55 protein-coding genes and 1 riboswitch (2 of these 56 running past the window's edge) are annotated in these 54,792 nt (G+C 67.6%); of the genes, 30 read left to right on the top strand and 25 right to left on the bottom strand.

Annotated features, from left to right (window positions below):
• Positions 1–355, bottom strand: the 5' portion of a protein-coding gene (locus RLN94_RS12075; RefSeq protein WP_502949402.1) for a glutathione peroxidase. 251 nt of this gene lie to the left of the window's left edge; the window shows 355 of its 606 coding nt (coding positions 1–355); the start codon lies at positions 353–355; its stop codon lies beyond the left edge, outside the window.
• Positions 356–505: 150 nt separating this feature from the next.
• Between RLN94_RS12075 and RLN94_RS12070 the strand changes: the two genes are divergently transcribed.
• On the top strand, positions 506–1,918 hold the full coding sequence (locus tag RLN94_RS12070; protein WP_350131694.1) for an FAD-binding oxidoreductase: 1,413 nt from the start codon (positions 506–508) through the stop codon (positions 1,916–1,918).
• A gap of 65 nt (positions 1,919–1,983) precedes the next feature.
• Here RLN94_RS12070 and hemC read toward each other — a convergent pair whose 3' ends face one another.
• Positions 1,984–2,943, bottom strand: a complete 960-nt coding sequence (gene hemC / locus RLN94_RS12065) for a hydroxymethylbilane synthase (protein WP_350131696.1) — start codon at positions 2,941–2,943, stop codon at positions 1,984–1,986.
• Positions 2,944–3,044: 101 nt separating this feature from the next.
• Between hemC and hemE the strand changes: the two genes are divergently transcribed.
• Positions 3,045–4,079 carry a uroporphyrinogen decarboxylase gene (gene hemE, locus RLN94_RS12060; RefSeq protein ID WP_350131699.1) on the top strand — a complete coding sequence of 345 codons (1,035 nt, stop codon included), beginning with the start codon at positions 3,045–3,047 and terminating at the stop codon, positions 4,077–4,079.
• Positions 4,080–4,187: 108 nt separating this feature from the next.
• Positions 4,188–5,531, top strand: coding sequence for a dimethylsulfonioproprionate lyase DddP (gene dddP / locus RLN94_RS12055; RefSeq protein ID WP_350131701.1), 1,344 nt, complete (start codon positions 4,188–4,190; stop codon positions 5,529–5,531).
• Positions 5,532–5,540: 9 nt separating this feature from the next.
• Here the strand turns inward: dddP and RLN94_RS12050 are convergent, their stop codons facing one another.
• Entirely contained in the window at positions 5,541–6,242 is a 702-nt protein-coding gene (locus tag RLN94_RS12050; protein ID WP_350131704.1) for a GGDEF domain-containing protein, read from the bottom strand.
• Positions 6,243–6,356: 114 nt separating this feature from the next.
• Positions 6,357–7,220, bottom strand: a complete 864-nt coding sequence (locus RLN94_RS12045) for an endonuclease/exonuclease/phosphatase family protein (protein WP_350131707.1) — start codon at positions 7,218–7,220, stop codon at positions 6,357–6,359.
• A gap of 89 nt (positions 7,221–7,309) precedes the next feature.
• On the opposite strand from RLN94_RS12045, the gene RLN94_RS12040 reads away from it, so the two are divergent.
• The 6 genes from RLN94_RS12040 to RLN94_RS12015 all read left to right on the top strand — a co-directional run bounded on the left by RLN94_RS12040 (position 7,310) and on the right by RLN94_RS12015 (position 13,368).
• Positions 7,310–8,518 carry a bifunctional alpha/beta hydrolase/OsmC family protein gene (locus RLN94_RS12040; RefSeq protein WP_350131710.1) on the top strand — a complete coding sequence of 403 codons (1,209 nt, stop codon included), beginning with the start codon at positions 7,310–7,312 and terminating at the stop codon, positions 8,516–8,518.
• A 145-nt stretch (positions 8,519–8,663) separates the two neighbouring features.
• On the top strand, positions 8,664–9,065 hold the full coding sequence (locus RLN94_RS12035) for a DUF1636 family protein (protein WP_350131713.1): 402 nt from the start codon (positions 8,664–8,666) through the stop codon (positions 9,063–9,065).
• Between the two features lie 3 nt (positions 9,066–9,068).
• A complete protein-coding gene (locus tag RLN94_RS12030; protein WP_350131716.1) occupies positions 9,069–10,001 on the top strand; it encodes an aminotransferase class I/II-fold pyridoxal phosphate-dependent enzyme in 933 nt (310 codons plus the stop codon).
• Positions 9,998–10,915: an adenosylcobinamide-phosphate synthase CbiB gene (cbiB, locus tag RLN94_RS12025; RefSeq protein WP_350131719.1), complete on the top strand. Its 918-nt coding sequence runs from the start codon at positions 9,998–10,000 to the stop codon at positions 10,913–10,915. Before RLN94_RS12030 ends, cbiB begins: the two co-directional genes overlap by 4 nt.
• Positions 10,916–10,988: 73 nt before the next feature.
• Entirely contained in the window at positions 10,989–12,158 is a 1,170-nt protein-coding gene (locus RLN94_RS12020) for a lytic murein transglycosylase (protein WP_350169020.1), read from the top strand.
• A 100-nt stretch (positions 12,159–12,258) separates the two neighbouring features.
• The gene (locus RLN94_RS12015) at positions 12,259–13,368 is read left to right on the top strand and encodes a THUMP domain-containing class I SAM-dependent RNA methyltransferase (protein ID WP_350131725.1); all 1,110 of its coding nucleotides are present in this window, start codon (positions 12,259–12,261) and stop codon (positions 13,366–13,368) included.
• An 832-nt stretch (positions 13,369–14,200) separates the two neighbouring features.
• Here the strand turns inward: RLN94_RS12015 and RLN94_RS12010 are convergent.
• Positions 14,201–17,656, bottom strand: coding sequence for a chromosome segregation SMC family protein (locus RLN94_RS12010; protein WP_350169018.1), 3,456 nt, complete (start codon positions 17,654–17,656; stop codon positions 14,201–14,203).
• 258 nt (positions 17,657–17,914) lie between these two features.
• Positions 17,915–18,138, top strand: a riboswitch (cobalamin riboswitch).
• Positions 18,139–18,174: 36 nt separating this feature from the next.
• On the opposite strand from RLN94_RS12010, the gene RLN94_RS12005 reads away from it, so the two are divergent.
• The 3 genes from RLN94_RS12005 to RLN94_RS11995 all read left to right on the top strand — a co-directional run bounded on the left by RLN94_RS12005 (position 18,175) and on the right by RLN94_RS11995 (position 19,597).
• Positions 18,175–18,339: a CbtB domain-containing protein gene (locus RLN94_RS12005; RefSeq protein ID WP_350131731.1), complete on the top strand. Its 165-nt coding sequence runs from the start codon at positions 18,175–18,177 to the stop codon at positions 18,337–18,339.
• A 3-nt stretch (positions 18,340–18,342) separates the two neighbouring features.
• On the top strand, positions 18,343–19,035 hold the full coding sequence (locus tag RLN94_RS12000; RefSeq protein ID WP_350131734.1) for a CbtA family protein: 693 nt from the start codon (positions 18,343–18,345) through the stop codon (positions 19,033–19,035).
• A 67-nt stretch (positions 19,036–19,102) separates the two neighbouring features.
• Complete coding sequence (locus RLN94_RS11995) at positions 19,103–19,597, top strand: hypothetical protein (protein ID WP_350131737.1); 495 nt, start codon at positions 19,103–19,105, stop codon at positions 19,595–19,597.
• 119 nt (positions 19,598–19,716) lie between these two features.
• On the opposite strand, the gene RLN94_RS11990 is transcribed toward RLN94_RS11995, so the two are convergent.
• Positions 19,717–20,043 carry a DUF1636 family protein gene (locus RLN94_RS11990; RefSeq protein ID WP_350131740.1) on the bottom strand — a complete coding sequence of 109 codons (327 nt, stop codon included), beginning with the start codon at positions 20,041–20,043 and terminating at the stop codon, positions 19,717–19,719.
• Positions 20,044–20,101: 58 nt separating this feature from the next.
• Between RLN94_RS11990 and cobW the strand changes: the two genes are divergently transcribed.
• From cobW to RLN94_RS11970, 4 genes are all read left to right on the top strand, one after another.
• Positions 20,102–21,163: a cobalamin biosynthesis protein CobW gene (gene cobW / locus RLN94_RS11985; protein WP_350131743.1), complete on the top strand. Its 1,062-nt coding sequence runs from the start codon at positions 20,102–20,104 to the stop codon at positions 21,161–21,163.
• Positions 21,163–21,621, top strand: coding sequence for a GNAT family N-acetyltransferase (locus RLN94_RS11980; RefSeq protein ID WP_350132016.1), 459 nt, complete (start codon positions 21,163–21,165; stop codon positions 21,619–21,621). Before cobW ends, RLN94_RS11980 begins: the two co-directional genes overlap by 1 nt.
• Before the next feature lie 70 nt (positions 21,622–21,691).
• On the top strand, positions 21,692–25,405 hold the full coding sequence (cobN, locus tag RLN94_RS11975; RefSeq protein WP_350131746.1) for a cobaltochelatase subunit CobN: 3,714 nt from the start codon (positions 21,692–21,694) through the stop codon (positions 25,403–25,405).
• A gap of 19 nt (positions 25,406–25,424) precedes the next feature.
• Positions 25,425–25,808: a GFA family protein gene (locus RLN94_RS11970; protein WP_350131749.1), complete on the top strand. Its 384-nt coding sequence runs from the start codon at positions 25,425–25,427 to the stop codon at positions 25,806–25,808.
• Here the strand turns inward: RLN94_RS11970 and RLN94_RS11965 are convergent.
• The 3 genes from RLN94_RS11965 to RLN94_RS11955 all read right to left on the bottom strand — a co-directional run bounded on the left by RLN94_RS11965 (position 25,784) and on the right by RLN94_RS11955 (position 28,862).
• Positions 25,784–26,188: a hypothetical protein gene (locus tag RLN94_RS11965; protein WP_350131752.1), complete on the bottom strand. Its 405-nt coding sequence runs from the start codon at positions 26,186–26,188 to the stop codon at positions 25,784–25,786. The two genes, RLN94_RS11970 and RLN94_RS11965, sit on opposite strands and share 25 nt — an antisense overlap.
• A 47-nt stretch (positions 26,189–26,235) precedes the next feature.
• Complete coding sequence (locus RLN94_RS11960; RefSeq protein WP_350131755.1) at positions 26,236–26,601, bottom strand: nuclear transport factor 2 family protein; 366 nt, start codon at positions 26,599–26,601, stop codon at positions 26,236–26,238.
• 218 nt (positions 26,602–26,819) lie between these two features.
• Positions 26,820–28,862 carry a TonB-dependent receptor domain-containing protein gene (locus RLN94_RS11955; protein WP_350131758.1) on the bottom strand — a complete coding sequence of 681 codons (2,043 nt, stop codon included), beginning with the start codon at positions 28,860–28,862 and terminating at the stop codon, positions 26,820–26,822.
• A gap of 232 nt (positions 28,863–29,094) precedes the next feature.
• Here RLN94_RS11955 and RLN94_RS11950 point away from each other — a divergent pair, with 232 nt between their 5' ends.
• The 4 genes from RLN94_RS11950 to RLN94_RS11935 are packed head-to-tail and all read left to right on the top strand — an operon-like array spanning position 29,095 to position 32,912.
• Complete coding sequence (locus RLN94_RS11950; RefSeq protein WP_350131760.1) at positions 29,095–30,150, top strand: hemin-degrading factor; 1,056 nt, start codon at positions 29,095–29,097, stop codon at positions 30,148–30,150.
• Positions 30,150–31,037: a heme/hemin ABC transporter substrate-binding protein gene (locus tag RLN94_RS11945; RefSeq protein WP_502949378.1), complete on the top strand. Its 888-nt coding sequence runs from the start codon at positions 30,150–30,152 to the stop codon at positions 31,035–31,037. The genes RLN94_RS11950 and RLN94_RS11945 overlap by 1 nt, the downstream gene beginning before the upstream one ends.
• Before the next feature lie 7 nt (positions 31,038–31,044).
• Positions 31,045–32,127, top strand: coding sequence for a FecCD family ABC transporter permease (locus tag RLN94_RS11940; protein ID WP_350131763.1), 1,083 nt, complete (start codon positions 31,045–31,047; stop codon positions 32,125–32,127).
• Complete coding sequence (locus RLN94_RS11935) at positions 32,124–32,912, top strand: heme ABC transporter ATP-binding protein (RefSeq protein WP_350131765.1); 789 nt, start codon at positions 32,124–32,126, stop codon at positions 32,910–32,912. Before RLN94_RS11940 ends, RLN94_RS11935 begins: the two co-directional genes overlap by 4 nt.
• Before the next feature lie 307 nt (positions 32,913–33,219).
• Here RLN94_RS11935 and RLN94_RS11930 read toward each other — a convergent pair whose 3' ends face one another.
• Positions 33,220–33,951: a Crp/Fnr family transcriptional regulator gene (locus RLN94_RS11930; protein ID WP_350132022.1), complete on the bottom strand. Its 732-nt coding sequence runs from the start codon at positions 33,949–33,951 to the stop codon at positions 33,220–33,222.
• Between the two features lie 87 nt (positions 33,952–34,038).
• Here RLN94_RS11930 and RLN94_RS11925 point away from each other — a divergent pair, with 87 nt between their 5' ends.
• Positions 34,039–34,437: a response regulator gene (locus RLN94_RS11925; RefSeq protein ID WP_350131768.1), complete on the top strand. Its 399-nt coding sequence runs from the start codon at positions 34,039–34,041 to the stop codon at positions 34,435–34,437.
• Between the two features lie 6 nt (positions 34,438–34,443).
• Here the strand turns inward: RLN94_RS11925 and RLN94_RS11920 are convergent, their stop codons facing one another.
• Entirely contained in the window at positions 34,444–34,821 is a 378-nt protein-coding gene (locus tag RLN94_RS11920; RefSeq protein ID WP_350131770.1) for a hypothetical protein, read from the bottom strand.
• 3 nt (positions 34,822–34,824) lie between these two features.
• Positions 34,825–35,151, bottom strand: coding sequence for an ElaB/YgaM/YqjD family protein (locus tag RLN94_RS11915; protein ID WP_350131772.1), 327 nt, complete (start codon positions 35,149–35,151; stop codon positions 34,825–34,827).
• A 210-nt stretch (positions 35,152–35,361) separates the two neighbouring features.
• Here RLN94_RS11915 and RLN94_RS11910 point away from each other — a divergent pair, with 210 nt between their 5' ends.
• The gene (locus RLN94_RS11910; RefSeq protein ID WP_074940246.1) at positions 35,362–35,523 is read left to right on the top strand and encodes a DUF1328 domain-containing protein; all 162 of its coding nucleotides are present in this window, start codon (positions 35,362–35,364) and stop codon (positions 35,521–35,523) included.
• A 73-nt stretch (positions 35,524–35,596) separates the two neighbouring features.
• Here RLN94_RS11910 and RLN94_RS11905 read toward each other — a convergent pair whose 3' ends face one another.
• Entirely contained in the window at positions 35,597–36,409 is an 813-nt protein-coding gene (locus RLN94_RS11905; protein ID WP_350131775.1) for a response regulator, read from the bottom strand.
• Between RLN94_RS11905 and RLN94_RS11900 the strand changes: the two genes are divergently transcribed.
• From RLN94_RS11900 to RLN94_RS11885, 4 genes are all read left to right on the top strand, one after another.
• Complete coding sequence (locus RLN94_RS11900; protein WP_350158452.1) at positions 36,375–36,731, top strand: NepR family anti-sigma factor; 357 nt, start codon at positions 36,375–36,377, stop codon at positions 36,729–36,731. The two genes, RLN94_RS11905 and RLN94_RS11900, sit on opposite strands and share 35 nt — an antisense overlap.
• A complete protein-coding gene (locus RLN94_RS11895; protein ID WP_350131781.1) occupies positions 36,728–37,282 on the top strand; it encodes an RNA polymerase sigma factor in 555 nt (184 codons plus the stop codon). The genes RLN94_RS11900 and RLN94_RS11895 overlap by 4 nt, the downstream gene beginning before the upstream one ends.
• Positions 37,279–39,042 (top strand): sensor histidine kinase, encoded by a 1,764-nt coding sequence (locus RLN94_RS11890; protein WP_350131783.1) that lies wholly within the window; start codon positions 37,279–37,281, stop codon positions 39,040–39,042. Before RLN94_RS11895 ends, RLN94_RS11890 begins: the two co-directional genes overlap by 4 nt.
• A gap of 80 nt (positions 39,043–39,122) precedes the next feature.
• Positions 39,123–39,257, top strand: a complete 135-nt coding sequence (locus RLN94_RS11885; RefSeq protein ID WP_350131786.1) for a hypothetical protein — start codon at positions 39,123–39,125, stop codon at positions 39,255–39,257.
• A gap of 81 nt (positions 39,258–39,338) precedes the next feature.
• Here RLN94_RS11885 and RLN94_RS11880 read toward each other — a convergent pair whose 3' ends face one another.
• Positions 39,339–39,929 carry an exopolysaccharide biosynthesis protein gene (locus RLN94_RS11880; protein ID WP_350131789.1) on the bottom strand — a complete coding sequence of 197 codons (591 nt, stop codon included), beginning with the start codon at positions 39,927–39,929 and terminating at the stop codon, positions 39,339–39,341.
• Between the two features lie 179 nt (positions 39,930–40,108).
• Here RLN94_RS11880 and RLN94_RS11875 point away from each other — a divergent pair, with 179 nt between their 5' ends.
• Positions 40,109–40,636 carry a hypothetical protein gene (locus tag RLN94_RS11875; protein ID WP_350131791.1) on the top strand — a complete coding sequence of 176 codons (528 nt, stop codon included), beginning with the start codon at positions 40,109–40,111 and terminating at the stop codon, positions 40,634–40,636.
• Positions 40,637–40,696: 60 nt separating this feature from the next.
• On the opposite strand, the gene RLN94_RS11870 is transcribed toward RLN94_RS11875, so the two are convergent.
• Genes RLN94_RS11870 through RLN94_RS11860 form a run of 3 tightly spaced genes read right to left on the bottom strand, consistent with a single transcriptional unit; the run spans position 40,697 to position 44,052 of the window.
• The gene (locus RLN94_RS11870) at positions 40,697–41,473 is read right to left on the bottom strand and encodes a GntR family transcriptional regulator (RefSeq protein ID WP_350131794.1); all 777 of its coding nucleotides are present in this window, start codon (positions 41,471–41,473) and stop codon (positions 40,697–40,699) included.
• Positions 41,474–41,508: 35 nt separating this feature from the next.
• Complete coding sequence (locus RLN94_RS11865; RefSeq protein WP_350131797.1) at positions 41,509–43,092, bottom strand: class I adenylate-forming enzyme family protein; 1,584 nt, start codon at positions 43,090–43,092, stop codon at positions 41,509–41,511.
• Positions 43,093–43,125: 33 nt separating this feature from the next.
• Positions 43,126–44,052 carry an alpha/beta fold hydrolase gene (locus tag RLN94_RS11860; protein ID WP_350131800.1) on the bottom strand — a complete coding sequence of 309 codons (927 nt, stop codon included), beginning with the start codon at positions 44,050–44,052 and terminating at the stop codon, positions 43,126–43,128.
• 133 nt (positions 44,053–44,185) lie between these two features.
• On the opposite strand from RLN94_RS11860, the gene RLN94_RS11855 reads away from it, so the two are divergent.
• The 3 genes from RLN94_RS11855 to RLN94_RS11845 are packed head-to-tail and all read left to right on the top strand — an operon-like array spanning position 44,186 to position 48,467.
• On the top strand, positions 44,186–47,149 hold the full coding sequence (locus tag RLN94_RS11855) for a xanthine dehydrogenase family protein molybdopterin-binding subunit (protein WP_350158455.1): 2,964 nt from the start codon (positions 44,186–44,188) through the stop codon (positions 47,147–47,149).
• Positions 47,146–47,964, top strand: coding sequence for an FAD binding domain-containing protein (locus RLN94_RS11850; protein WP_350131806.1), 819 nt, complete (start codon positions 47,146–47,148; stop codon positions 47,962–47,964). Before RLN94_RS11855 ends, RLN94_RS11850 begins: the two co-directional genes overlap by 4 nt.
• Positions 47,961–48,467, top strand: coding sequence for a (2Fe-2S)-binding protein (locus RLN94_RS11845; protein ID WP_350131809.1), 507 nt, complete (start codon positions 47,961–47,963; stop codon positions 48,465–48,467). The genes RLN94_RS11850 and RLN94_RS11845 overlap by 4 nt, the downstream gene beginning before the upstream one ends.
• 384 nt (positions 48,468–48,851) lie before the next feature.
• Here RLN94_RS11845 and minE read toward each other — a convergent pair whose 3' ends face one another.
• The 8 genes from minE to RLN94_RS11805 all read right to left on the bottom strand — a co-directional run.
• Positions 48,852–49,133, bottom strand: coding sequence for a cell division topological specificity factor MinE (gene minE, locus RLN94_RS11840; protein ID WP_350131812.1), 282 nt, complete (start codon positions 49,131–49,133; stop codon positions 48,852–48,854).
• Entirely contained in the window at positions 49,130–49,978 is an 849-nt protein-coding gene (gene minD, locus RLN94_RS11835) for a septum site-determining protein MinD (RefSeq protein WP_502949480.1), read from the bottom strand. Before minD ends, minE begins: the two co-directional genes overlap by 4 nt.
• On the bottom strand, positions 49,975–50,721 hold the full coding sequence (minC, locus tag RLN94_RS11830) for a septum site-determining protein MinC (protein WP_350131815.1): 747 nt from the start codon (positions 50,719–50,721) through the stop codon (positions 49,975–49,977). Before minC ends, minD begins: the two co-directional genes overlap by 4 nt.
• 539 nt (positions 50,722–51,260) lie before the next feature.
• A complete protein-coding gene (locus RLN94_RS11825; RefSeq protein ID WP_350131818.1) occupies positions 51,261–51,947 on the bottom strand; it encodes an ABC transporter ATP-binding protein in 687 nt (228 codons plus the stop codon).
• Entirely contained in the window at positions 51,947–52,708 is a 762-nt protein-coding gene (locus tag RLN94_RS11820; RefSeq protein WP_350131821.1) for an ABC transporter ATP-binding protein, read from the bottom strand. Before RLN94_RS11820 ends, RLN94_RS11825 begins: the two co-directional genes overlap by 1 nt.
• On the bottom strand, positions 52,705–53,664 hold the full coding sequence (locus RLN94_RS11815; protein ID WP_350131823.1) for a branched-chain amino acid ABC transporter permease: 960 nt from the start codon (positions 53,662–53,664) through the stop codon (positions 52,705–52,707). The genes RLN94_RS11820 and RLN94_RS11815 overlap by 4 nt, the downstream gene beginning before the upstream one ends.
• A gap of 1 nt (position 53,665) precedes the next feature.
• Positions 53,666–54,589 carry a branched-chain amino acid ABC transporter permease gene (locus tag RLN94_RS11810; RefSeq protein ID WP_300891349.1) on the bottom strand — a complete coding sequence of 308 codons (924 nt, stop codon included), beginning with the start codon at positions 54,587–54,589 and terminating at the stop codon, positions 53,666–53,668.
• Positions 54,590–54,640: 51 nt separating this feature from the next.
• A protein-coding gene (locus tag RLN94_RS11805) for a PaaI family thioesterase (RefSeq protein WP_350131827.1) crosses the window boundary here: on the bottom strand, positions 54,641–54,792 show its 3' portion. The gene runs 271 nt beyond the window's last position; the window shows 152 of its 423 coding nt (coding positions 272–423); its start codon lies beyond the right edge, outside the window; it ends in the stop codon at positions 54,641–54,643.

Raw genomic sequence — 54,792 nt, 5'->3', positions numbered from 1 at the left:
TGTCGGCCAGCCAGCGGTAGAACGGGTGCGCGCCATCGCCCAGCACCGGGGTGATCGTGGTCATCGGCAGGTCGAGGTCGAAGTTCATCGCGCAGAAATCCTTGACCTGTTCGTCGCTGGCGAGTTCCTGCTTGAAATCCTGCGAGGGCACCGCGAGCACGGCGAAACCGCGGTCGCGGTAGGTGTCGTAGAGCGCCTGCAGCCCGTCATATTGCGGCGTGAAGCCGCAGCGCGAGGCGGTGTTGACCACCAGCACCGGCTTTCCCGCCCAGTCGTCGAGCGACAGCGTGCCGCCGTCGATCGAGGCGAACTGCCAGTCGCGCGGTGCGGAGAAGGCGGCCGTGGCGGTCAGCATCAGCAGGCCCAGCAGGGCGAGGAGGGAACGCGGGGCAAGGGCGGTACGCATGACGGTCTCCGGAGCGGGTCTGTCCGGCAAGATAAGCCGGTTGCGGCGCCTGTCCACTCCCCGCTTGCCCTTGGCCGGGCGCTGACGCAGATTGCCGCCATGACAGACCGCATTCTAGACGACCTCGCCGCCGTTACCGGCCCCAACCACGTTCTGACCGGAAAGGACGCCGCCCCCTGGTCGCAGGATTGGGCCGGCATGCTCCGCTGGACCCCGCTTGCGGTGGTCAAGCCGGCCGACACCGCACAGGTCGCCGCCATCGTAAGGCTGGCGAACGAGGCGCGTGTGCCGGTGGTGCCGGTCTCGGGCAATACCGGGCTGGTCAAGGGGACCACGGCCGAGGGGGCGATCATGCTGTCGCTCGACCGGATGTCGGCCATTCGTGAGATCAACCCGGCGGGCCGCACCGCGACCGTCGAGGCCGGCGTGATCCTGTCGTCGCTGCACGAGGCGGTGGGCGAGCATGACCTCATTTTCCCGCTGACCTTCGGCGCGCGCGGCTCGGCGATGATCGGGGGGGCGCTGTCGACCAATGCGGGCGGCTCGAACGTGGTGCGCTACGGCAGCACGCGGGGCCTGTGCCTCGGGATCGAGGCGGTGACGCCCACGGGCGAGGTGATGAACCTGATGAGCGCGCTGCACAAGGACAACTCGGGCTATGACCTGCGCGACCTGCTGATCGGCGCGGAGGGGACGCTGGGGATCATCACCGCCGCCGTGGTCAAGCTGTTTCCCAAGCCCCGCGCCTATGCCACGGCGATGGTCGCCGCGCCGGACGTGACGCGCGGGCTGGAGCTGCTGCATATCCTGCAGGCGGAAACCGGCGGCGCAGTGGAGGCGTTCGAATACATGCCCGGCGCCTATATCGAGGCGCATCTCAAGCGCTTCCCCGACGCCCGCCCGCCCTTCGAGGAGCGGCACGAAGTCAATATCCTCGTTGAAGTCGGCGCGCTGGCCGCCCGCGATGCCGAGCCGGGGCCGGATGGCGAGGTGCCGATTGCCGCGCATCTGGAGGAGGTGCTGGGACGGCTCTATGAAAACGGTGCGGTGCTCGATGCCGTGGTCGCCAAGTCGGATGCCCAGCGGGCCGATATGTGGGCGCGGCGCGAGGCGGCGGCGGAGGTGTCGCGCCTGCGCGACCCGATTGTCGACAACGACATCGCCGTGCCGCTGGACCGGATGCAGGAGCTGCTGGAGCGGACCAAGGCGCGGGCCAAGGCGCTCGATCCGGGGATCGGCTTTTTGCACGTGGCGCATATGGGCGACGGCAACCTGCATTTCGCGGCATGGCCCGAGACGACGGATACCGGCATTCACCGCGCCATCGGCGAGGCGGTGGAGGAGGAGACCATCGCGCTTGGCGGCTCGTTCTCGGCCGAGCACGGGATCGGGCTTTCGAAACTGCCGGCGATGGGGCGCTACAAGGACCCGGTGGCGATGGAGGTGATGCGCACGATCAAGCGGGCGCTCGACCCCAACGGGATCATGAACCCGGGCAAAGTCCTGCCCTGACGGCGCCGCTCATCCGCCCTTTCAGGCGGCCTCGCGAGGCGCACCTGCAAGGGCGTGAAGAGCGCTCACCCTCGCCAGTCGAAGAAGCCCGGCCCCGCCTGTTCCAGCAGCTTGCGCGCCATTTCGGCACCCAGCTCGGGGCCGTCCTCGATCGGGGCGGTGGCGTCGTCGGACAGGCATTCGCTGCCATCGGGGCGCAGGATCTCGCCGCGCAGGCGCAGCGTGCCGCCATCCAGCTCGGCCAGCCCTGCGATCGGCGTCTCGCAGGAGCCGTCGAGCGTGGAGAGGAAGGCGCGTTCCGCCGCCAGCCGCTGGCCGGTCACCCCGTCATGGATCGCCGCCAGCATGTGGGCCACGCGGCTATCGTCGCTGCGCCGCTCGATGCCGATGGCGCCCTGGGCGACCGCCGGCAGCATCTCCTCGGGCGCCATGGCGGCGCGGGCGACGTCGGCCCGGCCCAGCCGGTTGAGCCCGGCCATGGCCAGGAAGGTGCAGGCCGCCACGCCATCCTCGAGCTTCTTCAGGCGGGTCTGCACGTTGCCGCGGAACTGGACCACCTCGAGATGCGGATAGCGCACCAGCACCTGGGCCCGCCGGCGCAGCGACGAGGTGCCCACCTTGGCTCCCTCGTGCAAGTCCGCCAGCCCTGTCGCACCGGGCGAGACGAAGGCGTCGCGCACGTCCTCGCGCGGCAGGTAGGTGTCGAGCACCAGACCGCCGGGCTGTTCGACGGGCATGTCCTTCATCGAATGCACCGCGATGTCGATCTCGCCCGACAGGAGCGCCTCCTCGATCTCGCGGGTGAAGAGGCCCTTGCCCCCCAGCTCCTTGAGCGGCGTGTCGGTGGCGATCAGGGCGCGGTTGTCGCCGGTGGTCTTGATGACCACGATCTCGAACGCCTCTGGCGCGAGGTCATGCGCCGCGGCCAGCCTGTCGCGCGTTTCATACGCCTGGGCCAAGGCCAGCGGGGAGCCGCGGGTGCCGAGTTTGAGCGGGCGGGTCGGAGAGGGCCGATCGTATTTCATGGCGCCGGGTCTAGACCCGCGCTGCCGCACTGGCAAGCGCCCCGGCGCTTGACATTGCCGCCGAGGGGAGAGAACCACGTGCCCGAAAGGGAGGGCCCCCCATGGCTGCGACGAAGACGATCCTGAAGGCGCTGGCGGGCGAAGCGCAGGAGGTGCCGCCGATCTGGATGATGCGGCAGGCCGGGCGCTACCTGCCCGAGTACCGCGCCACCCGGGCCGAGGCAGGGGATTTCCTGTCGCTGTGCTACAACAGCGACCTGGCGACCGAGGTGACGCTTCAGCCCATCCGCCGCTACGGGTTCGACGGGGCGATCCTGTTCGCCGATATCCTGCTGGTGCCGCAGGCGCTGGGGGCCGATCTGTGGTTCGTCACGGGCGAAGGGCCGCGGCTTTCGACGATCACGCAGCAGGCGGAGTTCGACGCGCTGAAGCCCGCCTCGGACATCCACGAGACGCTGGCGCCGATCTACCAGACGGTGCGCAACCTGTCGGGCGCCCTGCCGTCTGATACCACGCTGATCGGCTTTGCCGGGGCGCCCTGGACGGTGGCCACCTACATGATCGCCGGGCGCGGCACGCCGGATCAGGGGCCGGCCCATGCGCTCAAGGCCGAGAACCGGCCGCTTTTCGAGGCGATCCTCGACCGGCTGACCGAGGCGACGATCGAGTATCTCTCGACCCAGATCGAGGCCGGGGCGGAATGCGTGAAGCTGTTCGATAGCTGGGCGGGCTCGCTGTCGGGCGAGGATTTCGACAAATACGCCACCGCGCCGGCCAAACGCATCGTCACCGAGCTGAAGGCGCGGCATGGCGATATTCCGGTCATCGCCTTCCCCCGGCAGGCAGGCGAGAAATATATCGGCTTCCATCAGGCCACCGGGGCCGATTGCGTGGCGGTCGACGATTCCGTGACGCCGGAATGGGCGGCGGAGAACGTGCAGGTCTCGGGCTGCGTGCAGGGGAACCTGAATTCCTCGCACATGGTGACCGGCGGCGACGACCTCGTGCGCGAGACGCGGCAGATCGTGAAGGCGTTCCGGGGCGGGCCGCATATCTTCAACCTCGGCCACGGGATCACCCCGGATGCGGACCCCGACAACGTGCAGCTGATGATCGATACCGTTCGCGGCGGCTGAAACCCGGCGCCGGCAAAGGGCCTCAATCCGACATGGGTCGCGTCGCTTTCGGTCGCGCGCCCGTGACATTTTCCGGGGCAGGCTGGTCCTAGCGAGGAGACCAGCCAGATGAACACCCATTACCGCGACACCCGCAAGATCGACCCCGGCCGCGGTGCCAAGCTGGGCGACAACACCCCGAACGACGCCGACCGGATCGAGATCGGGCCGACCCAGCTTGCCTTTCGCGAGTGGGAGACGGCGGGGTTGCAGCTGCCCGACCTGCAGGCGATGCGGCGCTACCGGTGGGAGCGGCTGACGCGGCATATCGTGGACCGCGACTATGCCGGGCTGCTGGTCTTCGACCCGCTCAACATCCGCTACGCCACCGACTCGACCAACATGCAGCTCTGGAACACGCATAACCCGTTCCGGGCGCTGCTGCTTTGTGCCGATGGCTACATGGTGATGTGGGATTACAAGAACTCTCCCTTCCTGAGCAGCTTCAACCCGCTGGTTCGGGAACAGCGCAGCGGGGCGGACCTGTTCTACTTCGACCGGGGCGACAAGGTGGACGTGGCCGCCGACGTGTTCGCGAACGAGGTGCGCGTGGTGCTGGAAGAGCACGCGCCGGGCAACACGCGGCTGGCCGTCGACAAGGTCATGCTGCACGGGCTGCGCGCGCTCGAGGCGCAGGGGCTCGAGATCATGGAGGGCGAGGAGGTGACCGAGAAGGCCCGCGCGGTGAAGGGGCCCGACGAGATCCTCGCCATGCGCTGTGCCAGCCACGCCTGTGAGGTGGCGGTGGCGTCGATGGAGGCCTATGCCCGCACCAACGTGCCCGCCGGCCAGACCTCGGAAGATGATATCTGGGCGGTGCTGCATGCCGAGAATATCCGCCGCGGCGGCGAGTGGATCGAGACGCGGCTGCTGGCCTCGGGCCCCCGCACCAACCCGTGGTTCCAGGAATGCGGGCCGCGGATCGCGCAAAACAACGAGATCATCTCGTTCGACACCGACCTGATCGGCAGCTACGGCATCTGCGTCGACATTTCGCGAAGCTGGTGGATCGGCGACGAGACGCCCCGGCCCGACATGATCCATGCCATGCAGCACGCGCATGAGCATATCATGACCAACATGGAGATGCTCAAACCCGGCGTCACCATCCCCGAGCTGACCGCGATGACCCATGTGCTGGACGACAAGTACCAGGCGCAGAAATACGGCTGCCTGATGCATGGCGTGGGGCTGTGCGACGAGTGGCCGCTGGTCGCCTATCCGGACAAGGCCGTCGCCGGGGCGTTCGACTATCCGCTGGAGCCGGGCATGACGCTCTGCGTCGAGGCGCTGGTGGGAGAGGTCGGGGGCGACTTCTCGATCAAGCTGGAAGACCAGGTGCTGATCACCGAGGACGGCTACGAGAACCTGACGCGGTACCCGTTCGACCGGGCGCTGATGGGCGAGGCGTAGGCCCGGTGTTCAGGCCCGGCAGACGCGGTTGCGCCCCTCGTCCTTGGCGGCGTAGAGCGCCCCGTCGGCCCGCGCGATTGCCGTGACCAGGTCGTTTGCGGTCCTGACCTCGGCCACGCCGAAGCTGGCGGTCACGGGCCTTTCCGTGCCGTCCACCGGCACGGGGGTCACGCGCAGCCGCTCGCACAGCCGCTGTGCTACGCGCCCGCCCTCCTCCGGCGTGGTGCCGGGCAGGAGCATCAGGAACTCCTCTCCCCCGAAGCGGGCGATCAGGTCGCCCTTGCGGCAATTGGCGCCCAGCACCTCGACCACGTGGCGCAGGGCGGCATCCCCGGCAAGGTGGCCGAAGCGGTCGTTGAACGCCTTGAAATGGTCGATGTCGCAGATGATCAGCGTCGCCGGCGCGCCGACCAGCCCGGCGGCGCGGCTGTGGAACGCCGCCCGGGTCAGGGCGCCGGTCAGCGGGTCGTGGTCGCGCGCGACCTCCAGCCGGATGGTGAGGCGGTAGATATCGCGCATCCGCAAGCCGATGAAGAACGAGATCGGCAGCGCCAGCGACACGGTGATGACCGACCCCGCGAACAGCAGCTCGCCGTCCAGATCCCTGGGGTACATCAGGCTGTGCAGAACGAAATTCCCCGCGAGGGCGACCACCGTCACCGCCGCGGCAAACACCCGCACATCGCGTATATGCTTCAAATGCAGTCGCACAGCGCACTCCACTCCATCCCGTGGCCAGAGTGGCCCATGCCGGTTAAGACAAGTAAAAAACCGGCGCCGGGGCGCCCGGGAATCTGCCGCGCATTTTTAGAAGAGTTGCCTGATCTACTCGGCCGGCGACACCCGGGCGAGCAGGCCGCGATGGTCACTGCCCGACAGGCCGCGCAGCTCGACCCGGCCGCCGCCGGGGGCGAATACATGGTCGATCGGCAGGGGAAAGGGCCCGAGCTGGAAGGTCGGGCGCGAGGGGCCGGCGCGCGTGAAGCCGGCGGCCTCGGCGATGTCATCCAGGGTGTCCGACCAGGGCACCATGTTGAAATCGCCGCCCATGATCGCCGGGCCGTCGCCCTGCGCGAGGTAGCGGGTGAGCCAGTCGGACTGTCTCGGCTGCCCGCCCGGGTAGGGCCAGGCGAAATGCAGCGACATCGCCCGGACGGGCCCGCTGGCGGTGTCGACCTGCACCACCGCAAGGCCGATCTCGTCGCTGCAGAAAGGCGTGCCGGAGGTCGGCAGGAGGGTCAGCACGGCAACGCCGCTGCGCCGGGTGTAGCGGCAGAGATGCTGGGTCGGGTAGGCCTCCCACAACAGGTCGAGCAGCGCCTCGTTCTCGACCGAGACTTCCTGCAGCGTGACGATATCGGGCGAAACGGCGAGGATATCCCGCGCCAGCCCGCCGATGTCGGAATTCCGGTGGAACATGTTCTTCTGGTAGACGCTCAGCGCCCCCGGCTCGGCCAGCGGCAGCTTGTGGCCCATCACGCTGCCCACCCCGGCAAGGCAGAGCGCCACGCCCGCCAGCCGCCAGCCGCGCGACAGGCCCGTGCCCAGGACCAGCAGCAGCGCCGGCACGGCAATCGCGAGGCGGAACACGGCAAGGCTGTCGCCCACCGGGTGCAGTGCGCCGGCAAAGCTCAGGCCCAGCGCAACCAGCGCCAGCGCCGCCATGATCCTCACGAGTGTTTTCACCATCTCACCTTGACGTGACAGCGCCGTTACATGTCTGGTGCGGGCCACGCGGGCTTCCTACCCTTTGAGCCTGTCCAAGGAAAGGAATGGCGATGCCGACCGAACGTTTCACCTTCACCGGTCATTCGGGCGACGAGCTGGCGGCGCGGCTCGATCTGCCCGAGGGGCCGGTTCTGGCCACGGCGCTTTTCGCGCATTGCTTCACCTGTTCCAAGGACATTCCCGCCGCACGGCGCATTTCGGCCCGGCTGGCGGGCGCGGGGTTCGCCGTGCTGCGGTTCGATTTCACCGGGCTGGGCCATTCCGGGGGCGAGTTCGAGAACACCTCGTTCACGTCGAATGTCGAGGACCTCGTGCTGGCCGCCGAGGCGTTGGCGGGGCGGGGCATGGCGCCGTCGCTGCTGATCGGGCACAGCCTTGGCGGGGCGGCGATGCTGAAGGCGGCAAGGCAGATCGATAGCTCGAAGGCGGTGGTGACGATCGGCGCACCGTTCGATCCGGGCCATGTGATGCATAATTTCGGCGGCGCGCTGGAGAAGATCGAGGCCGAGGGCGCCGCCGAGGTGCATCTGGGCGGGCGGCCGATCCGCATCGGCAAGAAGTTCGTCGAGGATGTGAAGGCCGAAAAGCTGGAAGACGAGATCGCAAGGCTGAAGCGGGCGCTGCTGGTGCTGCACGCGCCGCGCGACGCGGTGGTGGGGATCGGCAACGCCTCGGATATTTTCCTTGCCGCGAAACACCCCAAGAGCTTCGTCACGCTGGGCGAGGCCGATCACCTGATTACCAACCCCGAGGATGCCGAATACGCCGCCGAGGTGATCGCGGCCTGGGCGGCCCGCTATCTCGACCTCAAGGCCCCCTGCCCGCCGCCCGGCGCGCCCGAGGGCGTGGTGCGGGTGACCGAGGCCGATCCCGACGGCTTCCTGCAGGACGTCAATGCCGGGCCGAAGCATCACCTTCTGGCCGACGAGCCGGAGGCCTATGGCGGCACCGACAAGGGGCTCACGCCCTACGGGTTCCTGTCGGCGGGGCTGGGTGCCTGCACGTCGATGACCATCCGGATGTATGCCCGCCGCAAGGGCTGGCCACTGGAGGGGGTGAGCGTGGATGTCTGCCATGACAAGGTCCATGCGCAGGATGCCAGCCAGCCGGGCGCCAAGCCCGACCGGTTCCGCCGGGTGATCCGGCTGGAGGGCGAGTTGAGCGAGGAGCAGCGGCAGAGACTGCTGGAGATCGCCGACAAATGCCCCGTTCACCGGACGCTGGAGCGCAGTTCCGAGGTGGTGACGCGGCTGGAATAGGGCGCTTTCGGATCGCCCCGCACCGTGCGTTGCGCGGGAGTGTTTACAAAACGTTAAAGTTTCGTGGCATTCCGGGGCGTGCGGGCCTTGTGCGGGCGGATCAAATCCGTTTCAACACATCCCGTAACGGGAAGGGATGAAGCGCATGACCACGTGGATCACCATCTGCGACACCTGCAAGCGCGACGACTGGAACGCCGAGACCCATGAGCGCCCGCATGGCGAGGACATGGCCGAGCTTGTCGAGCGCCACGCGGCGGGCCGCGGGGTGCGCACGCGCCGGGTGTCCTGCCTGATGGGCTGTGCCCATGGCTGCAACATCGCCATCCAGGCGCCGGGCAAGCTGGCCTATACGCTGGGCCGGTTCGAGCCGACCGAGGCGGCGGCGGAGGCCGTTGTCGCCTATGCCGAGATGCATGCCGAAAGCGAGACCGGCCGCGTGCCGTTCCGGGAATGGCCGCAAGAGGTTAAGGGACATTTTATCACCCGTCACCCGCCCCTGCCCGACACCGACTCCGACACCGATACTGAAACGGGCGAGGGCTAGGCCATGACCGGGGCGCGCGACCATGGCGGGCTCGACACGGCGATGGCGCGACATGGCGGGCGGCGCGAGGAGTGGGTCGACCTGTCGACCGGCATCAACCCGGTGTCCTACCCCGTGCCCCCGCTCGACCCGCAGGCCTGCACCGCCCTGCCCGGCCGCGCGGCGCAGGACGCGCTGACCGAGGCCGCGCGGGAATTCTGGGGCGTGCCGGACGATGCCGCCATCCTGGCCGCGCCCGGCACGGCGAGCCTGATCGCGCATATCCCCGGCCTTCTGCCTGCGCGCCGGGTGCATATCCCCACCCCCGTCCGGACCCGCCACACCGACGCCTTCGCCGCCCATGGCTGGACCGAGGGCGAGGACAGCCCCTATGCCCGCGTGCTGATGCATCCCGACAATCCCAGGGGGACCTGGTATTCCTCCGACGACCTCGGCGCGCCCTTCACGGTGATCGACGAGAGTTACGCCGATGTCTCGCCCTACCAGTCTCTGGTCAGCTACGCGGACAGGCCCGGCACGCTGATCCTGAAGAGCCTGGGGCGGTTCTGGGGGCTGGCCGGGCTGCGGCTGGGCTTTGCCATCGGGCCGCAGGACCTGATCGACCGGCTTGCCGCACGGCTGGGGCCGCTGGCGGTGTCCGGCCCGGCGCTGACCATCGGCACGCAGGTGCTGGGCGACCGGGGCTGGGCCGCCGACACCCGCACACGGCTGAACGAGGATGCCGCACATCTCGATGCGCTGATGGTGCGGGCGGGCGCAAGCGTGGTGGGCGGCACCTCGCTCTTCCGGCTTTACCGGGCGGAGGATGCCTTCGCGTGGCAGGACCGGCTGGCCCAGGCGCGGGTGTGGAGCCGGACCTATCCCGACTATCACGGCTGGCTGCGCCTCGGCCTGCCCGCGCCGGACCAGTGGGGCCGGGTGGAGCAGGCGATATGAGCACCGCCGCAGTATTGGCGCTGGCCATGGCGCTCGACGCGCTGCTGGGCGAGCCGCGCTGGCTTTGGGACAGGCTGCTGCATCCCGCGGTGCTGATGGGCCGGGCGGTGGGCTGGTGCGACCGGCGGTTCAATGCCGGCACCGGGCGGCGGGCCAAGGGCGTTTTGGTGATGGCGGGGCTTGCGCTGGGCGCCATCCTGCTGGGTGCCGCGCTGGCCGAGCTGGGCTGGCTGGTCGAGGTCATTGTCGCCGCCATCTTCCTTGCGCAGAAATCGCTGGCCCAGCACGTCGGCGCGGTGGCCGATGCGCTGCGGGTCTCGGTGGGCAACGGGCGCATGGCGGTGGCCCAGATCGTGGGCCGCGACACCGCCGCGATGGACGAGCCGGCGATTGCCCGCGCCGCCATCGAGTCGGCGGCGGAGAATTTCAGCGACGGGGTAATCGCGCCCGCGCTGTGGTTCCTGGTCTTCGGCCTGCCGGGGCTGCTCCTGTACAAGATCACCAACACCGCCGACAGCATGATCGGCTATCGCAACGACCGCTACGAGGCGTTCGGCTGGGCGGCGGCGCGGTTCGACGACCTGCTGAACCTTGTCCCCGCCCGGCTGACGGCGGCGATGATCGCGGCGCTGCACGGTGCCTTGGGCGACTGGCCCGCCATCGTGCGGGAGGCGGGCCAGCACCGTTCGCCCAACGCCGGCTGGCCCGAGGCGGCGGCGGCCCGCGCGCTCGGCGTCGCCCTGTCGGGGCCGCGCGCCTATGACGGGCGGATGCGCGACTTTCCCTTCGTCCACGAGGCCGGCCGCAAGATGATCGGCGCGGACGAGATCGACGCCACCGTGCGGCTGCTCTGGCGGGTCTGGGGCGCGGGGCTGGCGCTGACCGTCGCAGGGGCGCTGTTGTTTGCCGGCTAGCGTGCAAACAGGTTTGCAAGGCGGGGCCGATGGCCTAGGTTTGTCCGGCAATGACCATTTGACCGAGGTACTCATGAAACCCTTTTTCCTGATCGCGGCCCTGACCCTGACGGCGGGCGGGGCTGCGTCACAGCCATGCGGCGGCTCCTTTGCCGGTTTCGTAGACGCCATGAAACAGGAAGCCATCTCTCGCGGGCACGACCCGTCCACCGTCAACAGCTTTTTCGCCTCGGCCCGGCATGACCAGTCGGTGATCAACGCCGACCGGGCGCAGGGGTTCTTTCAGAAGCCCTTCTCGGACTTCGCCCGGCAGTTGATCAGCCAGAACCGGCTGAACACCGGACGCGCGAAGGCCGAGCAATATTCGCAGGTCTTCGACCGGGTCGAGCGCGAATTCGGCGTGAGCCGCGGCGTGTTGCTGACCTTCTGGGCGTTCGAGACTGATTTCGGCGGGTTCCAGGGCGATTTCAACACGCTCAATGCGCTGGTGACGCTCAGCCATGACTGCCGCCGGCCAGAGCTCTTCCGTCCGCAGGTCTATGCCGCGCTCGAGCTTTACGAGAGGGGCAATTTCGACCCGGCCACCACCACCGGCGCCTGGGCCGGGGAGATCGGCATGGTGCAGATGCTGCCCGAGGACATCATCGAGAACGGTGTCGACGGCGACGGCGACGGGCGCGTGAGCCTCAAGACCTCGGCGCCGGACGCGCTGATGTCGGGGGGCAAGATGCTGCAATCGCTGGGCTGGCGTGCGAACGAGCCGTGGCTGCAGGAGGTCGAGGTGCCGCAGGACATGGACTGGTCGCAATCCGGTCTGCGGACGCAGAAATCCGGGGCGGACTGGGCCGCCCTCGGTGTCACGCCGCGGCACGGGCAGCTTCAGCGGAACCTGCAGGCCAGCCTGATCCTGCCCGAGGGGCACAAGGGGCCGGCCTTCCTCGCCTATCCGAATTTCCGGGTCTATTTCGAATGGAACCAGTCGTTCACCTACGTGCTGACGGCGGCCTATTTCGCCAACCGGCTGGAAGGCGGGCCGGTCTTCGACGCGGGCAATCCCGAGCCGGGGCTGTCGGGCGCGCAGATGAAGGCGCTGCAACAGAAGCTGGCGGCGCGCGGCTATGACGTGGGCGAGATCGACGGCATCCTCGGCGCGGGCACCCGGTCGGCGGTGCAGGATATCCAGCAGGAGCTGGGGATGCCGGCGGATGCCTGGCCGACGCAGGCGCTGCTGAACCGATTGTGAAGCTGGGGGCTCTGCCCGTTAGCACGCGAAACGCTCCACTGGAGCGTTTCCGGGCGGCGTGCTAACCCCCGGGAGTATTTTTCCCAAGAAGCAGGGGCCGATGAGCGGAGAGGTGTTCGAGATATTCCTGGCCGCGCCGCCGGGGCTGGAGCCCGTGCTGGCCGAAGAGGCGCGCGCGGCCGGGTTCGACGTGACCGGCGAGGTGCCGGGCGGCGTGACGGTGCAGGGCGGCTGGCCGGAGGTGTGGCGCGCCAACCTGGTGCTGCGCGGCGCGGGGAAGGTACTGGCGCGGATCGGCGGGTTCCGGGCGATGCACCTCGCGCAGCTCGACAAGCGGGCGCGGAAGTTCCCGTGGGGCGAGGTGCTGCGGCCGGACGTGCCGGTGAAGGTCGAGGCCACCTGCCACGGCTCGCGCATCTACCACGACAAGGCGGCGGGGCAGCGGGTGGAGCGGGCTCTGGCGGAAGAGCTGGGCGTGACGGTGGATGCCAAGGCCGGGCTGCGGGTAATGGTGCGGATCGAGGATGATTTCTGCTCCTTCTCGGTTGATACGTCCGGCGAGCCGCTGCACCGGCGGGGCCACAAGGAGGCGGTCGGCAAGGCGCCGATGCGCGAGACGCTGGCGGCGCTGTTCCTGCGGCAATGCGGGTATAGCGGGGCGGAGCCGGTGGTCGACCCGATGTGCGGGTCGGGCACATTTGTGATCGAGGCGGCGGAGATGGCCGCGGGCTTGCACCCCGGGCGGTCGCGGCGGTTCGCGTTCGAGGATCTGGCGGGGTTCGACGCGGACGCCTGGGCCGAGATGAAGCAGGCGCCAAGTGGTGGAACGGAAATGGTTTTCCATGGCAGCGACCGGGATGCGGGCGCGGTGAGATCGGCCATCGCGAACGCCGAACGGGCGGGCGTGGCGGCGTTCACCCGGTTCGAGCAGATGGCGGTGAGCGAGCGGACGCGGCCCGAGGGCCCGCCAGGGCTTGTGATGGTCAACCCGCCCTATGGCGGGCGGATCGGGAACAGGAAGCTGCTTTATGCGCTTTACGGCGCGCTGGGGAAGACGCTGAAGGAGCGGTTTTCGGGCTGGCGCGTGGGGATCGTGACCTCGGAAGGCGGGCTGGCCAAGGCGACGGGGCTGCCGTTCAAACCGGGCGGCCCGCCGGTGGCGCATGGGGGGCTGAAGGTGAAGCTGTACCAGACGGGGCCGCTTCCCTAGGGCGAATCAGGGTTAAGTGGCTGTTTTTCTCGAAACGCCCTGTCGGTATCACGTCGGTATTTTGTCGGTATTACGTCGGTGTTTTCGTCGGCTGCGGCGCGCTTAAGGGCCCGGGCGTTGCGCCGGGGCGGGGTTAACCACCTTTGGCGCGGGCGTATTTACTTTTCGTAAGCAAAATCACATTATCAAAGGGTATCGGAAATCGCTTTCAGGTTCATCACCTAAAAGTCGACCCTGCGGAGTTGTGCCTCCGCAGGGTCTTTCCTTGTTTCGGGGTCAGACCCCGATCCAAAGGCGGATGACGGTCACGATCAGCGTTGCCGCCGCGAGGATCACCATCCACTTTCGGAAATCATTTTCGCTCAGGTCCTTCACCTCCAGACACTGCAAAGGGTTGCAGCGACGCGGAGTGTGGGGGCGAGGCATGAAGGAAAGCCTAAAATTGCGCGCAAAAAAACCGGGCGGTCGGGTGAGTCCTTTCGCTCAACGCGCGGATTAACCGTGGGCCAGGGCGCGTTGTTTACTTCCTGTTAGAAAAATCGCATCATAACGGAAGAACGAAAGTTGTTTCTTCGGTGGCTTCGCCCCTCGAAACCGACCCCGCAGAGCTGCTACTCTGCGGGGTCTTTCCTTGGCCGGGGATCAGATCCCAAGCCAAAGCCTGATGATCGTCGCCAACAGCGTTCCCGCCGCCAGGATGACCATCCATTTCCGAAAGTTTTCCTCGGTCAGAGGCTTCACCTCCAATCACTGCAAAGGTTTGCAGCGAGGCGGAGTGTGCAGGCCCGGAATGAAGGAAAGCCTAAGATTTTAGCGAAGCGGCACGGCCCCCTCAGGCCACCATCTGCTCGGCCTTCTTGAGGTCGACCGAAACGAGTTGGCTCACGCCCTTTTCGCCCATGGTGACGCCGAAGAGTCGGTCCATCCGGCTCATCGTCACGGCGTGGTGGGTGATGATCAGGAAGCGGGTCTCGGTGCGGCGGCACATCTCGTCGAGCAGGTCGCAGAAGCGGCCCACATTGGCGTCGTCCAATGGTGCGTCGACTTCGTCGAGCACGCAGATCGGTGCCGGGTTGGCGAGGAAGACCGCGAAGATCAGCGCCAGCGCGGTCAGCGTCTGCTCGCCGCCCGAAAGGAGCGACAGGGTGGCCAGTTTCTTGCCCGGCGGCTGGCACATGATTTCGAGCCCGGCGTCGAGCGGGTCGTCGCTTTCGACCATCACGAGGTTGGCCTCGCCGCCGCCGAATAGGTGCTGGAACAGCATGGTGAAGTTGGAATTTACCTGTTCGAAGGCAGTCAGCAGGCGCTCGCGCCCCTCGCGGTTCAGCGACGCGATGCCGCTGCGCAGGGTGCGGATCGCCTCCTCGAGGTCGGCCTTCTCGGCGGTGAGGGAATCGTGCTCCTCCTGCACCTCCTTGGCGTCCTCCTCGGCGCGCAGGTTCACGGCGCCCAGCGCGTCGCGCTGGCGCTTGAGGCGGTTGACATCGGCCTCGATGGCCTCGGCGCCGGGCATGTCGTCGGGGTCGGCTTCCAGCTGGTCGAGCAGCTTGGCGGGGGTCGTCTCCTGCTCTTCCTCGATGCGCTCGGCGGCGTGGTCGCGGGCCTCGACGGCGGCTTCGGCGCGGGCCTCGGCGCGGGCGCGGGCCTCGCGCGCGTCGGAGGCGGCGCGCTCGGCGTCGCGGTCGGCGGCGACGGCCTCGCGCGGCCGGCGTTCGGCGGTGGAGAGCGCGTCGGCGGCCTCGGCCTTGCGCTTCTCGGCGCTGGCGATCTGGCCGGAGAGGTCGTCGCGCTGGGCGGCGAGTTCGGCGGGCTTGGCCTGTGCCTCGGACAGTTCCTCCTCGGAGGCGGTCTTGCGCTCGGCCAATTCGGCGCTGCGCTTTTCGGCGGTTTCCAGGCGGTTGCGCCAGCCGGTGACTTCCCTGGCCACCTCCTGCGCGCGCTTGGCGCGGGCCTCGCCTTCGCGGCGAAGCTCGTCATGGGCGGAGCGCCGGGCCATCATGGTCATGCGCGCGGCCTCGACCGTCATCTTGACGTCGTCGACCCCGGCGCGGGCCTCGTCGAGGTCTTCCAGCGCGTTCTGCGCCGCCTCGGCCTCGTTGAGCGCCTTGCGGGCCGACAGCGCCTCCTCCTCGTGCCGGGTGACGGCGAGGCCGAGGGATTCGAGCCGCGACTGGGCGAGGTTGCGATCGGCCTCGGCGCGGGAGAGGGCGCGGCTGGCGTCGTTGACGGCGGTATCGGCGGCGCGGCGGGCCTCGCGGGCGCGCTTGTCGGCCTCGGTCAACTCGGCAAGCCGCTTGCGCAGCGCTTCATGCGCGCCGCTGGCGCCCTCGGCGCGGGCGGTGGCATGGGCGAGCTGCTGCTTGAGTTCTTCCAGCCGGTTGAGCTGTTGCAGGCGGAGCGCGGCGGCCGAGGGTGCATCCTCGGCCCAGGCGCGGTAGCCGTCCCAGCGCCAGAGGTCGCCCTCGGTACTGACGAGGCGCTGGCCGGGGAGGAGCTCGGCCTGAAGGCGGGGGCCGAATTCGGGCTCGACAAGGCCGATCTGGCTGAGCCGGCGTTGCAAGACATCCGGCACGGTGACGTGATCGGAAAGCGGCGCGACGCCATCGGGCAGCGGCTGCGCCTCGGGGTAGCCCGGCAGGCGGGTCCAGCCGGAGGGGCCGTCGGCCTCGACCTCGGGCGCGCGCAGGTCGTCGGCGAGCGCGGCGCCAAGCGCCTTCTCGTAGCCCGGTGTGACGGTGAGCGCATCGAGGATCTGGCCGCCCTCGGCGGTGTCGCGGTCGACCAGCCGGGCCAGCGCCGACACTTCTGCAGAGAGCGCGTTGACCTCGCCCTCGGCCTCGGAGCGTTCGGCGCGGGCGTCGGCCTCGCGCGATTGCGCCTCGGCGCGGGCCTCGTCGGCGAGCGTCAGGGTTTCCTCGGCGGCCTCGGCGGTTTTCACCGCCTGCGCCTCTTCCTGCTGGGCGGTGTCGTAATCGGTCTTGGCCTTGTCCAGCGCCTCGCGCGAGGTTTCGGCGGCAGTGCGGGCGCGGGCGGCCTCGCTTTCGCTTTTCTCCAGCGTCTTGCGGTAATCCTCGACCGTGCGCTGCGCCGACTGGTGGCGGGCGGAGAGGCGGGCCACGTCCTCGGTCAGCTGGCTGAGATCGGTCTCGCGCTGTTGCAGGATGGCGGCGGCATCATGCGATTCCTGCGCGGCCTCGGCGAGCCGTTCCTCGTGGCCTTCGGAGGCGTCTTCGAGCTCCTGCGCCTCTTCCTCGAGCCGGGCGATGGTTTCGCCGGCGTCGCGGTTGAGGCTTTCCTCGCGTTCGATGTCGCGAGCAAGCTGGGTGATGCGCGATTCCAGCGTCTCGATGCGGGCGCGGGCGGTGGCCTCCTGCTCGTCGAGCGAGTCGATGGCGACCTGCACGCGCTGCATGATGGCGGCGGCGATGGCCTCTTCCTCGCGCAGGGGCGGCAGGGCGGCCTCGGCCGTGGCGCGGAGGCGGTCGGCCTCGCGCGCGGCGGCCTCGGCGCGGGAGGCATCGGAGGTGCGCTCGCGAAGCTGCGCCTCGGCGGCGGCGCGGGCCTCGTCGGCCTCCTTCCAGCGGCGGTAGAGGAGGAGGCCCTCGGCGTGGCGCAGTTCCTCGCCGATCTTGCGGTAGCGGGCGGCCTGCCGGGCCTGCCGTTCGAGCTGGGCCAGCTGCGCGGCGAGCTGTTCGATGACATCGTCGACGCGGGTCAGGTTCTGCTCGGCGCCGTTGAGCTTCAGCTCGGCCTCGTGGCGGCGCTGGTAGAGGCCGGAGATGCCGGCGGCCTCCTCGAGGATGCGGCGGCGGGCCTTGGGCTTGGCGTTGATCAGTTCGGAAATCTGGCCCTGGCGCACCAGCGCCGGGGAATGGGCGCCGGTCGAGGCATCGGCGAAGAGCATCTGGACGTCGCGGGCGCGGACATCCTTGCCGTTGACCTTGTAGGCCGAGCCCGCGTCGCGGGTGATGCGGCGGACGATCTCGAGATGGTCGGCCTCGTTGAAGCCGGCGGGCGCGAGGCGGTCGGAATTGTCGATATGGATCGACACCTCGGCGAAGTTGCGGGCCGGGCGGGTGGCGGCGCCGGCGAAGATCACGTCCTCCATCCCCGAGCCGCGCATCGAGGTGGGGCGGTTCTCGCCCATGACCCAGCGCAGCGCCTCCAGCAGGTTCGACTTACCGCAGCCGTTGGGGCCGACCACGCCGGTCAGCCCGTTCTGGATATAGAGGTCGGTCGGGTCGACGAAGCTTTTGAAGCCGGTCAGCCTGAGTTTAGAGAACTGCACTGGTATGCCCCTTGTGGCCGGTGACGCGCCGGTGATTCCGGTCTTGGGGGTCAATGAGAGAGACGCAAAGGCCACCTGTCAACGGGGTTTGCCCCGGATATGGGTCATTCCGGGCCGTTATCCACAAGATATTGCGATTCACGCGGCCCAATCGGCGGCGTTCGGCCCATCGCGGCGGGCCGATCCGGGACCGCGCCCCATGCCGCCCGCCGCCCTGCCCGTGTCGCAAACGGCCTTGACGCAAGGGCGGCCGGGCCTCATACCGGGGGCTGCAAGGGTCCCCATAATGGGTGCAAAGCACTCGGGGATAAATCGGGAATGACGTGACGGCGGACCCACTTCGGGAGCCCAGGCGTCAGCCGCCCCCGCGACTGTAAGCGGCGAGCCCCCTGCCACATGCCACCGGGCCGATTGGCCCGGGAAGGCGGCAGGACCGGCCGTGACCCGCGAGCCAGGAGACCAGCCTTTGCCTGATGAAATCCACGCCTCGGGTGAGAGGCCGGGAAGGAGAATAGACTATGACCGCACTGGTTCAATCCGCGTCCAAGACAACCATTCTGCCGGCGATTGCCGCCATCGTCCTGGGCTTCGGGATCATCACGCTGGCCGGCCACGTTCAGGCCGCCGCGCTGCATGACGCCGCCCATGACGTGCGCCACGCCACCGGCTTTCCCTGCCACTGAGCCATGTTTCAGCGTATCCTGACCAGCGCGCTGTTCGCTGGATTCTGCGCGGGGCTGATCGCCGCCGCGCTGCAGTTCGCGTTCGTTCAGCCGGTGCTGCTTCATGCCGAGCTGTACGAAGGCGGTGAGCTTGCCCATTTCGGCGCCGAGGCGGTCTCGGCCCATCCCGACCTGCCGGGTTTCGACCCGATGCGCGACGGGATGAGCGTGCTGTTCTCGGCCCTGATCTACGTGGGCTATGCCTTCATCCTCGTCGCCGCCATGGCTATGGCGGCCGAGCGGGGCGTGCGGATCGACGCCCGCACCGGGCTGATCTGGGGCATCGCGGGGTTCATCGCGTTCCACTTCGCGCCGGCCTTCTCGCTGCCGCCGGAAGTGCCGGGCGTGGCCGCGGCCGAGCTTGGCGCGCGGCAGGTCTGGTGGTGGGGCACCGTCGCCGCCACCGCGATCGGCCTTGCGCTGATCGGGCTGGGGCGCGGGTTGTTGGCCGCGGGCGCGGGCATCGTGCTGATCCTCGCGCCGCACGTGATCGGCGCGCCGCATCCCGACAGCTTTGCCGGGCCGGTACCGCCGGAGATCGCCGCACTGTTCGCCAGCAGGGCGCTGGGGACGGGCTTTGCCGTCTGGGCGGTGATGGGATGCCTCGCCGGCTATTTCTGGCACCGCGAGGGCACGGGCGAAAGCGCCACCGCCTGAGCGCCGAAACTGCTATCCTGTCCGGGCGGCCGCCGCGCCGCCCGGCTGTACGACAGGGGGATACCGCATGCCGAAGACCTTCATATTCCTGATCATCGGCCTGTTCTTCGGAACCGGCGCGGGGTTCCTGATCGCGGCCAGCACCGGCGCGCAGATGGAGGGGCATGCCCACGGGGCCGAGGTGCATGACCATTCCGCCCACGATCACGGAGACATGGCGGGGCACGACCACTCCCAGCTCACCGAGGCGGAAAGCCCGGCGCCGGAGCTGTCGATCGCCTTTCACCCCGACGGGGCGCAGAGCCGCAACCTCGAGATCATCGTGCAGAACTTCACCTTCGACCCCGAGGCGGTGAATGGCGCGCATATCCCCGGCCACGGCCACGCCCATGTCTACGTGAACGGCGTCAAGCTCGCCCGCGCCTACGCGCGGTGGTACCACCTCTCGGCCCTGCCGGTGGGCGAGCACGAGGTGCGGGTGACGCTCAATGCCAACGACCACACGCAACTGGCCGTCGAGGGGGAACCGATCGAGGTGACCGAGACGCTGGTGATCGAATGATGGCGCCTGTGGTCGGCTTGGGCTTTGGGGGCGCTGCCCCCGACGTTGAAACCCCTGGGGTTTCAACGCCTCCCCCGGGATATTTCCGGCCAGAAGAAGCGCCGGGCGTGCGCCCTGTTTCAGGCCGGGACTCGGCCGATCAGGCAGAAGCGCAGGCGGCCCGCCGGGCGGGCGTCTTCGATCCAGCCGTCGGGCGTATCGGCGTAGAGGCCCGCGAAGGCCAGCGTGTCGGCGAGGTCGGTCTCGGGGGCGATATCGCCGAAGAGATAGGTGGCCTTGCCCGGCGCGGTGAAGGCCACCGACAGGGGCCGGGCGCAGTTCGACATGCAGTCATGCGCCTCGACCTCGAAATCCATCGCGCGCGTCGCAAGTGCCGCGCGCAACGTGGCGGCAAAGCCCTTGCCGTCCCTCCCCTCGCATGTTGAACAGACCACGATCCGGTGCATGGGGTTCGCCTAGGCGATCGCCGCACCGCTGACAAGCTTTTCGGAAGGAGCTTCACGAATGCCCGCCAAGATCCCCGCAACCGTGGTGACCGGTTTCCTCGGCGCCGGGAAAACCACGCTGATCCGGCACATGCTGGAGAACGCCAATGGCAAGCGCATCGCGCTGATCATCAACGAGTTCGGCGATCTGGGCGTCGATGGCGGCATCCTGAAGGGCTGCGGCATCGAGAACTGTGCCGAGGATGACGTTATGGAGCTGTCGAACGGCTGTATCTGCTGCACGGTGGCCGAGGATTTCGTGCCGACGATGCAAAAGCTGCTCGACCGGCCGGATGCGCCCGATCACATCGTGATCGAGACCTCCGGTTTGGCCCTGCCGCAGCCGCTGGTCCGCGCCTTCAACTGGCCCGAGATTTCCACCCGCGTGACCGTGGACGGCGTGGTGACCGTGGTCGATGGCAAGGCCATGGCCGAGGGGCGGTTCGCCCATGACGTGGCCGCCGTCGACAAGCAGCGGCAGCTCGATGACAACCTCGACCACGAAACGCCCCTGTCGGAGCTCTTCGAGGACCAGATCGCCTGTGCCGACATGATCGTGGTGAACAAGGCCGACCTGCTGGGCGAGGAGCAGGCGGGCGCGCTGGTGGGCCGCCTTCGCTCGGAAAGCCGCGAGGGCGTGCAAGTGGTCAAGGCCACGATGGGGGCGCTGCCGGTCGACGTGCTGCTGGGCCAGGGCATCGGCGCCGAGGGTGACATGGAGGCGCGGCACGAGCTGCATCACCACCATCACCACGACGATGACGAGGACGATCACGATCATCACCACGACCACGACCATGACGAGTTCGAAAGCTTCGTCGTGGCCCGCGACGAGATCGCCGACCCGGCGGCCTTTGCCGAGCAGGTGGCGGGCATCATCCGGCAGCACGATATCCTGCGCCTCAAGGGCTTCGCCGCCGTCGCCGGCAAGCCCATGCGCCTGACGCTGCAGGCGGTGGGGCCGCGGATCGACACCTATTTCGACCGGCCCTTCGGCACGGAGGCGCGCGAGACGCGGCTGGTGGTGATCGGTCAGGCGGGGCTCGACCGGGCGGCGATCGAAGCCGCGCTGCAGGCGTGATGCTCATCGTCGAGCGGGCCGACCCGCTGGCCCCGGGGCCCAAGGCGATCCTCGAGGCGAGCCATGCCCTGATGCAGGAGATGTTCGAGCCGGAGGAGAACTACTTCCTCGATTTCGAAGCGCTGCGCGGCGACGACGTGCGCTTCTTCGCGGCGCGCGAGGGGGGCGAGACGCTGGGCACCGGGGCGCTGGCGCTGAAGGACGGCTATGGCGAGGTGAAGAGCATGTTCACCGCCCCCGAGGCCCGCGGCCGGGGCGTCGCCGCCGCCATCCTGCGCGCGCTGGAGGACGAGGCGCGCAGCCTCGGCCTGCCCCTCCTGCGGCTGGAGACGGGCGACCCGCTGGCCAGCGCCGTGCGGCTCTACGAACGCGCGGGCTTCACCCGCTGCGGCATCTTCGGCGACTACCGCCCGAACGACAGCTCGGTCTACATGGAAAAGCCGCTGGAAGAGGCGTGACGCCCATGCTTCTTCTTGGCAGAAATACTCGAAATCCCGACGCCCGCCACGGGCGGAAAGGCCAGACGTAATGCACCTGCTCGCCGCCACCCCCGGCACGATCGATGACGGCAATGAACCGGTCGACCTTGGCCAGAGCCCGTCCGACCTCGTCTTCCTCTCCGCCGCCGATACCGAGCTGGCGAGCCTCAGCGCCGCACGGGCGGACATGGGCGCGCCGCCGGGGCTGAGGCTCGCGAACCTGACGCATCTGCAGCACCCGATGTCGGTGGATTTGCACCTTGACCAATGCGCCACGAAATCGCGGCTGGTGGTGGCCCGCGTGCTGGGCGGCGTGGGCTACTGGAAATACGGGGCGGAGCAGTTCGCGGCGCGCTGTCACGAGGCGGGCGTGCCGCTGGCGTTGCTGCCGGGCGATGACAAGCCGGATGCGGAGTTGCGGGAGCTGTCGACGGTTCCGGACGAGGAGTATGACGCGCTCTGGGCCTATCTCGTCGAGGGCGGGCCGGAGAACGCGGTGAACTTCCTTGGCTATGCGCAGGCGATGCTGGAGGGCGGGGAAAAGCCCGCCGCCGCCGCGCCGCTGTTGCGGGCGGGCGTGTACTGGCCGGGCGCCGGCGTGGCCGATCTGGCCGCCGCACAAGAGGCGTGGACCGAGGGCCAGCCGGTGGTGCCGCTGATCTTCTACCGGGCGCTGGTGCAGGGGGCCGGGCTGAACCCGATCAACCGGCTGGTGAAGGCGCTGCTCAGGGCCGGGCTGAACCCGTTGCCGGTCTTCGTGGCTTCGCTGAAGGATCCGGTGTCGGTGGCGACCTTGGAGCATCTCTTCACCGCCGCCCCACCCTCGGTGATCCTCAATGCCACCTCCTTCGCCGTCGGTTCCCCCCATGCCGGCGACCAGAGCCCCGACAATCCGCTGACGATGGCAGGAGCAAAGCAGGCGCCGGTGATGCAGGTGGTGCTGGCGGGCTCGTCCGAGGAGGCGTGGAAGGAGGGGCTGACCGGTCTCTCTGCCCGCGATATCGCCATGAACGTGGCCCTGCCGGAGGTGGATGGCCGCGTGCTTTCCCGCGCCGTCAGCTTCAAGGGCGAGGCGTTCTACGACGAGGCGACGGAATGCCCGATCGCCACCTACCGGGCGCAGGGAGACCGGATCGATTTCGTGGCGCAGCTTGCGGCGAACTGGGCGCGGCTCAGGCAAACGCCGGAGGCGGAGCGCAAGGTCGCGCTGGTGCTGGCGAACTATCCCAACAAGGACGGGCGGCTGGCCAATGGCGTGGGGCTCGATACGCCCGCCGGCACGGTGCACGTGCTGAAGCTATTGGCGGAGGCCGGGTACAGGGTCACCGGCGCGCCCGAGGACAGCGATGCGCTGATGCAGGCGGTGATGGCGGGGCCGACCAACTGGCTGACCGACCGGGCCGAGCGCGGCGGCGGGGTGGAAATGAGCCTTGCCGACTACATGATCGATTACGGCCAGCTTCCGTGGGAGCTGCGCGAGGCGATGGAACGGCGCTGGGGCCCGCCGGAGCAGGATCCGTTCTTCACCCCCGGCGAGGTGGATTGCGGCCGGTTCAGCCTGTCGGTCCTGCAATTCGGCAACGTCGTCGTCGGCGTCCAGCCCGCGCGCGGCTACAATATCGACCCGACCGACACCTACCATTCCCCCGACCTCGTGCCGCCGCACAATTACCTCGCCTTCTATTTCTGGCTACGGCACCAGTTCCGGGCGCAGGCGATCGTGCATATGGGCAAGCATGGCAACCTCGAATGGCTGCCGGGCAAGGCGCTGGCGCTGTCGCAGGACTGCTGGCCCGAGGCGGTCTTCGGCCCCACCCCGCATGTCTACCCGTTCATCGTCAACGACCCCGGCGAGGGCACGCAGGCCAAGCGCCGGGCGCAGGCGGTGATCATCGACCACCTGACGCCGCCACTCACGCGGGCCGAGACCTACGGGCCGCTGAAGGATCTCGAGGCGCTGGTGGATGAATATTACGAGGCGGCGGGCGTCGACCCCCGGCGGATCGACCATCTGCGGCGCGAGATCCTGACGCTGGCCTCGGCCACGGGGCTCGACCGCGATGTCGGCATGGCGGGCGCGGACGAGGAGACGGATCTGGCCAAGCTCGACGCCTATCTCTGCGAATTGAAGGAGGCGCAGATCCGCGATGGGCTGCACATCTTCGGCCAGTCGCCCGAGGGGCGGCAGGCGCTCGACCTGACGATCGCGCTGGCGCGGGTGCCACGCGGCCAGGGCAAGGGCGGCGATGCCTCGATCATCCGGGCGCTGGCCGATGACCTGAAGCTTGGCTTCGACCCGCTCGATTGCGAGATGGCGGCGGCGTGGGAGGGGCCCAAGCCGGAGGCGCTGGCGCAGGTGTCGGACGATCCGTGGCGCAGCACCGGCGACACGGTGGAGCGGCTGGAACTGCTGGCCGTCGCCATGGTCGAGGGCGTGGCGCCCCCCGGCGCCGCTTCGCAGGCGGTGATGGAGGAGATCGCCGGCACGATCCGCCCGACGCTCGAGCGCTGCGGGGCCGAGGAGGGCCGCGGCCTCATCGACGCGCTGGCGGGCCGGTTCGTGCCCCCTGCCCCCTCGGGCGCGCCCACGAGGGGCCGGCTCGACGTGCTGCCCACGGGGCGGAACTTCTTCTCGGTCGACAGCCGGGCGGTGCCGACCCCCACGGCCTGGGCGCTGGGGTGGAAATCGGCCAACCTGCTGATCGAGAAGCATTTGCAGACCCATGGCGACTGGCCCCGGACCATGCTGCTGACGGCATGGGGCACCGCCAACATGCGCACCGGCGGCGACGATATCGCCCAGGCGATGGCGCTGATGGGGGTGAAGCCGAAATGGGACGCGGCGAACCGGCGGGTGACCGGGTTCGAGGTGCTGCCGCAGGGGGTGCTGGGGCGGCCGCGCGTCGACGTGACGCTCAGGATCTCGGGGTTCTTCCGCGATGCCTTCCCGCAGCTCATCGCGCTGTTCGACAGCGCCGCGCGGGCCGTGCAGGCGATGGACGAGCCCGAAGACCTCAACCCCGCCGCCGCGCGGGCAAAGGACGAGGGCGCGGGCGCGCGCATCTACGGGGCGAAGCCCGGGGCCTATGGCGCCGGCTTGCAGGCGCTCATCGACGAGCGGCTCTGGTCGGGCAAGGCCGACCTCGCCGAGGCCTATCTCACCTGGGGCAGCTATGCCTATGGCGCCAAGGACGAGGGCACGCCGGACCGGGCCGGGTTCGAGGCGCGGCTGCGTGAGACCGAGGCGATCGTCCAGAACCAGGACAACCGCGAGCACGACATCCTCGATTCCGACGATTACTACCAGTTCGAGGGCGGCGCGGCGGCGGCGGTTTCGACCCTTCAGGGCAGGGACCGGCCGATCTATCACAACGACCATTCGCGCCCCGAACGCCCCGTCATCCGGACGCTGGAGGACGAGATCGGGCGCGTCGTGCGGTCGCGCGTGGTGAACCCCAAGTGGATCGACGGGGTCAAGCGCCACGGCTACAAGGGCGCGTTCGAGATCGCGGCGACGGTGGATTACCTTTTCGCCTTCTCGGCCACCACGGGCGCGGTCCGGGATCATCATTTCGACATGGTCGAGGCGGCGTTCCTCGAGGATGATCAAACGCGCGACTTCATCGCCGAGCACAACGCGCCCGCCCTGCGCGAGATGGCCGAACGGCTGCAGGAGGCCATCGACCGGGGGCTCTGGGTGCCGCGCTCGAACTCGGCGCGGTTGCGGATCGAGGCGGCACGGCGGGGCGAGGCCGTGCCCTGACGAAGGGAGGACGGGAGCGATGACGGTGACGGGACATTGCCTGTGCGGCGCGGTGCGGTTCGAGTTGGACGGCCCGTCCAACTGGGTCGGCCACTGCCATTGCGACAGTTGCCGGCGGGCCACCGGGGCGCCCATCGCCACCTTCGTGGGTCACCCGGACGGGCAGTGGCGCTGGACGGGGCAGACACCGGCCATGTATGAGTCCTCGCCCGGCACCCGGCGCACCTTCTGCCCCACCTGCGGCGCGTCGGTAACCTATGCCACCGAGAGCGCCCCCGGCGAGACGCATTTCCACGCCACCCTGCTCGACGATCCAGGCGCGGTGCAGCCCACGGAAATCGACCACGCCGACGAACGCCTGCCATGGATGCCGGCGGATTACCCCGGCTGCGGGAAGGCCTGATCGGCGGGCACGCAGTAGAGGCTTCCGGTCTCGCCGTTTTCGTGCAGGTCCATCTCGCAGAACAGCTCCCCGCTGGGCGGGCGCGGCGGCGGCGGGCCCGACCCGCAATCGAGCCGCGCCTCGACCAGCGCCGCATCGCCCTTGAGTCGCGCCACCTCGCAACCGCTGACCTTCTCGATGGCCAGCACCGCCTTTTCCCCCACCGAGGACAGGCGCGGCGCCCATTCCATGTTGAGGCGGATCGCCTCGGCCCGGCGGCCTTTCACGCGGATGTCGAACGTGCTGCCGCCAAGATGCATCCGCACCGGCTCGACCCCGTAGAAGCCGGGACTGGGCGTGTTGCAGGCGGCAAGCAGCAGGAGAAGGGGGAACCAGCGCATGGCCCCGAGCGTGGGCGCCGGATGGTTAAGGCCGGGTTAACGGCCGCTCAGCCATAGCTCTTGATCACGGCGACGCGGTTCGCCTTGGCGCTGGTGAATTCCAGCACATGGGCAAAGCGCCGCGTCCGGCCGTCGGCCAGTGTCACCTCGCCGCTGGCGGCGCCGGTCCGGCCGTGGGAGATCGCGTGGTCGATCACCATCGCCACCGGGGCCATCAGGCTGTCGAGATGCGCCTGCACGGCCTCGATCCCCTCCAGCGGCGTCAGCGGCTCGCCCCCGGCGCCGTGCCAGACCACCGCGTCGCTGAACGCCTCCGGCATCGCCTCGCCCGTCTCGAGCGCGATCGCCACGGATTGCACGAAGCTGTTCTTCGGCGAATTGCCGCAATCCCGGCTTTCCTCGATCTTCGTCATCTCCGCCTCTCCGCCTCTCAACGTTCACTGAACGTCGCGAAGGCCCACTGTGGTGCCCTCGGGACCAGTGAATTCGGAAAAGCGCAGCATGTCAAAGGCGTCGCTCCTCACCGGCGGGGCACCGCGCTCCCGGGGCCCTCCCCGCCTCCCGCGAAAGGCAAGGGGCGGGTCCATATGACCCCGCCCCCGCCCCGGCGTTCCGATACGCTGCCAACCCGTCAGAACGCCCTGGCGACGGTGAACTTGAAGTTCCGCCCCGTCGCCCGGCGGCCGGGGCTCATCAGCGGTGTCCGGTAGCTCTGATCGAAGAGGTTCTCGATCCCCACGCGCAGCTCCGTCCCCTCCCAGACCCCGCGCTCGGGCGCCACGGTGGCGCGCAGGTTGTGCACGGCATAGCTCGGCGTATGGCCGAAGCCGTTGGTGACCGACGTGTTCATCTCGGTCTCCCAACTCAGGTCGAGCGCATCGCCGAAGGTCTTGCCGAGCGTCAGCCGCAGGTTGTTGCCCGCGTTGAGCTCCCAGTCGGAGGTGCCGTGAACCGCGTCGGTCTGCTCGGCCTCGGCGAAGGTGGCGTTCAGGTCGGCATAGAGCCCGTTCCGCATCGCGTAGGAGCCCTCGATCTCGACCCCCTGTACGTGCACATTGTCAATCAGTATCGAGCCCATCGGCGTCCTCGTCACGTAGGAGGTCACGTCCCACAGCTCGGTGTCATAGGCATTCACCTTCAGCGCCAGCCGGTCGCCCGCGCCGAACAGGTCGCGCCCGTCATAGGCGCCGCCCACCTCGAAAGTGCGCGACTTCTCGGTCGTCGACACGCGGACGAGGTTGTCGAGATCGTCGATCGGCGGCAGCACCTCGGTATAGGCGGCACTGCCGAAGACCGAGAGGCCGTTGCCGAACGCATAGCGCGCCGACAGGCCCCCCATCAGCGCGTCATGGCTGAACCGGCCGGTGTTGGGCGCGGTATCGCCCTCGATCCTCGAGGTCTCGTAGCGCAGGGCCGGCGTTACCGTCCAGCCACCCCCGAAATCCATCTCGTCGATCAGGAAAAGCGCCCAGCGGTTGTCCGTCCCGCCCGGCGCCGAGGAGGCGTTGAGCCGCTTGCGGTGGATGTATTCCATCCCCGAGACAAGCTCATGCGCCACCGGCCCGGTGTCGAACCGCGCGCGGTTCTTCAGCGTCACGGTGGTGGTCTCGTACTTGTGGTCGGCATCCAGCAGCCCGGTCAGGAAGGGCGGCGTGCCTGGAACCGGGGTCTGCATGATCTCCTCGTTGGCATAGGAAAACTGCAGCGTCAGGTCGATCAGCGCGTTATCCGCCGGGGCGTAGCCATAGCGCAGCATCGCCGTCTCGCTGCTGGTCTCCCGGTCGACGAAGCCGAAGCCGGCGCCCAGCCCGAAGGCATCGTAGGGCACGTCGTACTGGGTCGAGTCGGTGTTGGTATAGGCGGCCGTCAGCGAATGCGCATCATCGGCGCCGAAGGTCAGCTTGCCCTTCAGCATGTAAGAGGGGTCGTTGATGTCGCCGCCATCGGGGTTGATCAGGGTGCCGTCGCCATCCTTTTGGACGCCGAGCTGGCGGTTGGTGTAGTTCAGCAGGAATTCCAGCTTCTCGGTCGGCTGCCACGCGAGGATCGAGGAATTCGCGATCCCCTCGCCATTGGTGGAAAACTCCAGCATCTGCCGGAAGGCGAAGCCGGGCTCGCCGCCGGTGAAATCCGACGCGTCCTTCGTTTCCAGCAGCACCGCGCCGCCCACCACGCCCGAGCCGTATTCGAACGAGCCCACCGTGCCGCGGATCACCTCGACCTGCTTGTAAAGCGCGGGGTCGGTGAAAAGCTGGTTGCCGATGCGGTACAGCTCCTCGCTGCCGCGCGTCACCCCGTCAACCTGGATTAGCACCTTCTGGTCCGTGCCGTAGGTGCCGGTCGCGCCGAAGCCGCGGATGTTGATGCCCGAGCCCTGCGCCCGCGTGCCATTCACGAGGTTCACGCCGGGCACCGAATCGATCAGCTCGGCCACCGTGCCCGCCTGCCGGTCCTTGATCTCGTCCTGGTCGATCTCGGTCACCGGGGTGGCGGTGTCGGTGCGCACGTCCCGCTTGCTTTCCTGAAGGGTGAGCGTGCCGAGGAAGCCGCCCGGCCCCACCTGACTGTCATCCCCGTCCTGCGCCCCGTCCTGTGCCAAGGCCGGCATGGCCAAAAGCCATGCCACGCACAGCGCCGTCGTGCCCCAAAGGGCCCGCGAAATGTCCCGAGTCATTGTCCGTATCCTTTCGTCCGCTATCCGGATTGTCTTGCCGAAGTCGCTCGCGAAAGGCTGGCGCCCGTGGTATTTTGATTGATGTCCGACCGGTAACTTTGGTCTTGTCTGGCTCTAGTTATTCAGACTAAAAGAGTCAAGTTTACAGACGGCACCCCCGGCGCCGTCCCAGCCACGCCGCCCCCTGTCGCGGCGAAGCCATGCCACCCGAAACCGCAGTATCGAGGTCACCATGGCAGAACCCGCACCCCTGACGGCAGAGGCCATCCGCGCCGCCCGCAAGGACAATCCGAAGACCCGCGAACGCGACCTCGCCGCCAGGCTCGGCATCTCCGAGGCGCAGCTCGTGGCCGCCGATTGCGGCGCCGGCGTGACCCGGATCGACGCCCATCCCGACAGCATCATCGGCGCCGCGCTGAAACTGGGCGAGGTCATGGCCCTGACCCGCAACGAGTCCTGCGTGCATGAAAAGGTGGGGGTCTACGACGATTACCACCCCGGCCCGCACGCCGCGATGACCCTGGCCGAGGATATCGACCTGCGGATGTTCCCCAAGCACTGGCAGCACGCCTTCATGGTCGAGAAGCCGGGCGAGAGCGGCCCCCGCCGCAGCCTTCAGGTCTTCGACGCCGCGGGCGACGCGGTGCACAAGATCTTCCTGCGCGACGCCTCGAACCACGACGCCTGGGCGGGGCTGAAAACCGAGCTGGCGCTGGAGAACCAGTCGCCCGAGCAGCCGGTCGACCCCCGCCAGCCCGCCGAAACCCCGAGATCCGACCCGGCCAAGGCCGACATCCTGCGCAAGGAATGGGACCGGCTGACCGACACGCACCAGTTCCTGCGCCTGTGCTCGAAGCTGAAGATGAACCGCCTCGGCGCCTATCGCATCGCGGGCGAGCCGCTGGCCCGGCTGGTCGAGCCCGGCGCCGTCGACATGGCGCTTCAGACGCTGGCCGAAAACGGCACCGAGGTGATGATCTTCGTAGGCAACCGCGGCTGCATCCAGATCCATACCGGCCCGGTCAGGACGCTCAAGGCGATGGGCCCGTGGCAGAACGTGCTCGACCCCGGCTTCAACCTGCACCTGCGCCTCGACCATATCGCCGAGGTCTGGGCCGTCGACAAGCCCACCCAGCGCGGCGCGGCCGTCTCGCTCGAGGCGTTCGACGCCGAGGGCGGGCTGATCCTACAGATCTTCGGCGTCGGCAAGGAGGGCCGCGACGGCCGCCCGGCCTGGCGCGAGCTGGTCGCCGGCCTGCCCTCGGCCCGGACAAGGGAAACCGCCTGATGTTCGCCATGAGATCCCGCGCCAGCGGCGCCCTGCTCGCCGCGCTCTCCACCGCCCTGCTGGCCGTCATGGGCGCCATGACCCCGGCCCAGGGCGAAGCAACCGGCCAGCCCGGCGTCCTCTCCATCGGCGGCTCGGTGACCGAGATCGTCTATGCGCTGGGCGAGGGCGACCGCCTCGTCGCCCGCGACACCACCTCCACCTTCCCGGTTGAGGCCAAGGCCCTGCCCGACGTGGGCTACATGCGCGCGCTCTCGCCCGAGGGGGTGCTGTCGGTCTCGCCCGGGCTGATCCTGTCGGAAGAGGGCGCCGGCCCGCCCGAGACGATGGAGGTGCTGAACGCCTCCGGGGTCGAGATCGTCACCATCCCCAGCGTCGAGACCGGCCCCGGCATCGCCGACAAGATCCGCCGCGTGGGCGATGCGCTGGGCGTGGCCGACAAGGCCGATGCGCTTGCCGCCAATGTCGAGGCCGAGATCGCCGCCGCCCGGTCGCGGGCCGAGGACCTGGCGGGCGACGCGCCCAAGCGGGTGCTCTTCGTGCTGTCCATGCAGGGCGGGCGGGTGATGGCCTCGGGCACCGGCACCGCGGCGGCCTCGATCATCGAGCTGGCGGGCGGGGTCAACGCCGTGACCGAGTTCGAGGGCTACAAGCCCATGACCGACGAGGCCGTCAGCCGCGCCGAACCCGACGTGATCCTGATGATGGACCGCGGCGGCGACCATGCCATCGCCAACGAGGTGCTGTTCGGCATGCCCGCCTTCCAGCCCACCCCGGCCGCCGAAACCGGCGCGATCGTGCGGATGGATGGCCTCTACCTGCTTGGCTTCGGGCCGCGCACGGCGAAGGCCGTCACCGACCTCAGCCAGCACCTCTACGGGTCCTGAGCCGCCGATGTCGGCCGCGAGCGAGACGCACGCCGCCCCGACGCCCGCCCGCTCCCGTGACCGGCGCGCGCTGGCCCGCCAGGCGCATGTCTGGCTGGCGCTGCTGCTGGCGGGCTCCTGCATCGCCAGCCTGGCCATCGGCGCCTCGGGCGCCTCGCTCTGGACGGCGCTGTGGCACATGGCCTCGGGCGAGCCGCTGACCCAACTCGAACGCGTGGTGCTGTTCGACATCCGCCTGCCCCGCACCCTGCTGGGCCTGCTGGTGGGGGCGGCGCTGGCGGTCTCGGGCACCGTGCTTCAGGGGCTCTTCCGCAACCCGCTGGCCGATCCGGGCATCGTCGGCGTCAGCGCCGGCGCAGGCCTTGGCGCGATCTGCGCCATCGTACTCGGCGCCTCGCTGCCCGCCGCGATCCAGGCGGTCGCGGGCATGTACCTCGTGCCCGTCGCCGCCTTCGCCGGAAGCTGGCTCTCGGTCATGCTGCTCTATGGCGTCGCCACCCATCGCGGCCGCACCTCGGTGGCGACCATGCTGCTGGCGGGCCTCGCGCTGACGGCGCTGACCGGGGCGCTGGCGGGCATCCTCGTCTACGCCGCCGACGACCAGCAGCTGCGCGACCTGACATTCTGGCAGATGGGCTCGCTGGCCGGCGCCACCTGGTCCAAGATCGTCACCGCCGGCCCGCTGATCCTGCTGGCCCTGATCGGCGCCAGCACCCTTGGCCGCGCGCTCAACGGGCTGGCCATGGGCGAGGCCACGGCGATGCATCTCGGCATCCCCGTGCAGAAGGCCAAGAACCTCGCCGTGCTGGCCGTCGCCGCCGCCACCGGCGCGGCGGTCGCCGTCTCGGGCGGGATCGGCTTCGTCGGCATCGTCGTGCCCCACCTGCTGCGGCTGGCCACCGGACCGGATCACGGGCCGCTGCTGATCAACGCGGCCCTGCTGGGCGGGGCGCTGCTCATCTGGGCCGATGTGGCCGCGCGGGTCATCATCGCGCCCGCCGAGCTGCCCATCGGGATCGTCACCGCCGTGCTCGGCGCGCCGGTCTTCCTGTGGATCCTCCTGCGCCGCCGCGGGGTGCTCTACCTGTGACGCTGCACGCCACCGATATCCGCCACACCATCGGCCGCAAGACCATCCTCGACGGCATCGACCTCACCGCGCAACCCGGCGCGGTGACTGCCATCGTCGGGCCCAACGGCTCGGGCAAGACCACCCTCCTGCGCATCCTCACGGGCGAGGAGCGGGCCTGTGGCACCGTCACCCTCAACGGCACGCCGGTCAGCACCGCCAACGCCCCGCGCCTTGCCACGATGCGCGGCGTGCTGCCCCAATCCTCGCGCATCGCCTTTCCGTTCAAGGTGGCCGAGGTGGTGCGCATCGGCCTGCAGTCCGGCCCCCACGGGCGGCAGGACATGCTGGCCTATCGCGCGCTCTCCGCCGTGGGGCTCGACGGCTTCGCCGACCGCTTCTACCAGGAACTTTCCGGCGGCGAGCAGCAGCGGGTGCAACTGGCCCGCGTGCTGGCGCAGGTCTGGCAGCCGGTGCTAGACGGCGCGCCCTGCTGGCTATTCCTCGACGAGCCGGTCGCGAGCCTCGATATCGGCCACCAGCTCGGCATCATGCAGCTTGCCCGCGACTATGCCCTTCGCGGCGGCGGCGTGATCGCGGTGATGCACGACCTGAACCTGACGGCCATGTTCGCCGACCTGATCGCGGTGATGAAAGCCGGGCGCATCGTCGCCCACGGCCCGCCCGAGACGGTGATGACCGACGCGATCCTTTCCGACGCCTATGGCTGCCCCCTGCGCACCAGCACGCCGCCGCCAAGGGGGATGCGCTACGTGCTGCCGCAATCGGCGGGACAGGCGATGTGATGCGATGAAATTTCGATTAATTTCATCGTGAAATCAGTCACTTGTAATTTTCTTTGTAAAAAGTTCATTTCGCGGGAACCTTTTATACATTCGCCGCGTTGTATTTTCGACGTCGGAATGGAGAAAACGTTTCGACAGGATGTCTGCCCATCATCCCCAAATCCCAGGCAGACATTCAGCACCCTTCCTGTCCCTCGGGTGCCTGCCCCCGCCTTTATTGAAGGCGGGGGCCGCTTTTTTGGAGGGGTGTTTTCCGAAGACCTGTCCGTGTTCCACGCCGGGCGAGTGCGGTCCCGGTCGGCCGCCCTCAGATCAGCGGCCTCCGCCGCACGTCCTCCTCCGGATCCTGGTGCGCCAGGCCGGCCAGCGCTTCGTAATCCCGGATCTCCATGTCGCCGTTCTTCCAGTTCAGGATCCCGCGGTCGCGCAGCCCCTTCAGCGTCTTGTTGGTATGCACCACCGACAGGCCCAGCGCATCGGCCAGGTCCTTCTGCGTATAGGGCAGCTTCATCCACGGCCCGTTCGACATGCCCAGCGCCACCGCCCGGTCATAGAGCCGCAACAGCCCCGTTGCCAGCCGCTGCTCGGCCGGCATCCGGCCGACCACGGCAAGCTGCTCGCCCAGGAAATGCTCCTCCAGCGCTGCGATCCATGTCAGGTCATAGGCCCGCTCGGGGTGATCCCGGAACAACCGCCACAGCGCCCGCCGGTCGAACACGCACAGCATCATCGAGGTGGTCGATTCGACCGAATGCTGCATCTCCTCCATCACGCCCGCCTGCAGCCCGATGAAATCACCCGGCATGACGAAGCTGATCACCTGCCGCTCGCCGTCCTCGAGCGTCTTGTAGCGCAGGCCCATCCCGTCGAGCACGGTGAACAATTGCGGGCTGTTCGACCCTTCCAGCATCAGCGTGGTACCCGGGTCGACCTTCAATTCGCCGGTCTTGAACTCCTCCATGAAGTCGAGCTCGACCTCTGACATCGGCAGGAAGACGGGCCGCTTGCGCAGCCAGCAGTTTCGGCAATCGGTAACCATCGGCAATTTTTCCCCTTTTGCTATGTCATAGTTTAATGCACCCCAAAATTTAAACGGTATTTTATACCTATGTTTGGAGACGACCTCATGAATGAACGGCCCGATGATTCCCGGCGCACGGCGCCGGATCAGTCGGCCCCCGTCTACCTTGTGCTCGAGCGCAATTCCCTCATCGCAGAGGATATTGCCGGCTCGCTCAGGGCGGCCGGCCCGTGCGAAATCATCCGTATCGCATCGACGGAAGAAATGACCGCCCGCCTTGCCGCGCAGCCGAATATCTCGGCCGCGTTCCTGGAAATGAACTATGCGCAGGTGGTCGAGACCGGGCTGGCGGAAACGCTCAGGACCTGCGGCACGCAGATCATCCTCACCGCCGGCGAGGACGATGAGGAGCGCGTGCGCAGCCTTGGCTGGAACATGCTGATCCGGCCGTTTACCGACGAGATGATCCGCCACGCCATCCGCCGGCGGAAATCGGGCGGCTGAGGCCGTTTACGGGTTGGGGTCGGGGTTCCGCGGCGCCCGTGCCGCCCGCCCGGCCTGCATCCCCATCGCGAACCCTTCGATGATCCCCACGATGGTCGAGGTATGGCCCGTGGCGCCTGCCGGGGCCACCGTCGCGGCGGCCGCCCTGCGCACCGGAACCCGCGAGCGGCTCAGCAGGAAACACATGCCCGCCAGCAGCACGAACAGCCCGCCGATCGCCGCGTTGGCGATGATCGCGCCGTGTTCGGCCTCGATCACGAGCCACAGGGCCGCGCCAAGAAATCCGCTGCCGACCAGCACGAGAATCATGCCCACGAGATTGAACGCGAAAGCGCGCGCCGCAGCGCGCGCCTGAATTTCGATCGTGGCTGGAATACCAAACATCCGTTACCTCCGGCTTGTCAGCATTCCCAGCATGAAGCCCACGCCGACCGCAACGGCCATCGACGTGGCCGGCTGTGCGCGCACCGTGTCGGCGGCATACTGACCGGCCCGCTCGGCCTGGTCGCGCGCGGCGTTGAACTGCGCCTCGCCGGCGTCATAGGCGTCGTGCGCCTTGCGCCGCGCGCCGTTGATCGCCGCGTTCTTGGAATTGACGCCAAGCTCGCCCAGCGTCTTGGTCAGCGAAGAAACATCCTTCTTCAGGGTCGCGATCTGCGCCGAGAGATCGTCGATTTCGCTCTTGGGAGTGTCAGTCGTGTCAGCCCGTGCCATGTCGGCCTCCTTTTCCCGTCAATTGCGTGGTCCATTCCCGTCGTCAACGCGCCAGCGCGACACAGGTTCCTGCCTTTTTCGCAGGTGCGGCAAATTGGAGCAACATTCTGCCCCCACGCGAATTTTTCGGGAACCAATCAAGCGAGACGGCGGTTGATCAGCCATCAAATGCAAGACGAACCAAGGCAACCAATCCAAAGGAGATTTCCGATGCTGTACTGGGCACTTGTATTCTTCGTCGTCGCAATCGTCGCCGCCGTCTTCGGCTTTGGCGGGATCGCATCCGCGTCGGCAGGGATCGCACAGATCCTGTTCTTCGTGTTCCTCGTCCTGTTCCTCGGCGCCCTCATCATGCGCGCCGTTCGCAGCTGACGGACCGAAACGAAAAAGACCTGCGCGCCGCATCCGGCGCGCAGGCCCCTGAGAACGTCAGACGGCCCTTCCCTCAGGCCTGAAGCGTTTCCGTACTCGAGAAGAACATTGCCTGGCTCACGGCGGACTGAACCTGGTCTTCCGAATAGGGCTTGGTGATCAGGAAGGCCGGTTCCGGCCGCTCGCCCGTCAGAAGGCGCTCGGGGAAGGCGGTGATGAACACCACGGGCACCTCGTCCATCTGGCCCAGGATGTCGTTCACCGCGTCGATCCCCGAGGATTTGTCGGCCAGCTGGATGTCGGCCAGGATCATGTCGGGCGGGGTCTGCTTGGCCAGCTTCACGGCCTGGTCGCGGGTCCGGGCGATGCCGGTGACCTCGTGGCCCATGCTCTCGACGATCGAGGAGATGTCCATCGCGATGATCGCCTCGTCCTCGATGACCATGATGCGGCCGCGCACGGCGTCCGACATCTCGCGCCGGGCGATCGACAGAAGCTCGGCCGCCTCGTCGGCGCTCACGTCGATGATGTCGGCGATCTGCTCGGTGCGGAACCCTTCGAGGCTTTGCAGAAGCAGTGCCTCGCGGGTGTTGCGGGTCAGGCCCGACAGGCGCCACTGCGCCCGGCTTTCGGCGGAATCGAGGTTGCCGCCCTCGTCCACCGGCGCGCCGGAGGACACCCAGATGTCGTGGAAGGCACGGAACAGCGCCGTCTTCGGCGCCCGGTCATCGGTAAAGACCTCCTGATTTTCAAGCAGCGCCTCGAGCGTCGCGGCGGCGTAATTGTCTCCGGTATTCTGACTGCCCGTCAGCGCCCGCGCATACCGCCGGAGATATGGCAGTTCCTGCGCGATGCGCGTGGTTACATCAGGATTGCTGTCCATCATCGATATTTCCCTCAGGTGTCCTCTAAAAAAATCGGTCGTTGTAAGGAACCAAACGCATATGGTGAAGTTATGTTCCAGATCAGGTGCAAAAAAAGCGCCTGAAGGCTTGTGCGGAAAAACGGGTACTATGGCGAAGAGTAGCAGGATCGACAAAGTGGATCAGCAAATAGACGACAACTTGCGGCGTGTATACACGGAAGCGTTCGAGGAACCTGTTCCCGAGCGCTTCACGAAGCTGCTCGACCAGCTTCGTGCCAAAGAGCAAGAGAGCAGTTCTACGCGGAATCGGGACACCAGAACCAAGACCGAGGATGACGCGTGACAACTCACAAAGACCCGAAGGAAGAGCTGATCGAGCATCTTCCCGCCATGCGTGCGTTTGCTTTCAGCCTGTCGCACAATGCATCGTCCGCCGACGACCTCGTCCAGGACGCGGTCGTCAAGGCCTGGGATAACTTCGACAAGTTCCAGACCGGCACCAACCTCCGGGCGTGGCTCTTCACGATCCTGCGCAACACCTATTATTCCCAGCACCGCAAGCGCCGCCGCGAGGTCGAGGATCCCGATGGCATAATGGCCGGGTCGATGTCGCAGAAGCCCGACCATGACGGCCGCCTCGCCATGACCGATTTCCGCGAAGCCTTCGCACAGCTCACCGCGGAACAGCGCGAGGTTCTGGTTCTCGTGGGCGCCGAGGGGTTTTCCTACGAGGAAGCGGCTGATATGTGCAACTGCGCGGTCGGCACCATCAAGAGCCGGGCGAACCGGGCGCGCAAGCGCCTGGCGGAACTCATGCACCTGGACGATGACAGCGAACTCGAAATGACGGATTCAGCAACATTGGCGGTGGTTAACGGGAAACCATCCGTATGAGCGAGAAGCCGGCGGCGCGGCACCGGGGCTTGAAGCCGGGCCTCGCCTTCCGGCTGGCCATCGTCCTAAGCCTCGCCATGCTGCCGCTCGGCCTGATTTCCGTCTTCCAGACCCTCAAGGTGCTGGAGGAACGCCGCACCCTTTCCGAAACCGCCCTTCTCGAACAGACCCAGCAGGCCGTCTCCGAGACGCGCGAACTGATCCGCTCGGCGGTCAGTTCGGCCCGCACGCTGGCCGTCGCGGTCGAGGCGTTCTCCGCCTCGAACCAGAGCTGCGACCTGATCATGTCGCAGGTCGTCAACACGTCGGAGACCTACAGCTTCGCCGGCTTCATCGATTCCGACCTGCGCCTCGTCTGCGCCTCCAACGGCGAACGCCAGGACCTCGCCGATCTCGACATCATCCGCTCCGACCTTGAGAACCGCGAGGCCGGCATCATCGTCCAGCCGCTCGAGTTCATCGGCCCCGGCTCGGCCGTCATCGTCACCGTGCCGGTGACCGATTCCAGCCTGGCAAACGGCACCGCCTGGATCGCGATCCCCCTGGCCGAGATCAACGAGGTGCTGGCCCAGGTCGATTCCGACGTCGATCTCGTGGTCTTCCAGGGCAAGGGCGACATCATCGCCACCGGCGACTTCACCGACGACCGCCGCTCGGTCCTTCCCGCCGGCCGCTCCCTTCCCGATCTCGTCGGCGAAGGCCGCCAGACCTTCCGCGACCTCAACCGGCAGGGCAACCCGCGTCACTTCGCCGTGGTCCCGATCGTCGACGGCAGCGTCTTCGCGCTGGGAAGCTGGCGCCCCCGCAGCCAGAGCACCTTCCTGCCCGGCTACGAAGAGGCGATCTCGCTCTACGTGCCGCTGCTGATGTGGGCCATCGCCATCGCCGTCGCCTATATCGGCGTGCATCGCCTCGCCATCCGCCACGTCTGGCGCCTGCGCTCGTGGATGCGCCTCTTCGCCGCCGGCCGCACCGATCTCGATTCTGCCCGGCTCGACAACGCGCCCGAGGAATTCGAGGTGCTGGCCGACGCCTTCCGCGCCATGACCCGCCGGATCTCCGACCAGGAACGCCGCCGCGACGAGGACCTGAAGGAAAAGACCGTCCTGCTGCGCGAGATCCACCACCGGGTGAAGAACAACCTGCAACTGATCTCCTCGATCATGAATATGCAGATCCGCAATACCGAAAGCCCCGAGGCCCGCCACCTCCTGCGCCGGGTGCAGGACCGGGTGATGGCGCTGTCGGCCATCCACCGCTACCTCTACCTTGCCCGCAAGCTCTCCAAGGTGCGCGCCGACTCGCTGCTCGAGGACATCATCCGCCAGCTCGTCACCATCGGCGCGCTCGACGAGTACGAGCACCGGATCGAGATCTCGACCAGCTTCGACCCGGTCGAGATCGACCCTGATCAGTCGGTCCCCCTGTCACTGCTGGCGACCGAGGCGGCGATCAACGCCGTCAAGCATTCCGGCGTCGAACGCGGGACGACCGCCTGGATCAACATCGCCCTGAAACAGACCGGCACCGACACGCTCTCCCTCAGCATCGTCAACTCCCGCTTCACCGGCGAAGACACCGAGGCCGACACCCGCGACCCCGACGGCTCCGGTCTCGGCTCGCGGCTGATCCAGTCCTTCGTGTCGCAGCTCGACGGCACGCTCGACACCCATGTCACCGAGGACCGGTACGAGCTGCACGTCACCTTCCCGCTGTCCTGGCCGGAAGCCGAGGAAGACGACGCCCTGCCGGCGAAATGACGACGTTAATGATGACCTCCCGGGAACCAGCGTAAGGTTTCGGACGTTCCTGATTCAGAACAACAGCACGGAGGTACATCATGAAACGCAAGCACTTCTCGATGATTTCCCTGTTCGCCCTCATTGCTGTGGCAGCCTGGGATTTCATGAAACGGATCAGCGAAAACATGGACGACGCACAACCGGTGCCCGCCGTCGCCAAAGCCAAGACCTGAAACGGCCCGCGCGGTGCGAAGGTACCCGGTTTCGCGCCGCGCAAGGTTCTCCCGAACGACTTTCCCGAACAATCCGATTGATCAGATCGCCGCCGCGATCACCCCGACGGCCGCCGCCGCCCCCATCATCCCGAACAGCACCAGAAGCCCGTCCGCCATGAACATGCCCGTCGCCACCACCGCCACGACCACGCCCAGTACCGACGAGGTGAACGGCACCAGTTCCAGCAAGGGCATCAGCAGCCCGCAGATCAGGCACAACCCCTGCGGCATGATCGAAAAGGGCGGATGGGTCAGCCACTGCATCCGCCGCCGCGTGACCTTGTCCAGCATCCGCGCCGGCTTGCGCAGCCACTGCACCGCGTCATGCACCCGCCGCGACGGCAGGCTGGCACGGTTCAGCCATCCCGGCAGCCACAGCGACGGCCGCCGCATCATCTGCTGCACCGACACCGCCGCGATCAGGATACCGCAGACCGTCGAAAACCCCGGCACGCCGCTCAGCGGCGACACAACCATCAGCGCGGGCACCATCAGCAGCGGCGTATAGCTTGCCCGGCCCAGCCGGTCGACCACCTCGCGCACCGACGACCGCTCGCCGTCCAGCGCATGCTCGGTTTCCAGAACGATATCCACCGCGGCCATAGGCCGGCCCTTCGCGCGTGCTGTCATCCCTGCCCTTTCGTTCGACGCCGCCTGACCGGATTTCAACGTGCCATGCCCCCGGCGGTTCCGTGGAACCGTGGCCCGGGCGGCACCCCCGCGCCATTTCCCTTTTGTACGCGGGGAACCGTTTGCCCCGTGAGGCGTTGAAGAAGCCTGTAAGTCAGCCTTTTAACAAGGACATCGTCATGAAACACCACGTTCTCAGCGCCGCTGCCGCCGTGCTTATGTTCACCGCCCCCGTCGCCGTTCAGGCACAGGATGTCACCGTCTCCCGCATCGACGTCCAGACCGACCTGTCAGCCTATGAAGGCAGCAACGCCAGCGAGTTCTGGCCGTCGCTCGAGGCCGATCTCGGCCGCGCCATCGCCTCGATCGTCACGGTCGACGAAACCGCCGAGGCGCCCGCCATCCGGGTCGAGATCAACAAGGTCGCCATCTCCGGCAGTCCGATCCTGCCCGACACGGGCGAGTTCAACGAGATGGAAGGCACCGTCGCCGTGTTCCGCGGCCTCGAGGAAGACGTGACCGCCGGCTCGCAGGACGACGCCACCCCGAACGAGATCGAGCGCAGCTTCCCGATCAAGGTCAGCGCCGTCACCGGCGAGGCGATCGTGCCCGAAGGCTACACCGCCATCCCGCCCTCGGATGCCGATTTCTACGCGGCCATGATCGGCGGCTTCGCCCTCGAAACCGTCGAACGGCTCGACGAGTAATACGCCCCCTGCCACGCCCCGGCCCATGCCGGGGCGTGCGCGCCGCGCTGACCTGAAAGCCTAGAACGTCTGCGCCTTGGTCCGAAGCGGCACCCGGTTCTCCATGAAGGCCGACACCCGGCTGCAGAACAGCCGCGTATGCTTCTGGCTCACCTCGTCCAGCGCATCTCTGTCCCGCGCCGCGATCATGTCGATCATCTCGTCATGCTCGTCATAGATCCGCTCGTAATAGGTATCCGGCTCCTGCGACGTGCGGTCCTCGTTCTCGAACATCAGGTAGGTCAGGCGCAGGCTGAAATTCAGCACCGCCTCGTACCCTTCCCGGATGAAATCGTTCCCCGCCATCAGCGCGATCTGCTTGTGGAACTCGTGGTTCCGCTCGGTCATCGCCTGGAAATCGCCGGCCTTCGCGGCGGCCTTGTACCCCTCGTTGATCTCGCGCAGCACCTTTAGCTGGTCCTGCGTGTGCCGCCCCGCCGCCAGCCGCAGCACCGCGGCCTGGTAGAGGTCCATCGCCTCGAAGATCCGCGGCACGTCGTTGAGGTTGATCACCTCCACGAAATGCCCCCGGTTGGCCGAGAACCGCACCAGCCGGTCGGCCTGCAACCGGATCAGCGCCTCGCGGATGGGCGTGCGCGACACGCCGAAGCGTTTCTCCAACTGCGCCTCGTCCAGGTGATCGCCGGGCTTGGCGACCAGCGTCAGGATCTCGCGGCGCAGCGCGTCATAGACAACCTGCGTGCCCTTGCCGCGCGGCCGCCCGCGCTTGGCGCGCTTTTCGAAATTCTCCACCTGTCCGCCGCCCAGTATGCCGGCATCCTCTTGCTTTTCCGCCATGACGTGCTCTCAGTCCTCCCAACGCACAGGGTAAGTCAACCTGCCACTTTCTCCCGGATGTCCGCAACCAGAACCGGCTTGATGATCTTCTTGGTCGGCGTCATCGGCATCTCGGGGATCACCTCCAGCCGCTCGGGCCAGCGCATCTTGGCCACGCCCTGCCCGTCGAGATAGGCGCAGAGGTCCTCCAGCGTCAGCGACGTGTCGGGGCGCAGCGCCACGTAAACGCAGATCCGCTCGCCCAGCACCTCGTCCGGCATCGGCACCAGCGCCGACTGCACGATATCGGCGTGCCCGTCCAGGATGCTCTCGATATCCGCCGGGTTAATCTTGATCCCACCCCGGTTGATGATGTCCTTGCTCCGCCCGGTGATCATGATGTTCCCGTTCTCGTCGATCGAGGCCAGGTCGCCGGTGCGGAACCATCCATCCTCGGAAAAGGAGCTGGCATTGGCAGCGGGATTGTCGAGATACTCGGGCAGGATCGAATAGCCGCTCAACTGCAACTCCCCCTCGCCGCCTTTCGTCACGTCCTCGCCCTCCGCCGTCATGATCCGCGCGGTCAGCCCCTCGGCCAGCTGCCCCACCGTCGCGTGCCGGATCTCCGCCGGGTCCGTCACCACCGTCTGCGTCGCCAGCAGCGCCTCGGTCATCCCGAACAGGCACCCGACCCGGCCATTGGGCAGCCTTGCCTCGAACTGCGCCGCCACCTCCGGCGGGCAGATCGAGCCGCCGACGATCACGTCGCGCACCGTCTCGGGCGGGCTTGCATCCATCACCCCGCTCTTCAGCGTCGCCGCCAGGTGCGCGGGCGCGGAATAGACCACCGTCGGCCGCATCTCTGTCAGGTACTGCCCATAGGTCGGCGGCGTGAACATCGGGATCGGCACCACCGTCGCCCCCGACATCAGCGCATTGCCCGCACACAGCAGCCCGAACACATGCGTCAGCGGCGGCGCGATCATCACCCGGTCGGCCTGTTCCATGCCCACCATCTCGCCGAACCGCCGCGCGTTCTGCGCCATCAGCGTCTGCTTGCGGATCACCCCCTTGGGTGCGGCCGAGGTGCCGGAGGTAAAGCACAGCGCCACCTCCGCCTCCGGCCCCGGCCCCGCGATCTCCGGCGTGTCGATATTCTCCGCCACCAGCGCCGCGAAATGATGCTGCCCGGCGATCTTCGGCTCGGTCACGCTGATCACGTGCCCGAGGCTCCCGATCTCGCCCTTCAGCGCCTCCATTACCTCCGGCCCGTCGTATTTCCCGACCTCCGCCGTCACCACCGCCTTCACCCCGGCGAACGCCATCAGCGGGTGCAGCTCCTCCTGCCGATAGGGCATGTGCAGCGTCGTCAGCACACATCCCGAAATCGCGCAGGCCATGTAGGTCGTCACGAATTCCGGCGAGGACGGCAACTGGATCGCCACCCGGTCCCCTGTCTTCAGCCCCAGCGTCCCAAACGCCGCCGCCAGCGCATTCGCATTCCGCGCCAGTTCCGCATATGTCAGCTTGCCATGGTCCGTCGTCTCCACCGCCAGTTGCTCCGGCGTCTCCGCCGCCCAGAAGCGCATGCAGTCAAGGATCGTGCCCATCGCCCGGGCCTGTCTCAGCTTGTCGTCCATTGTCTTTTCCCCTCTGTTGGATGAAGGCGCCGTTCACGCGGCGTTGTTTTTCGAATGGGCCGTGGCGAACCGCACGGCATGCTCCGCGCTGCGCTGCGGCCTTTGCATCTGCATCAAATGCCCCCCGCCCTCGACGGAGGCGGTCTCGAACCCGAAACTCTCCGCCAGGAACCCCGCCGTCCGGATCAGCACCGGAAGGTCGTGGCCCAGCGTCGTGCCCGTCACCACCTGAACCGGCACGTGCACAGTCGCGATCCCGTCCCACCATTCCCGCGGCAGGCGGATGTCGAAGGTGTTGGCCTCCATGTCCGGATCGCAGACCAGCTCGTAAGGCGCCTCCGGGTCGTTATCCGCGCGGTAGAGCATCGCCTCCGCCAGCCGCTCGATGACCGCGTCCGGGATGCCCCCGAACGTCGGCGACTTGCGCAGCGACGTGACCAGCCGCTCCGGCCCGGAAAACCGCCGCCTCCGCGCCCTTGTCCGGCGCGACAGGCCCCGGTGCGCCTCCTCGAACTCTTCCAGCAGCCCCGCATCCGCCACCGGCGGCACCGGCGGCTCGTAAAGCGTCAGCGACCGCCACCCGAGCGGCGTTCTCGACTGACCCAGCAGCGTCGCGACCGAGCTCAGCGAATGAAACGCCCCGTGCGTCGGCTTCTCGCCGAAATGCCCCTGGATCGATTCGTAGATCTCCGGAATATCCGCCACGAAGCGCGGCCAGGGGTTGTCCATCACCTCGCCCGGCCCGCTCTGCCCGTGGTTGCGCATGTCGAAGACAACGACCTCGAAATCGGCCATCAGCTCGCTGGCGAACTCGTGGAACCCGTCGATCGCCAGCCCGTTGCCATGCGACAGGACGATCCGCTCGGGCCTGGACCCGCCCCAGCGCCGAATGGCCACCCGGCCGCCGTCGCTCAGGCCGACCACCTCTTTTTCCACTTTAAAATCAAATCCTTCGGTCATTCCCAGCCTTCCGGTTGCAGCCCTTCAACGAATTGCCGTCGCAAACGAGTTGACACGATCCAGCTTTATTATACAATAAGTATTTAATGAATTTCAAGCTCGCATGACGGGTATGGAGGACGATGTGTCAGAAATGCGCGAACCGCTGGTAGGGCAGAAGATCCTGCGCACCGAAGATCAGACCTTGCTGCGCGGCAAGGCGACCTTCATGGATGATATACCCATCGCGAAGGGCACGCTACACGCGGCCTTCCTCCGCTCGCCCCACGCGCACGCCCGCATCAGGGGCATCGACGCTTCCGAGGCGCTCAAGCTCAAGGGCGTGCACGCCGTCATCACCGGCGAGGATATCAAGCCCTACACCAAGCCGCTGATCGTCGGCTTCGCCAACCCGCTCGACTATCGCGGCATCGCCATGGACAAGGTCCGCTATGTCGGCGAACCCGTCGCCATCGTCTGCGCCACCGACCGCTACCGCGCCGAGGATGCGCTCAAGCTCATCAAGGTCGATTACGAGGTGCTCGACGCCGTGGTCGACCCGGTCCGCGCCTGCGAGGAAAGCGCCCCCGTCCTGCACGAGGCCGCCGGCTCCAACCGCGTCTCGCACCGCGTCTTCAACCACGGCGAGGCCGACAAGGTGCTCGACGCGGCCAAGAACAAGACCCAGATCACCATCCGCTACCCGCGCAACTCGGTCACGCCGATGGAAACCTACGGCGTCGTCGCCGAATACAAGCCCGACACCGGCGGCTACGACGTCACCTCGAACTTCCAGGGGCCCTTCTCGGTCCACACCGTGATGGCCATCGCGCTGAAAATCCCCTCCGCCAAGCTGCGCCACAAGAGCCCGGCCAACTCCGGCGGAAGCTTCGGCTCGAAACTCACCCTCTTCCCCTATATCGTGGTGCTCTGCGTGGCCTCCCGCCTCGCCGGCCGCCCGCTGAAATGGATCGAGGACCGCCTCGAACACCACGCCTCCTCCTCCGTCGCGCCCAGCCGGGTGACGACGATCGAGGCCGCCTATGACGATGACGGCACCGTCAACGCCCTGCGGATGGAGCATTACGACGACCACGGCGCCCACCTCCGCGCGCCGATGCCCGCGCCGATCTACCGGATGCACGGCCTCTCGACCAACTGCTACACCATCCCCAACGTGAAGGTGACGAACAACATCGTCCTCACCAACAAATGCCCCACCGGGGCCGTGCGCGGCTTCGGCGGGCCACAGCTTTACTTCGCCATCGAACGGGTGATGAACAAGGTCGCGAAAGAACTGGGGATGGACCCGCTTGCGCTGATGGAAAAGAACCTCATCCCCGCCGGCTCCTTCCCCTACCGCGCCCCCGCCGGGGCCCTGATCGACTCGGGCGATTACCAGCAGGTCGTCAAGGACTCGGTCGAACAGGGCAAGCTCGACTGGCTGCGCGAGCGCCAGAAACAGGCCCGCGCCGAGGGCAAGCTCTACGGCATCGGCTTCGCCGCCGCGGTCGAACCCAGCCAGTCGAACATGGGCTACATCTCGACGCTGAAAACCAAGGAAGAACGCGAGAAGGCCGGGCCCAAGGACGGCGCCGTCGCCTCCTGCACCATCTCGGTCGACGCGTTGGGCTCGGTCAACGTCGTGGGCGACTCCACGCCGCAAGGCCAGGGTCACCAGACCGCGCTGGCCCAGATCGTCGCCGACGAGCTCGGGCTCAACTTCTCCGACATCACGGTGAACCTCGAGACCGACACCCAGAAAGACAACTGGTCCATCGCCGCCGGCAACTATTCCTGCCGCTTCTCGCCTGCCTCCACCTCGGCCGCGAAAACCGCCGCCGAACGGGTGCGCGTGAAGATGACCAAGGTCGCGGGCCGCTTCCTCAACGTCCCCGAGGACGATATCGAGTTCGCCGACAGCATGATCCGCTCCAAGTCGAACCCCGATAACGGTCTCGAATTCCGCCGCGTGGGCGGCCTCGCCCATTGGTCGCCCTCCTCCCTCCCCGAAGGGATGGACCCCGGCATCCGGGAGGTCGCCTACTGGAACGCCCCCGAACTCACGCCCACCACCGCCAATGACGAGATCAACACCTCGCTCGCCTACGGCTTCGCCTTCGACTTCTGCGGCGTGGAAATCGACCCCGACACCGGCAACGTGAAGGTCGACCATTACGTCACCGCCCACGATTGCGGCACCATCCTCAACCCCGGTCTCGCCAAGGGCCAGATCCGCGGCTCCTTCGCCAACGCCATCGGCGCCTCGCTCTACGAGGAATTCGTCTACAAGGAAGACGGCACGTTCCTGTCCGGCACCATGGCCGACTACCTGATCCCCACCGCGGCCGAAGCGATCGACCCGGTGCTCGTCGACACCGTCGCCATTCCCTCGCCCTTCACCCGCCTCGGCGCCAAGGGCATCGCCGAAGGCAACCAGTACACCACCCCCGTCTGCCTCGCCAACGCTGTGGCCGACGCGCTGGACTATGAAGACGTGACCATGCCGCTCACCCCCTCCAAGGTGTTCGGCTGGATCAACAGCGGCGAGGAAATGGCGCCCCCGGCCGACGAGGAGAAAACCGAGGAACGCCTCTCCGTCGACTTCTCCGGCGACGCGCTGCGCGGCGAAGGCGAAACCTTCGTCCCCGCCCCCCGCGAAAAGGTCTGGGAGACGCTGCTGGATCCGAAGGAAATGGCCGCCCTCATCCCCGGCTGCAGGGAACTCGACAAGCACGCCGAGGATCACTTCACCGGCACGCTCAAGATGGGCGTCGGCGCCGTGCGCGGCACGTTCGAGGCCGATATCCGCCTGAAGAACATGCGCAAGCCCGAAAGCGTCGAAATCTCCGGCACGCTCGACGGCTCCCTCGGCGTCTCGCGCGGCACCGGCTGGGTGGAACTTGACGAGGTGGAGGGCGGCACCAATGTCCGCTACCGCTACGAGATCCACCTCTCGGGCACCATCGCCTCCGTCGGCGGCCGCCTCCTCTCCGGCGCGGCACGCCTTCTCATCAACCAGTTCTTCCGCGCCCTCGTGGCCCGCGCGGCCCCCGACGCCGCGCCGCGCAAGGGGCTCCTCGGCAAGATCCGCTCGAAATTCGGAGGCAACTCATGAAACCGGCCCCCTTCTCCATCCACATCCCCGACACGATCGACGAAGCCGTCGCCTGCCTTGCCGAACATGGCGAAGAGGCCCGCGTCATCGCCGGGGGACAGTCGCTGATGGCGATGCTCAACATGCGGCTGGCGGAGCCGTCGATCCTCGTCGACGTCTCCCGCCTTGCCGACCTGAAAAAGCTCGAGATCGGCCCCGACGGCCTCACCGTCGGCGCCGCCACCACGCAGGCCGAGGTCTTCCACCACCCCGACCTCGCCACCCACATGCCCCTCATCCGCGAGGCGCTGACCCATGTGGGCCACATCCAGACCCGCAACCGCGGCACGATCTGCGGCTCGCTCTGCCACGCCGACCCCTCGGCGGAAATGCCGCTCCTGCTCGCCACGCTCGGCGGCACGGTGACGCTCCAATCGGCCTCCGGCACCCGCACCCTCTCGGCCAGCGAATTCCAGACCGGGCTGCTGGAAACGGCGAAACAACAGGGCGAGCTCTGCATCTCCGCCCACTTCCCGTCGCTCCCGTCCTCGGCCAAATGGGGCTTCCGCGAAATCGCCCGTCGCGACGGCGACTTCGCCATCGTCGCCATGGCCTGCATCGCCGACAAGGGCACCGTGCGCCTGGGCGTCGGCGGCGTCTCCGACGCGCCCACGGTCGAGGAATGGACGGACCTTTCCACCGCCGACATCCCCGAAGCCCTCAACCGGCTGGCTTGGAAGATGGGCGGCACCGACGACATCCACGCCTCCGCCCGCTACCGCCGCGAACTCGTCCGCCGCATCGGCCAGAAACTCATCGAGGAGACCCTGTCATGAAGGTCTTGCAACACGGCCAGAAACACTCGGTCGAATTCACCCTGAACGGCGAAGAGGTCGAAGGCTTTGCCGAGCCGCGCATGCTGCTCAGCGATTTCCTCCGCCACGAGATCGGCGCCACCGGCACCCATGTGGGCTGCGAACACGGCGTCTGCGGCGCCTGCACGGTGATGATGGACGGCAAGGCGGTCCGCTCCTGCCTGACCCTCGCCCACCAGGCCGAGGGCCGCGAGCTCCGCACCATCGAAGGTCTGGAAACGCCCGACCACGAATTCAACGACCTGCAACAGGCCTTCCACGAGAACTTCGCCCTGCAATGCGGCTACTGCACGCCGGGCATGCTCATGACCCTGTCGGAACTCGCCTCCACCGGCAAACGCTACACCGAGGCCGAGGTCCGCGACGCCCTCTCCGGCAATATCTGCCGCTGCACCGGGTACAAGGAAATCGTCGACGCGGCGATGGCGGTGCTGGGCGACAAGGGGCAGGTGGCGGCGGAGTAACCTTTATGCTTCGGCATGACGCCCCGCGCGGAATCCAGGGCGAAGCCCGCCGCGCATCGCCGGGCCGCCCCGACGGTCCGGCGATTTGGTGAGGCAAGCGCAACGTCGTGAGCGAGGAGGAACTTGGCTACCATAAAGCGCCAGGTCACCCCGGTTGGTTCGCCGCCCCGCGGCCCGCCGATGCGCGGCTTAGCGCCCGGTCACCCCACTCTCAGAAAAGCCCGTCAGACGCGTGCCAGAGCCGACCCGTGGGCTAACCCGTCCCGGCCTCCGAGCCGGGACCTCGCGCCGCAAGAGGCCCCGGGTCAAGCCCGGGGCGGGCAGGAAGGGTATCGTCCCCCCCCGTAGGGCGGGTGCCAACCCACCGCCGACAAAGACAAAACCTCACCCCGCCTTCGACCCCACCTCCGACGGCAATTCCACGTTGATCTCCAAACTGGACATCTGCTCGCCACGCTCCATGCGCACCTCCACATCCGTCTCGCCGATCGACACGTATTTCCGGATCGCCTCGACGATATCGCGTTGCAGCATCGGCAGGTAATCGGCCTCTCCGCCGCGCCCTGCGCCGCTGCGCTCATGCGCCAGCAGGATCTGCAGCCGGTCCTTCGCGGTCTCCGCACTTCTCGCGCGGCGTTGCTTGCGGGCAAATCCGAACAGGTTCATGACGCCCGCCCGAACAGCCGGTGAAATAGCCCCGGCCGCCGCTCGCCCGCGATCCGCATCTCGACCTCCTCGCCGGTCAGCCGCCGCACGGCATCCTCATAGGCCCGCGACGCTGCCGAGGGTTGATCCAGCACCACCGGCGTACCGATATTCGATGCCCGCAAGATCGCCTGGCTCTCCGGGATCACCCCCAGCAGAGGCACGGCCAGGATCTCCAGCACATCCTCGACATTCATCATCTCGCCACTCTCGACCCGGGCCGGGTCATGCCGCGTCAAGAGCACCTGCGCCTTCACCGCATCGGCCCCCTCGCTCTCGGCCCGCTTGGTCTGGCTGCTCAGCAGCCCCAGAACCCGGTCACTGTCGCGCACCGACGACACCTCGGGGTTGGTCACCACCACCGCCTCGTCGGCGAAATACATCGCCATCTGCGCGCCATGCTCGATGCCGGCGGGGCTGTCGCAGATGATGTAGTCGAATTCCTGCTTCAGCTCGTCGAGCACCTTCTCGACGCCCTCCTTGGTCAGCGCATCCTTATCCCGCGTCTGCGACGTCGGCAGGATCGACAGGTTCTCCAGCCGCTTGTCCCGGATCAGCGCCTGTTTCAGCCGCGCATCCCCCTGGATCACGTTGATGAAATCGAACACCACGCGCCGCTCGCAGCCCATCGTCATGTCGAGGTTCCGCAGCCCCACGTCGAAATCGATCACCACCGTGCGGTGCCCCTGCTTCGCCAGCCCCGCCGAGATCGCGGCGGCCGACGTGGTCTTGCCCACGCCGCCCTTGCCCGACGTGATCACGATCACCCGGCCCAAGGCCGGTTTTTCCTTAAGATCGGCCGTCATCCGATCACCTCCATGCACAGTCTCTCGTTTTCCAGGTAGATATGCGTGGCGCGGTCGCGCGCCGTGTCCTCCAGCGTTTCGCTGGTCTTGTAAAGCCCGGCAATCGCCAGCAGCTCGGCATCGAGGCTCTGGCAGAAGATGCGCGCGCTCTCGTCGCCATGCACGCCGGCCATCGCCCGCCCGCGCAGGCGCCCGTAAATGTGGATATTGCCGCCCGCGACGACCTCGGAGCCCGAGGCGACCGAGCCGATCACCGTCAGATCGCCGCTCTCGCAGACCACCATCTGCCCCGATCTGACCGGCGCCCGGACCAGCTTGTTCTCGACCCCGCGCAGCGCCGCCCGCCGCCGGCGCTTGGTGCTCCGCGCATCCGGCAGCGGCGCATCCTTGCCCGCCAACACGGGGATCAGCCCCATCTGCTGCAATGCCTCTTCCGACAGCGTGCCGGGGTTCTGCACCCCGAACACCCGCAGGTTCCGCTCCCGCAGCTTCGCCACCATCGCCCGCAGCCGCTCGGGCTCTGCCATGCCCGGCACGTTGCCGAGGTCGATCACCATGGGCGCCTCGTCGAAGAACTGCGGCGACGTCTCGCGCTGCGCATCGAGCCGTTCATAGAACGCCGCGTCATCCGCCTCGACATCCACCCGCAGCGACAGCGCCATCAGGAACCGCCCGCGTATCTGGAAAGGAATGATCTCTCCCGGCATGCCCCCATGCCGGGTCTCGTCGTATCTGGTAGACACGGTTTTCCACTGCTCCTGCTCTGGCGGATCGCGACTCAGGGGCCAGCCCGCTCTTGGTATGGCGCATAGTGTTCCCGATCCCGGCGGCGGACGAAAGCCGGTGCTCGGGCGTCAGCGGGAAAATGCCGTTGGCTGCGGTTTGCGGCGTCTCAGATGCTCACCAGCGCGGAATCCAGGCCGAAGGCCGCCGCGCATCGCCGGGCCGCCCCGACGGTCCGGCGATTTGGAGAAGCAAGCGCAACGTCGTGAGCAAGGAGGGACTTGGCTACCATAAAGCGCCAGGCCACCCCCGTAGGTTCGCCGCCCCGCGGCCCGCCGATGCGCGTCTCCGCACTCTGCCTTGACCGAAGATACCGCGTTGCGCCCAGCACAACATCTGGCACCCCCCCCACCGAACGCCACATCAACCCGGCCAAATGCCGTCATTCACACCGACGCACTACCGACAAAATACCGACGTGATACCGACACGGCGTTTCCAGCAAAATCAAATCCTTAACCCTGATTCGCCCCGCACCCGTCGCCCCGCCGGTTAACCTTCACAAACTCAGGTGCCGCCGCGCCTCGGAGTCCGCATTCGCCAGAACCTCCGAAGGCCCGGTCCATGCGATCTCACCCTTGCGGATCACGTGATGCCGATCCCCCAGCTTGCACAGCGGCTTCAGGCTCTTGTCGATCACCAGGATCGTCAGGTTCCGGTCCTTCAGCCGCTTCAGCGCCCCCCAGATCTCGCGCCGCACGGCGGGCGCCAGCCCCTCCGTCGCCTCGTCGAGGATCAGGAACCGCGGCTGGGTCAACAGCGCCCGGCCGATCGCCAGCATCTGCTGCTCGCCCCCCGACAGAAGGCTCCCGAAAGACCCCTTCCGTTCCGCCAATCTGGGAAACAAATCAAACACTTCCTCCAGCCCGTCGCGCCCGTTCCGCGCGGTCGCCAGCAGGTTTTCCATCACCGTCAGCGTCGGAAACACCTGCCGCCCCTCGGGCACCAGCGCCACGCCCCGCTTGGCGATCTCGTGGGTCGGCACCCCGTTGATCCGGTCGCCTTCCAGGTAGATATCCCCGCCGATCCGGTCGGTCAGGCCAAAGAGCGTGCGGATGGTCGTCGTCTTGCCCATCCCGTTCTTGCCCAGAAGCGTCGTCACCGAGCCCTCTTCCACCTCGAAACTGAGGTCGAACAGGATCTGGCTGTCCTCGTAGCTGGCGCAGACATCGCGGAATTGCAGCATCAGAAATCGTCCTCTTCCGACAGGTAGGCCGCCTGCACCTCGGCCGAATGGCGCACCGCCTCCGGCGTCCCGGTCATCAGCACCCTTCCATCCACCAGCACCGTGATCTCGTCCGCCAGGTCGAACACCGCATCCATGTCATGCTCGATCAGCAGGATCGGCACATCGCCCTTCAAACGCTTGCGGATAAGGGCCACCAGCTCCGCCGCGTCCGAGGTGGAAAGCCCCGCCAGCGGCTCGTCGAGGAGCAGGATCGACGGGTTGGAAATGATCGCCATCGCCAGTTCCAGCCGCCGCCGGTCGCCATGGCTCAGCGCCGAGGGCAGCGCATTCGCCTTCTCCTCCAGCCCGAAATCCTTCAGCACCTCGGCCAGCTCGGCCGCATAATGCCGCTCCGCATGGGCCCGCAGCAGCTGCATCAGCGATACCTTGGGCGTATCCCGCGCCTTCAGGCTCAACAGGATATTCTCCCACACCGCGATATGCTGAAACAGCGCGGTGATCTGGTAGGTCCGCGTCAGCCCCAGCCTTGCCCGCTCATGCGTCGAGAGACCGTTCACGCTTCGCCCGTCGAAATGCACCGTGCCGCTGTTGGGCTTCAGCTCCCCCGACAGCACACTCACCAGCGTCGTCTTCCCTGCCCCGTTCGGCCCGATCAGCGCATGGATCGACCCGTGATCAAGCTGCAGGTTCACGCCCTGCAAGGCATGGATCCCCCCGAAGCTGACGGAGATATCCTCGAGTTTCAGAATATGGCTCATCCCGCCCTCGCCCGGCCCGGGATCAGGCGGTCGACAAGCCCCGCCAGACCCTTGTGAAAGAACAGCACCACGCAGATCAGGAAGGGCCCGAACAGGATCGGCCAATGCGTCGTGTACCCGGCCAGCACGCTCTCCAGCAGGACAAAGGCGAACGCCCCGTAGACCGGCCCGAACCGCGTGCCGACGCCCCCCAGGATGACGATCACCAGCAACTCGCCCGAGCGCTGCCAACTGCCATAGCCCGGCGTCGCGAACTCCGCCTGGTTGGCCAGCAGGAACCCGGCGATGCCACAGATCACGCCGGCCAGCACGAACCCCACCAGCCGCACGGCGAACACGTTGAAGCCCAGCGCCGTCGCCCGCGTCGGGTTCTCCCGACACGCCACCAGCCGCCGCCCGAAATCCGACCGCACGAGGTGGTTGACGAGCAGGATGCAAAGCACCGTGATCCCCGCCACGAAGAAGTAGAAATGCCAGCTGTCAAAGGGATCATAGCCCCATAGCAGAGTGGTGCGCTCGTAGATCACCATGCCGTCATCGCCCCCGAAATAGGAGGAACTGACCGCGAGGTAATAGAAGATCTGCGCCAGCGCCAAGGTGATCATGATGAAGTAGACGCCGGAGGTCCGCAGCACGATCAGCCCGATGAACAGCGCCACCAGGGCCGAGGCCGCCATCACCACCGGCAACTGGATCCAGATCGGCAGGATATCAGCATTGGCCAATATCCCCGTCGCATAGCACCCGATCCCGAGGTAGACGGCATGGCCAAAGCTCACCATCCCCCCGAAGCCCAGGATCATGTTGAGGCTCGCCGCCGCCACCGCATAGATCAGCGCCCGCTCGAACACCGCCAGCTGGTAAACATCGCCCGACAGCAGCGCCACGACCGGCCCCGCCGCCACCATCGCGGCCAGCACCACGATCCCTTCGATCATGCGATAGGAACCGGCCATCTCAATGCCTCCTTTGCAGGGGCAAGAGCCCCTCGGGACGGAAGAAAAGGATCAGCGCCATCAGGATGTAAACCAGCATCGAGGCCAGCGCCGGCCCCGCCTCGCCCGCCACCTGCGGCGAGAAGAACGCACTCAGGATATCGCGCAGGAACGCCCGGCCCATCGTGTCGATCAGCCCCACGATCATCGCCGCCAGAAGCGCGCCGCGGATCGAGCCCAGACCGCCGATCACCACCACCACGAAGGAGAGGATCAGCACCGCCTCCCCCATCCCCGGCTGCACCGACAGGATCGGCCCGGCCATCGCCCCGGCCAGCCCCGCCAGCAGCGCGCCCAGCGCGAAGACCAGCGCGTAGAGCAGCGAGATATTCACACCCAGGATCGACACCATCACCCGGTTCGTCGCCCCGGCCCTGACCAGCATGCCCACCCGCGTCTTCTGGATGAGAAGGAACAGCCCCAGCCCCACAAGGCCCCCCACCGCTATCACCAGCATCCGGTAGGCCGGGTAGTCGATCCCGAACGGCAGCGGGATCTGCCCCGCCAGCGCCTCCGGCACGCCCGAGAAGATCGGCACGCTGCCCCAGATCAGGATGACCGACTCGTTCGCGATCAGGATCAACCCGTAGGTCACAAGCACGTGGTCGAGGTGACTTCGCGCATAGAGATTGCGCACCAGCAGCACCTCCAGCAGCATCCCCAGCCCAAACACCGCGATCGCCGCCAGCCCCACCGACAGGAAGAAACTCCCCGTCAGCGCCTGGAACAGAACCGAGAAATACGCCCCCAGCATGAACAGCGACCCGTGGCTGAGGTTGATGAAATCCATCACCCCGAAGATCAGCGTCAGCCCCGCGGCGATCAGGAACAGCAGGATGCCAAGCTGTATGCCGTTCAGAAGCTGTTCCGCGAAAAGGCTGGCCATCTGCCGGCGTCTCCTTGTCTGGCGCGCCCTCGGGCACGCGGGGTTTCGGGGTCAGGTCCCCTTGTCGCCCAGCCGGGCGAATTGCGCGGTGGCATGGCCGCAAAGCCTGTCGCCCTGCGTGGCGCGCGCGGTGCAGAACACCGTTCTCCGCCCCGCCCGCAGCGCCTCGGCGGCCACGTAAAGCGGCGCATCGGCGCGGATGG

It is taken from the genome of Roseovarius sp., from assembly GCF_040223625.1.
Lineage (GTDB): Bacteria > Pseudomonadota > Alphaproteobacteria > Rhodobacterales > Rhodobacteraceae > Roseovarius.
The sequence above is the reverse complement of the archived record's forward strand: the minus strand, read 5'-3'. Positions and strand labels throughout refer to the sequence as shown.

Bases quoted from the DNA above. Each gene is read 5' to 3' on its own strand.
- RLN94_RS12070 (WP_350131694.1), top strand. From the start codon at position 506: ATGACAGACCGCATTCTAGACGACCTCGCCGCCGTTACCGGCCCCAAC.
- hemC (WP_350131696.1), bottom strand. From the start codon at position 2,943: ATGAAATACGATCGGCCCTCTCCGACCCGCCCGCTCAAACTCGGCACC.
- hemE (WP_350131699.1), top strand. From the start codon at position 3,045: ATGGCTGCGACGAAGACGATCCTGAAGGCGCTGGCGGGCGAAGCGCAG.
- dddP (WP_350131701.1), top strand. From the start codon at position 4,188: ATGAACACCCATTACCGCGACACCCGCAAGATCGACCCCGGCCGCGGT.
- RLN94_RS12045 (WP_350131707.1), bottom strand. From the start codon at position 7,220: ATGGTGAAAACACTCGTGAGGATCATGGCGGCGCTGGCGCTGGTTGCG.
- RLN94_RS12040 (WP_350131710.1), top strand. From the start codon at position 7,310: ATGCCGACCGAACGTTTCACCTTCACCGGTCATTCGGGCGACGAGCTG.
- RLN94_RS12035 (WP_350131713.1), top strand. From the start codon at position 8,664: ATGACCACGTGGATCACCATCTGCGACACCTGCAAGCGCGACGACTGG.
- RLN94_RS12030 (WP_350131716.1), top strand. From the start codon at position 9,069: ATGACCGGGGCGCGCGACCATGGCGGGCTCGACACGGCGATGGCGCGA.
- cbiB (WP_350131719.1), top strand. From the start codon at position 9,998: ATGAGCACCGCCGCAGTATTGGCGCTGGCCATGGCGCTCGACGCGCTG.
- RLN94_RS12020 (WP_350169020.1), top strand. From the start codon at position 10,989: ATGAAACCCTTTTTCCTGATCGCGGCCCTGACCCTGACGGCGGGCGGG.
- RLN94_RS12015 (WP_350131725.1), top strand. From the start codon at position 12,259: ATGAGCGGAGAGGTGTTCGAGATATTCCTGGCCGCGCCGCCGGGGCTG.
- RLN94_RS12005 (WP_350131731.1), top strand. From the start codon at position 18,175: ATGACCGCACTGGTTCAATCCGCGTCCAAGACAACCATTCTGCCGGCG.
- RLN94_RS12000 (WP_350131734.1), top strand. From the start codon at position 18,343: ATGTTTCAGCGTATCCTGACCAGCGCGCTGTTCGCTGGATTCTGCGCG.
- RLN94_RS11995 (WP_350131737.1), top strand. From the start codon at position 19,103: ATGCCGAAGACCTTCATATTCCTGATCATCGGCCTGTTCTTCGGAACC.
- RLN94_RS11990 (WP_350131740.1), bottom strand. From the start codon at position 20,043: ATGCACCGGATCGTGGTCTGTTCAACATGCGAGGGGAGGGACGGCAAG.
- cobW (WP_350131743.1), top strand. From the start codon at position 20,102: ATGCCCGCCAAGATCCCCGCAACCGTGGTGACCGGTTTCCTCGGCGCC.
- RLN94_RS11980 (WP_350132016.1), top strand. From the start codon at position 21,163: ATGCTCATCGTCGAGCGGGCCGACCCGCTGGCCCCGGGGCCCAAGGCG.
- cobN (WP_350131746.1), top strand. From the start codon at position 21,692: ATGCACCTGCTCGCCGCCACCCCCGGCACGATCGATGACGGCAATGAA.
- RLN94_RS11970 (WP_350131749.1), top strand. From the start codon at position 25,425: ATGACGGTGACGGGACATTGCCTGTGCGGCGCGGTGCGGTTCGAGTTG.
- RLN94_RS11965 (WP_350131752.1), bottom strand. From the start codon at position 26,188: ATGCGCTGGTTCCCCCTTCTCCTGCTGCTTGCCGCCTGCAACACGCCC.
- RLN94_RS11960 (WP_350131755.1), bottom strand. From the start codon at position 26,601: ATGACGAAGATCGAGGAAAGCCGGGATTGCGGCAATTCGCCGAAGAAC.
- RLN94_RS11955 (WP_350131758.1), bottom strand. From the start codon at position 28,862: ATGACTCGGGACATTTCGCGGGCCCTTTGGGGCACGACGGCGCTGTGC.
- RLN94_RS11950 (WP_350131760.1), top strand. From the start codon at position 29,095: ATGGCAGAACCCGCACCCCTGACGGCAGAGGCCATCCGCGCCGCCCGC.
- RLN94_RS11945 (WP_502949378.1), top strand. From the start codon at position 30,150: ATGTTCGCCATGAGATCCCGCGCCAGCGGCGCCCTGCTCGCCGCGCTC.
- RLN94_RS11940 (WP_350131763.1), top strand. From the start codon at position 31,045: ATGTCGGCCGCGAGCGAGACGCACGCCGCCCCGACGCCCGCCCGCTCC.
- RLN94_RS11930 (WP_350132022.1), bottom strand. From the start codon at position 33,951: ATGGTTACCGATTGCCGAAACTGCTGGCTGCGCAAGCGGCCCGTCTTC.
- RLN94_RS11925 (WP_350131768.1), top strand. From the start codon at position 34,039: ATGAATGAACGGCCCGATGATTCCCGGCGCACGGCGCCGGATCAGTCG.
- RLN94_RS11920 (WP_350131770.1), bottom strand. From the start codon at position 34,821: ATGTTTGGTATTCCAGCCACGATCGAAATTCAGGCGCGCGCTGCGGCG.
- RLN94_RS11915 (WP_350131772.1), bottom strand. From the start codon at position 35,151: ATGGCACGGGCTGACACGACTGACACTCCCAAGAGCGAAATCGACGAT.
- RLN94_RS11910 (WP_074940246.1), top strand. From the start codon at position 35,362: ATGCTGTACTGGGCACTTGTATTCTTCGTCGTCGCAATCGTCGCCGCC.
- RLN94_RS11900 (WP_350158452.1), top strand. From the start codon at position 36,375: ATGCGCGTGGTTACATCAGGATTGCTGTCCATCATCGATATTTCCCTC.
- RLN94_RS11905 (WP_350131775.1), bottom strand. From the start codon at position 36,409: ATGATGGACAGCAATCCTGATGTAACCACGCGCATCGCGCAGGAACTG.
- RLN94_RS11890 (WP_350131783.1), top strand. From the start codon at position 37,279: ATGAGCGAGAAGCCGGCGGCGCGGCACCGGGGCTTGAAGCCGGGCCTC.
- RLN94_RS11885 (WP_350131786.1), top strand. From the start codon at position 39,123: ATGAAACGCAAGCACTTCTCGATGATTTCCCTGTTCGCCCTCATTGCT.
- RLN94_RS11880 (WP_350131789.1), bottom strand. From the start codon at position 39,929: ATGACAGCACGCGCGAAGGGCCGGCCTATGGCCGCGGTGGATATCGTT.
- RLN94_RS11875 (WP_350131791.1), top strand. From the start codon at position 40,109: ATGAAACACCACGTTCTCAGCGCCGCTGCCGCCGTGCTTATGTTCACC.
- RLN94_RS11870 (WP_350131794.1), bottom strand. From the start codon at position 41,473: ATGGCGGAAAAGCAAGAGGATGCCGGCATACTGGGCGGCGGACAGGTG.
- RLN94_RS11865 (WP_350131797.1), bottom strand. From the start codon at position 43,092: ATGGACGACAAGCTGAGACAGGCCCGGGCGATGGGCACGATCCTTGAC.
- RLN94_RS11860 (WP_350131800.1), bottom strand. From the start codon at position 44,052: ATGACCGAAGGATTTGATTTTAAAGTGGAAAAAGAGGTGGTCGGCCTG.
- RLN94_RS11855 (WP_350158455.1), top strand. From the start codon at position 44,186: ATGCGCGAACCGCTGGTAGGGCAGAAGATCCTGCGCACCGAAGATCAG.
- RLN94_RS11850 (WP_350131806.1), top strand. From the start codon at position 47,146: ATGAAACCGGCCCCCTTCTCCATCCACATCCCCGACACGATCGACGAA.
- RLN94_RS11845 (WP_350131809.1), top strand. From the start codon at position 47,961: ATGAAGGTCTTGCAACACGGCCAGAAACACTCGGTCGAATTCACCCTG.
- minE (WP_350131812.1), bottom strand. From the start codon at position 49,133: ATGAACCTGTTCGGATTTGCCCGCAAGCAACGCCGCGCGAGAAGTGCG.
- minD (WP_502949480.1), bottom strand. From the start codon at position 49,978: ATGACGGCCGATCTTAAGGAAAAACCGGCCTTGGGCCGGGTGATCGTG.
- RLN94_RS11825 (WP_350131818.1), bottom strand. From the start codon at position 51,947: ATGCTGCAATTCCGCGATGTCTGCGCCAGCTACGAGGACAGCCAGATC.
- RLN94_RS11820 (WP_350131821.1), bottom strand. From the start codon at position 52,708: ATGAGCCATATTCTGAAACTCGAGGATATCTCCGTCAGCTTCGGGGGG.
- RLN94_RS11815 (WP_350131823.1), bottom strand. From the start codon at position 53,664: ATGGCCGGTTCCTATCGCATGATCGAAGGGATCGTGGTGCTGGCCGCG.
- RLN94_RS11810 (WP_300891349.1), bottom strand. From the start codon at position 54,589: ATGGCCAGCCTTTTCGCGGAACAGCTTCTGAACGGCATACAGCTTGGC.